Source organism: Microcoleus sp. MON2_D5, assembly GCF_036701905.1.
In the GTDB taxonomy this organism is placed as follows: Bacteria; Cyanobacteriota; Cyanobacteriia; order Cyanobacteriales; family Microcoleaceae; genus Microcoleus.
Genome location: NZ_JAUBRM010000022.1, coordinates 1,708 through 59,378, shown reverse-complemented (window position 1 = coordinate 59,378; position 57,671 = coordinate 1,708). Strand labels below are relative to the sequence as shown.

Sequence of the window (57,671 nt, the reverse complement as noted above, 5' to 3'; positions counted from 1 at the left end):
AGCAAACTGTTTACTGTTTGGAACGGGGAACTGGGGAGATTAAATTTAGTGTTTTGACTCCCTTTGAGTTGCCTTCTGGTTTGGCTTTTCACAAAGATTCCGAGACCGGAGAGGAGGTTCTGTACGTGGCTTATGCCGGGGATGAACTTTACATCCGGGACGACCCGAATTCGGAAGATCCTTTTCAGTTGACGAAGCGCGATCGCACTTTTATTCAGCCTTTGTCTTTCTACTACAATGAAGCTGACCGCTACGCTCTGTCAAATGGTTTTTTGATGGAAATGTCTTATGTGGAGGAACTGTCTCCTCTTGATGAGGTAGAAATCGAAAATTTGGAGTGGCGGATTGCTTTGCCTTCGGAAACTCACCGGCAAAAGGTAAGGAGCGTTACGCCTATCGGAATGCCTTTTACTGAGGAAATTCAGGAAGGGGAACGGGTGGCGGTGTTTAAGTTCGATCGGCTGCACCCTGGGGAACGCCGAATTTTTGGCTGGAAGGCTTTGTTAGAAGTTCGATCGATTAAGTATCAGTTGTCGCCTCGGGATGTCGAAAAGGTTCCGAAGCTGTCGCCGGAGTTTGCCGCTAAGTATTTGGTGGATAATGACAATTTGGCTATGGATACGGAGATTGTGCGATCGGCTGCTGTGGCTGCCATTGGCTCAGAAACTAATATTCTGAGGCAGTTACTGAGCATTCGCAATTTTGTTTACGACCAACTTTCTTACGGGATTAGGCCTCACATTGACACTCCCGATATTGTATTACGCCGCGGCATTGGTTCTTGTGGCGAGTACGTGGGGTTGTTGCTGGCTTTGGCAAGGTTGAACGGGATTGCTTGCCGCACGATCGGGCGCTACAAGTGTCCGGCTTTTGCTGACAGAAAAGGTGTGTCGCTGGAGCCGGATTTCAATCACGTTTGGCTGGAATTTTACATTCCGGGTTTTGGCTGGGTGCCGATGGAATCTAATCCTGATGATATTCAAGACAGAGGCCCTTATCCTTTGCGATTTTTTATGGGCTTGGCTTGGTATCACGTAGAAATTGGCAAGGGAATTCGGTTTCAACGTCTCACGAGCGGCGGTCTTCCTTTGAACAAGGAGGATGTTTCCGTGGGAACTCTGGCAATTAATCATGTGAGGTTTACAATTTTGGAAGATTTGCCAGCAGTTTGAATCGAGTGTTAACAATTAACAGTTAGCCGTCAACATTCAACTGTTAATTGTTAACATTTTTCATCTAAAATCGAAAGTAGAAAATGTAAAATCAGAGGAAGAGGGGTTGTGGAATTTTCGATTGCTAATATTCTAGTTTTAGTGGCCTTTGTACTGCTGGTGACGGTGACTGGCGGGGTCGCTTATTTGACTTCTGTTGAGTGGCGCGATCGCAGGCGGTTAGATAAGGCTAAACGGAAAAAAAAGTAGCTTTTTGCTGTTGACAAAGGGCCTATTTTATGATAAAAAACAAGGCGACCCAACCAGGTCGCCTTGTTTTTTATTTGAGGTATAGCAGAAGTCCGAGGGAAGTCGGAAAAAGGAAGATGCAAGAATCGCCATGGTTTCAGCAATTTAAAATGTCCTAACCGGCTTGGCGGTTGCTATATTTTCACCGCCGATCAAAGAAAGTTCGCTAACATAAACGTTGTAGGTTTGTAGTGAGGACTTGAGTTCTATTAGTTTTATGAGGAGTCACGTTCTCACTACAAAACAATTTGATTGCAGTCGTTCGTTAGCGAAGCCCTCGAAGAGGATCGCACATAAGATGATTCACCGGCAGGACGCCCGCGCCACAACAAATACACCACAACGAACACACAGGAAAAAAGGGATTTTGGAGTTGGTATTTTAAGTCCACTGTCTGAAAAATGTATTTTCTTGCCAAGCGGCGGCGGTGCGTTTTTCAAGTGCTGCCATTTCTGTTGTGTTCAGGGGTTTGAATGCTTGGGCGACTTTGAAGTTTTCTTCTAATTGCTTTACTGAGTCGGCGGCGATGACGCAGCAGTGTACGCCCGGAAGTGAAAGCGTGTAGCCCATTGCTTGGTGCATTCCATCTAAAACACCGTTCTGAAATAATTTGCCGTAAGCTGGTATTTTCATGGCTATGACGCCGATGTTTTTTGCTTTGGCTACTGGTAAAGCGCTGGTAACAAAGGAACGCGGGTGATGTTTTTCGGCGGCGTTTAGGGAGATTAATGTTGTGTCGAAAGGATAGCGCTCCAAGCCGGCGGCAATGATGGCAGGTTCGTGGTGTCCGGTGATGCCGGAAAAACGAATTATTTTTTGCTGTTTGGCTTCTTCGATCGCCTTTATTGCTCCTTTGGCACTGAAAATTTGGTCTAATTCGGCTTGGAATGAGACGTGGTGGAGTTGCCACAAGTCTAGCCGATCGGTTTTCAATCTTTTGAGCGATCGCTCTAAGTCTCTCCACGCGCCATCTCTGTCTCTGGCAGAGGTTTTTGTGGCTAGGAATAGGCGCGATCGATATGGTGGCAAAACTTTGCCTAAGTTTTCTTCGCTGGGCCCGTACTCGGCCGCCGTGTCAAAATAGCGAATGCCTAGTTCGATCGCGCGTTCAATTTGCACCGCTGCTTCTGCTTCTCTTCCCGGCTGCGACAGCGGTGTTTGTCCGGCCCCCCCCAAACCGAAAATCGGCACTTTCACCCCGGTGTTGCCTAACACTCGTTCTGGCATTTTTACTGTGGCGGCCGCCTTGTTAGTGGGTGCGGCTGCGATTTCCCGATCCTGCTGTTCGATCGCCTTAGCACCTGCAATGCTGCTGGCAACAGCTATACTGCTCAATATAAAATTGCGGCGAGTCTTTTTGCGGGTCATTGTTTCCGTCTCCTCAGAATATGTGAGAGAAATTAACCGCGTTTGTGTTGGCACAATACATAGATTTTTACCCCAAATCGGATAATTTTCCCCCTCTCCGAGGGAGGAGATGGCCGGGGGAAAATTATTTATGTGCCGATCGACTATTGGTCAATTATCCATGCCCGAATCAGTTCGTTTATCTGTTCTGGTACTTCGTCGTGCGGACAGTGACCAGCTTTGATAAAGTGTTCTGTTAACTGCGGATAGTGTTTGCGAAATTTAGCGCTTCTTTCTGTGGAATTCATCCACGGATCGCCTTCTCCCCACAGCATTAGCAACGGGCAGGTTAATTGACTAAGTAATACGTCAATTTTTTCGCCTTGGGGTGTTCGGAATACGGAAGCGAATACTTTGGGGGCACCGGGATCGCAGGAGGGAAGGTATATTTCTTCTACTAATTGGTCTGTAACGGCGCTTTGGTCGAGATATACTTTTTCTAGGGTTTTCCGAATTGTCGATCGCTGGCGCACGTACTGGAACAGCAGAAAACTTGCCCAATCTTGCTGAAATAAGGTTTTAGCTACTGCAGATATGGCTTTTTGCAAGGGCGGGGCTTCGGGTGCGGGCTGCGGTTCGCTGAAGGGGCCGGCGCTGTTGATTAATATGAGTCCGGCTGCTGATTCGGGGCGCTGGGCGGCTACACACAAGGCGGCGTAGCCTCCGAGGGAGTTGCCGGCTAGTACGGCGGGCCGGCCGATGATGTTGGTGATAAAGTCGTGGAGTTGGTCGCGCCAGAGGTCGCCGCTATACTGCAATTCGGGTTTTGCCGATCGCCCGAATCCGATCAAGTCGATCGCCCACACCTCAAAGTCTTTGCTCAGCCCGCTGATATTTTTGCGCCAGTGGTCTGTGGAGGCTCCAAAACCGTGAATTAACAGCAGGGGAGGGCGTTCTGGATGCCGATCGCTCGATCGAACGTAGTATACTGAATGCCCCCGCCACTGCCAGTAAGTGCCGGCTATGGGGGCTGTGGTGATGGCTGGGGTTGTTTGCATGATGTAAAGAAATAATTATTTACTTTAACTATTGTATCGCGACGCTCAGATTTATAAAGTTTGGCATCCGCGCCGGGGCTCCGCTAGCAAAGGATTCGTCTATGTGAGCGAGTTGGGATCTGGCGATCTTACGCACTCAGGATTAATAAGTTTTGTAACGAATATTGATTTTGTGAGGGTCGCAGCAATGGGAGATGTTTTGCCCGATCGCATTTGGGAAAATAAATCGGGTTTTGGCTGCAACATACCTAGGTATGATGATTGTGCTGTGTGGCGGTAAGAGATAGCTCTGGGGCGATGGGTGCAAAGCTTGGCGGCGAGGGTCGAACCTGATTGGTGAGGGTCAAGGGATCGACTTTTTTATAGTTATTTCCGAGCTTTTCCAGGTGGGGATCGTTTGTTCAAAAGGTGTTGACGGCTTGGGGGATGCAGCGAACCTAAGCGTTACGAGTTGGCAAAAGCTGAAATCAAAAATTTCGTGGCTGGGAGAAGTTATAAGTAAAATTACTGATGGTTCTCTGCAGAAGTTTCTCAGAATCGCTGAATATTTTGTGACGTTGTTTGCTGTTCTTAATTGCTTTGATACTCTAATATAGAAGTAGAGCTGCGCCGCTCAATTAATTAGCATTTTGAATACTAGGGAGCCAACTATGCAGGGTGTGAACTTTATCCACCTGAAAGTTAGGGAGTTTTCTGAGTGATTGCTATTTCACCCCGTCCCGTCGGACGCAATTGGATTACGATTAGCTTCGCTTCTACTCTATACCTTTGTCCTATTTTGGATCTGCTCCTAGCAGAGGTGCCAGATTACTGGCAAGCAGAATTGCGGTTGGGGCTTCAAGAAGCTTTGGTAAATGCTGCTAAGCATGGAAACAAATTAGACCCCGGTAAAACTGTTGGAGTCCGTTTTTCGATCGTCCAAAACCAATATTGGTGGGTGATATCGGATGAAGGTTCTGGCTTTAATGCCCCTTGCAGTTGTAACCTTTATACCGATGATTGCGACAGTCTCCTAGCAGAGGACGTTGCAGATGACTCTGGACTACCTCATGTGGAACAGGAATGTGGTAGGGGGTTGTTTATTCTTTACCAAATATTCGATCGGGTAGAGTGGAATGCTCAAGGTACAGAGTTACGGCTGTGCAAAGAACTTTCCAGTCGCTACCGGCTGCCTCGCTTGCGCTAGAACTGCTATTTGGCAGCAGTTTTAACCTCAGCTAAACCGGGAAAATTTTTCGTTCTCGGGCTGAAGTTTGCAGTGAGAATTTGAACGTTCTGGCTATTGATAGCTGATCATAATGCAAAATCTGAGTTTTGAGTTAAAAAAGTATAAATCTTTTGAACTCACAATCGCGCTGCTCGATCGAGCGGCGCGATTGTCTAAGTTTTGAGCGACTACTCAAGCCAAAACTCAACACCCCCAAGCGTTACGAAGAACGAAGCAATCTAATTATTTGCCGTGGGTGGGACAGGGAGGAGCCGATATCGATCGATCCAGCCATCCTGCTGCTTGGTTTAAGCGCGGGAGAGCTTCTTCGGGCTGTTTTTTGAGCAAAAAGACCAAAGCGGCCGCAGCTTGCTCGCAGGCCCGCGCGGAACGGTTGGCTTTGAGGCGGTGCCAATCTTTTTCGTGGATGGCGAGGCGCGCGGCTAGAGCTTGGGCTAGTTCTACCGTGCTCAGCTCGTTGAGGTTGACAGTTTGGGTTGTTTGTGTAGTTTCAAGCATAGGTGGTAAGGAAGAGGGAAGAAGGAAGAAGGAAGAAGGAAAATGCGATAAAATCAATGGTTTCAGCAATTAAAAACGTTTTAAATGCCGCTCAAGTTGCTATACTTATGTCTATTTGGCTAGAGTTCGTTAATTTAGAAAATATACTGCATATAATAACAACTTAATTGGAAATCGGTTTTTTTTATTATTATTGTCAGGTTTGCAGATCGAAATGCCTCAACAGCCGTCAGAGTTAAATCCGGAAGAGCAAGAAAGCGAGTTTGTTCAAGCGCTCGCAGCAGTAGAGCGATCGCTCGCGGCAGTCAAAGAACGGTACACTCAAATTCAGGTCGATCGACAGCGCCAAGTCGAACTCGGCCATCGGCGCGAAGAAATCCGCCAGTCGGGACGCCCAAATCCATTGCCGCAACTCAAAAAAGAATTGCGGGAAATTGAGCAAGAATTGGAAACTATCGAGTTGAATTTAGAAAGCAGCCTGTTTTCTTGGGGAAGCATAAAACAACCTTTTTGGCAAGCAGTTCGCTTTGGGGGACTCGGTATTTTGATCGGTTGGATTTTGAAATCCTATGCAGGTTGAACAATGTTGGGATTTTTGATTTTTTTATTTACCGCAGAGGGCGCAGAGGGCGCAGAGGAAGAGAAAAGAGATAAAGATGGTGCAAAATAAATATTAAATAAACAGGAGGGGAGATGACAAATCAACGAATTGCAGCAATTTTGCGCGCAGGTGAACCCGACGAAACTGTAACTGTTCAAGGTTGGGTTCGTACCAAACGCGAATTGAAAGAATTTGCCTTTGTGGAAGTCAACGATGGTTCGGCGATGGCTAACTTGCAAGTAGTCATAAATTCCGATTTGCCAGACTTTGAAAATGTACTGAAACAACTGAATACAGGTGCATCTTTAGAAGTGTCGGGAGTGCTGGTAGCATCTCCGGCGAAGGGACAGCGAATTGAGTTGAAAGCCTCACAAGTACAAGTTTACGGCGATGCAGACCCGCAAACTTATCCGCTGCAAAAAAAGCGCCACTCCTTTGAATTTTTGCGGACAATCGCGCATTTGCGACCGCGCACAAACACCCACGGTGCTGTCTTTCGAGTCCGCAATGCTTGTTCGGCGGCGGTACACCAATTTTTTCAAGAACGCGGTTTTTTGTGGGTTCACACTCCGATTATTGCTGCTAGCGACTGCGAAGGTGCGGGGGAAATGTTCGCCGTTACCAACTTTGATTTAAAGAATGTGCCGCGCACTGATTCGCAAGAGGTTGATTATGCTAAAGACTTTTTTGGAAAGCGCGCCTATTTAACAGTTAGCGGCCAGTTGGAAGCGGAAGTTATGGCGCTGGCTTTTGGAAATGTTTACACTTTCGGGCCGACTTTCCGAGCGGAAAATTCTAATACTTCGCGACATTTGGCTGAGTTTTGGATGATTGAACCGGAGATGGCTTTCTGCGATCTGCAGGGAAATATGGATCTGGCTGAGGCGTTTTTAAAGTACATTTTTAAATACGTTTTGGAGCAGTGCCCGGAAGATATGGAGTTTTTCAACGAGCGCATTGACAAAACGGTTTTGGCTACTGCTGAAAATATCATTAACAATCAGTTCGAGCGGATTACTTATACGGAGGCGATCGCACTTTTGGAAAAAGCCGACAAAAAGTTTGATTTTCCGGTAAGTTGGGGCTTGGATTTGCAGTCGGAACACGAGCGTTATTTGGCTGAGGACTTGTTTAAAAAGCCGACAATAGTCAGCGATTATCCCGTCGGGATTAAAGCATTTTATATGCGTTTAAACGATGACGAAAAAACGGTGCGAGCAATGGATGTTTTGGCTCCTAATATTGGGGAAATTATCGGCGGTTCGCAGCGGGAAGAAAGGCTGGATGTATTGGAGCGGCGCATGGAAGCCCAGGGTATGAATAAGGAGGAATTGTGGTGGTATTTGGATTTGCGCCGCTACGGTACTGTGCCTCACGCTGGGTTTGGTTTGGGATTTGAGCGGTTAGTGCAGTTTATGACGGGAATGGGGAATATTCGGGATGTGATTCCTTTTCCGAGAGCACCTTTGAGCATTGATTTTTAGCAAAACGTAGGGACACTCCAAGAGCCCGTTGGTGTCAACTTAACGTCAAACGTAGTATCAGTCTACTGTCGGACGATTAAGCCTCGATCCCCCCTAGCCCCCCTTAATAAGGGGGGGACAAGAATATTCTCAAAGTCCCCCTTCTTAAGGGGGATTTAGGGGGATCTAGACTCAGCTAAAAGCGATATTTATCAAGGGTTTTAGGCTGAAGTTGACACCAATGGGCGAATGCCCGCGCCCCTACCTGAAAACAGAGGAATGCAAGCCTTTGTTACCGATTAAGTCGCCGAGGGAATTGTGATATCAACAGATTGCACTTTGACCGAAGTTCCCAAACTCGATAACGGCGGTTGAATTGCTGCCGTATTTCCCACTACTAATGTTACCAAATTCTCCGGTTTCAAGTAAGTCTTGGCTACGCGCTGCACGTCGGCAATTGTTGCTGCTTCGATGCTGCGGCGGTAGCGAAAAATGAAATCTTCGGGATAGCCGTAGTATTCGTAGCGCATTAATCGCGACAAAGTTTGACTGGGATTTTCAAATTTGAAAATGAAAGAATTCAGGGCGGAATCTTTAGCAAAAGCTAATTCTTCCTGGGTAATTGGTTCGGTGCGGATACGATCGATCTCGGCGCGAATCGCCTGGATAAATGGTACTGTGGCGTCCGATCGCGTTTGGCCTCCAGCGACAAACACCCCCGGATAGTCATATCTCGGACTCCAAGCCGCGTATACTGAATAAGCTAAGCCTTGGCGCGATCGCACGTTATTAAACAAACGGCCACCGAAACCGTTGAGAACCCCGTTCATCACGTCCAAAGTACCGTAATCTGGACTGCTGAGCATTCCGCCCAAATGTCCCATTTGCACGTAACTTTGACTTAACTGCGGCTGATTTACCAAAAATATGCCGCCGCCATTTGCTGGCGATACCGTTGGTAACGCAGGCACTTCTGCACTCTGACTCGGTTGCCAATTGCCGAATTTTTGCTCGATGAGCGATCGCATTTTAGCTGTATCAAAGTCACCAGAAATACCCAAAATCATATTCTTGGGGTGGAAATATTTCTGGTAGAAACTCACCACATCGTCGCGGGAAATATTGGCGAGGGTTTTGTATTCTACTGTGCGCGCGTAAGGACTGCGAGATCCATAAATTAACTTTTCAAACTCGCGGCCGGTAATATCGTTAGGATCGTCATTGCGGCGGGCGATCGCACCTTGAGTTTGGTTCTTCGCTAAATCTAACTTTTCCTGAGCAAATATTGGCTCCCGAATCACTTCCGCAAATAAGTCAAACACGGGTTCCACATCTTCAGCTAAAGCACTAAAATTAGCGCTGCCAGAAGTAACATCAATCCCAGTTTCTACCGACGCTGCTCGCTGTTCTAGCAACTGATTTAATTCATCAGCCGTATGCCGGCTAGTACCGCCAGTTCGCATCACTTCTCCCGTCAAACCTCCCAGCCCGATTTTATCGGCAGGTTCAAAACGCTCGCCCGTGCGAAATAGCGCCGTTCCCCCGACTAACGGGAGTTCCCGGTCTTCCATCAGATACACCCGGATACCATTTTTCAGCTCGAAGCGAGTGTATTTAGGCAGTTTAATTTCTGCCAGCGGGGGAAATGTTAATTCGTCGTAGTGTTTGGGTGCCGCCGCAAAGGAAGGTAACAAATTAAACGTGCCAAGTGAAACAGTAAAAAAGCAAAGCGATAGCAGAAATAACTTTACTTTTTTCAGTCTCAATTTAGTCCTTTTCATTCTTTCTCCTAAGTTTTATATTGTGACAATTCTACAGCGAGGCCTAGCCTCTGGATATGCGTTCCCAGGCTCTACCCAAGCCGTGACAACTTAACGTTAAACCAACCGTCTCTCTTGTTTGTCACGAACTGCCAGATCCCCCCTAACCCCCCTTATTAAGGGGGGGACAAGACTCTTCTCAAAGTCCCCCTTCTTAAGGGGGATTTAGGGGGATCTAGAGTCGAATAAAAGCGACATTTATTATGGGTTTTAGTCTTAAGTTGTCAGGAATGGGCAGAGTCGGGAAACGAGTTTTCCCTCTTCCTTCTTCCTTCTTCCTTCTTCCTTCTTCCTTCTTCTTACAGTGGCAAAAGCTTGCCAATCGTGCGATTTTCCGGGCGGAAAGTGGCCTGAGCGACACGCTGAATGTCAGCCGGAGTAACAGCCGCGATGGCGTCCAATTCCTTGAACAAATTTCGCCACGAACCGGTATTTACTTGATAGTCCACCAGCGAAAATGCCATGCCCATATTAGAATTGAGCGATCGCAATAAATCCGCTCTCGCCTGAGTTTTCACGCGCTCCAATTCCAAAGCAGAAACCGGCTCTGTTTTCAGGCGCTCGATTTCCTTGCTCAAAGCGGAGGCTACTTCATCAACCGTGCGGCCCGGAGCAGTTTGAGCGTAAAATAACATCAAATTCGGATACTTTTCCCCTGGATAACCGCTGGAACCTTGAGCCACCAGCGCCAATTGCTGCTGTTCTACCAAAGATTTGTAAAGTCGAGAAGTGCGGCCATCGCTGAGCAAAGAACCAATCATTTCATAAATCGAATTGTCGGGATGATTCATCGCCGGTTTGTGGTATCCTTCCAAATACCAAGGTTGAGTTTTTAATTGCAGCGTGACTTCCTGAGTTTGCGTTTGGGGAGGTTCGACAATCTGCAATTCGGGAGGGGCTGGTTTGGCCTTGTAACGGCCGAAATAAATTTGAGCGAGTCGCTTCACCTCCGAAGCTTTCACGTCTCCTACCACCGCCACAGTCAGCTTGCTGGGGACGTAGTGAGTCTCGAAAAACTTCTGCACGTCGCTGCGGCTGAGGTTTTTAATGTCTTCAGTGTAGCCAATTACGGGGCGGCGGTAGGGATGAGCAGAGAAAGCTTTGTTGGCAAAAACTTCAACCATTTGTCCGATCGGAGAATTCTCGGTTCGCAGCCTGCGCTCTTCTAAAATTACCTGTTTTTCTTTGTAAAATTCCCGAAATACTGGTTCTAGAAATCGCTCGGATTCCAGCGACATCCACATTTCTAACTTATTAGCTGGAAGGCTGTAAAAATACATTGTGGCGTCGGCGGAAGTAGCGGCATTTAGTCCGACTCCGCCTGCTTGTTCCACTATTTTGCCGAGTTCATTGCGCTTGACAAATTGCGAAGCTTCGGCTTCAACTTTGTCAAATTCTGCTTTTAATGTGGCGACTTCTTGAGTTTTGCCGCTGGCCTTGGCTGCTTGCATTTGCTCGAAGAGTTGGTCTTGTTTTTCTAGCAGCGGCTTTTCGGCTTGGTAGTCGGTAGTGCCGATTTTTGGCGTGCCTTTGAAGGCTAAATGTTCGAGATAGTGAGCGACACCTGTTTGACCGTCGGGTTCGTTTGCGCCACCGACATCGGCGTGAATCAGAAACGATGCTACGGGCGCTCTGGGCCTTTCGAGTACGATGAATTTCATGCCGTTGTCGAGCTTAAATTCGCTGACTTGCCTGATTACTCGATCGAGTGATGGTTGAACAGAGACTGCTTGGGAGCCGCTAGCCGGGTTGGGGCGGGCGAGGGCGATTTCGGGGGAAAGTCCCCACCACAGCAGTACAGCGGCCAGCAGGGAGGCTATGAATCGAGTTTGGCGATCGGGCGATTCCCTACGGGATAGCTTCGCTTTACGGGGTTTTTGGAACTGCGGGGTCATTCGATTTTAGATTTTAGATTTTAGATTTTGGAGTGTCAAACAAAAAAATGTTTGTGCTCGGTGGCCAGGGATTCTTTTCTCAGGATAAAGATTTTTGGAGGCATAAGCGATCTGTTGCGCTGCAGATGTTACGCTGATACAGCAAATCTCAAAAAGGGTCTGGAGTTGAGCCAGGAGTTTTAAGTTTGGGATAAAAGCCGCGCACAACTTAAAACTTAACATTATTTAGCCCTTCAGTCCCGAACCCGTAGTTCCAAGTCGCCAATTACCGATTGCAAAGCCATGCGAATTTTTAATCAGTCTCCTCCTTCTGAAACAGAAACCAAGAAGCGGATTTTACAAGCCGCTCAGCGGTTGTTTGCCCGCAGCGGATACGACGGCACGACAACTCGCGATTTAGCAGCGGCGGCGGGGGTGGCCGAGGGTACGCTATTTCGGCATTTTGATAATAAAAAAGCGATTTTGATTGAGGTGGCGACGGAAGGATGGGTGGAGTTGCTGACGGATTTGCTGACTGAATTAAGCGAGATGGGCAGTTACAAAGCAGTGGCTCAGGTGATGCGGCGGCGGATGCTGAATATCCGCGAGAATAGCGACATGATGCGGGTGTGTTTTTTGGAGGCACAATTTCACCCGGATTTGCGCGACAGAATTCAGTTGGAAGTCATCGGAAAAATGAGCGAGGTGGCGGAGGCTTTTTTTGAAACGGCGATGGAAAAAGGAGTTTATCGGAAGATGAATCCGAAGATTGTCGCTCAGGTATTTTTGGGAATGTTTGCAGTCGCGGGTTTCAGTCAAAATACAATTATGGAGCCGAATGCTTCACCGCAGCAAATGCAGGAAATGGCTGAAGGACTCGCAGATATTTTTCTGAATGGGGTTTTAGTCAAGGATGAATAATTAGTCATTAGTCATTGGTCATTAGTCATTTGTTGGTTATTATTTGTGCGTTAGTGGTTATTGGTTATAATAACCACTAACCACCAACCCCTCACACTCACCAATCACCAGTTACTCTATAAACTCGTACATTTGCTGTACCCAATTCTCTCGATTTTCCTGCCATTCATCCGTCATTACTTCCCAAGTTGTATTGCTTTCAAGTTCCAGCAGTAGACTTGATACTTCTTCAAGCGTCGATGCTATATGACCTTCTTTTATCCAACTTTCACGGATCATTTTCCAGAGACTTTGTACCGCTTCTCGCTGATAATTTGATTCTAATTCAACTAGCAATTTGGCTAGGTGGTTTTCGTCAAAGGTGGCTGACACCTCCCTCATCCAACAGTTGCGACGTTCTTTCCATTCTTCCGTCACTGCATCCCCGTTTAAGTGGGCTTGAAACTCTAACAGTAATTGGTTTAGTTCTACCATATTAAATTTTGTCTTGTTTGCAGTTTGTGCTATATTTGTACAAATATTAGTGATTTAGACTGTTGTTTTTTTATAATGAGCGATGTGGCGGAGGCTTTATTTGGAAACGGCGATGGACAAACAAGTTTATCCAAAGATGAATCCGAAAATTGTCGCTCAGGTATTGGTGGGAATGTTTGCAGTCGCGCCCTTCAGTCAAAATACGATTATGGAGCCGAATGCTTCTCGGCAGCAAATACAGGAAATGGCTGAAGGACTCGCTGATCTTTTTCTGAATGGGGTTTGGCAGAAAGATGAAGAATTAGTCATTACTCATTAGTCATTGGGAAATTTTAGAGCCTGAAAACGCAATATCTACAGGCTCTGACTCGTCGAAACTACTCGTTAAAAGTGTGCATTTGCTGTACCCAAGTTGCGCGATTCTGCTGCCATTCATCAGCCATAGCTTCCGAATTTATATTGGTTTCAAGTTCCAGCAATAAACTTGATACTTCTTGAACAATCGATGCTGCCAGACATTCTTCTACCCAACTTTCCCGGCGCTCTTGCCACTGAATATCCACCGATTCCCACTGCAAGTTAGATTCCAATTCAACTAGCAATTCTGCTAGATATGTCAGGTTAACTGATGCTGCCGCATCGCTAACCCAACTTTCCCGGCGTTCTGTCCATTCTTCTATAAGTCCTTCCCATTTGAGGTTGCTTTCAAGCTCTAACAGTAACTGATTTAGTTCTACCATCTTAAATGTCGGATTTGTTGTAGTTTGCGCTACAATTATACCAAGATTTTCAATAAACAGAGTGTTAATTTTTTTTTTAGATTGCGGTCGCAGTGAAACTACAGAAGAGATAACTGAATAATGAGCGATGAATTTACTTTAGATATGCTAGACATTCCCAGCGGTTGGAGGCGGGGCGAAGGTGACTGGACAGGAGTGGCGGCGGCTATGGCTAGAGGGGAAACTGTCGAAGTAATTCAAGAAGTGGGTTCTACTTTGTGGCAAAACAGTCTGCCAGAAAAACATTCTTTGTATTGGGATGGGGAAAATCTATCAACTATCAAAGCCCGAATTTGGATTAGTTTCACGCAGAGAAGATTTTCGCCGGAATCTGCTTTGCCAAAGGTTCAGTGGCATCCGAGAGTGTTGTGGATAGGGATAGGTTGCGAACGCGGAACAGAGAGAGAATTAATCGAAACAGCGATTAAACAAGTATGCCGTGCTTATCATTTAGCCGAAAGTGCGATCGCAGGTATTGCTACAATAGACACTAAAGCAGGTGAAGTCGGCTTGTTAGAACTTTGTCAAGAGCGAAACTGGCCGTTAAAAACCTTTGCGGCTGAAATTTTAAGTTCCGTAGAAGTCCCCAATCCTTCAAATATTGCAGCAAAAGCAGTCGGGACGCCCAGCGTAGCAGAAGCTGCGGCACTTTGTGCAGTTAGAGAAGAAAATTTAACCGCAGATGAACGCGAATTAACGCAGATATCCATCAATCATCAGCGTCCATCTGCGTTAATCTGCGGTTCAAATCCCCTCTTAGTCCCTAAACAAATATTTCGCAGCAAAAATCCCCCCCTTTCACAAGGAGGGGTTAGGGCGGGTTCTGCGGTAACAGTAGCGGTTGCAGTTTGCCCGATCGAGTATCTGGGATAATGTATTACTGAGACAAAGTATTGGCATTCACAAATCGACCAATCAACCCAGAAACAAATGACAACACAATGGAACCACACACAGCCGGCCAAAAACCGTTAACCTCAAAGCCGATATTGAACGCACCCGCTAACCAGGAAGCCAGGGAAAGCGAAATTGCATTCACAACAAACAAAAACAAACCTAAAGTAATAATCGTCAAAGGCAGCGTCAGCAATGTAATAATCGGTTTGACAACCGCGTTCACCAATCCGATAACAACAGCAGCCAGCATCGCCGCCGGAAAGCTAACCACCGCCATACCTGGTACAATGTTAGCGGTAATGATTAGCGAAACCGCTGCTACTATCCAAGTTAAGAAAAAACTTAGCATATCTTTTTTTCCATCTCCATCACTATTAATTAAGATTGTAACTGTTTAGTCGATCGACCAAAGTTCGGCATACACTACGAAATACCCACCTTGCGAGAATATCAGACTTATGAAACTCCGGCAACTAGCAGCATTCCTTTTGGCGCTAACTATCTTCATCCTGCCGCAGCCAGCCCAGGCTCAATCTAAATATTACGCTCCGCCGTTGTCCTTTAGCAACGCCGAACTGACAAGACGCGATTTTTCCGGTCAAATGCTGCGGGCTGCCGAGTTTTCTAACGCTAATATGGACTTGACTAATTTTTCTAATGCCGATTTGCAGGGAGCAATTATGAGCGCTTCGGTGATGACTCAGGCGAATTTGCACGGAGCAAATTTAACTAATGCCATGATAGATCAAGTTAAATTTACTAATGCCGATTTAAGTGATGCCATTTTAGCGGAAACAATTTTGCTGCGTTCTACTTTTGAGGGGGTTGATATTACCGGCGCTGACTTTACCGACGCAATTATGGACGGCTCACAAATTAAAGAATTGTGCACAAAAGCCAGCGGTATTAATTCTCAAACAGGGATTTCTACTCGTGATTCCTTGGGATGCCGCTGATTTATTCTATCATTCCATAATTTCAATTTCTGGAAGATTAGTAGGGGCGGGCTAGAAGCCCACCTACAAAATCAATACACAAAATAAATTTGTTTGTGGAACGGGCCGGAGAGTCCGTTCCTGAAAGCTTAGCCTACACCAAATTTACTAAGGCTTTGCTTTTTTCTGAGCAGCCGCATAATGCTCACTCATTAACTGATTAACTTCTGGATTGTAAATCCGCAGATAATTCCAGTAATTCTCAAACACCGATTTTACGTATCCTTTCGTTTCAGGAAACGGAATCTTTTCCGCAAAAGCATCCGGGTCACTAAAATTAAACCTCTTCAACCAATCTGATACTGCAGTTGGCCCGGCATTATAACTCGCCACAGCTAACATCGAGTTATTCTTGTACTCGTCGTGAGTGTGATCCAAATACCACGTACCGAGTTTAACGTTGTCGTCCACATTCTCCAATGAATACTTTTTTAGACTGACTTGAGAGGCAACCCAAGCTGCTGTTTCCGGCATTACTTGCATTAAACCAGTGGCGCCAACTGAGGATTTGATGGCGGGCATAAACCGCGATTCTTGCCGGATTAATGCTGTTACTAATACAGGATTTATTTTGCGTTCTTGCGACCATTTGACGATGGTTTCTAAGTAAGGAAAAGGATAAAGTGCTTGCCAATAAATCGGTTGCTGTCTGAGTTCCCGGTATTGGGCTCTATCATCTGGTTTGTCTCGCTGCCGCAAACTACCAACCATCCACAAACCGTCTAAATTGTCTCCGACTCCTACTCGCATTAAACCATCGGTAAACTGTTCCGCAATACTTGGTTCTACGCGGTCGATAAATTCTATTTGCCACAGCGTCCAAGCATCTCTATCTTGACCTAATTGATAGAGTTCTTTCAACGCAGGAGAACCCGCAGTTGGTTCGGGGCGCTGAGGCGGTCGGACTACATTGGGAGACAAATCTCGGACTGTGGTAAAGTCGCCGACGGGCCAGCCAAGAAGTACAGCCGATCGCCACGCAAAATATGATTCGGGATAACGTAAGATAGTGTACTCAAATGCAGTCTTGGCGTCTTGTTGGCGGCCGAGTTGCTGTGCCCATTTTCCGACCCAAAATGCTGCTTCTGGAGCTTGTTCGCTGTCGGGATTGTGGGTGGTTAATTCTCTTGCCCACTGCCAAGCTGATTTTAAATCTCCGCCTTTGGCAAACTGCTGGGCGATCGTCCACCGCAATTCGCCGGCTTTATCAGAATTGTTGTATTTTGTCAAGAGCAACTTGCGGGTATCTGAGGCGGATTGACCGCTGCGTGCTTTGTCGAGAAGTTGGGATTTATCTAACAAAGCTTCGGGGGCATAATTGGGGAATTTGCTAATAACTCGATCGAGATAAACCATCGCATCCTTTGGATCGCTCAGCCGCGACAGCCGAATTAAACCCAAACCAGTATCTTCGGCATCGGGAAACTCGCGCACTAATTCTTGATAGGCAATTCTCGATTCCGGGATTTTTCCGTCGAGCCACAAACCGCGAGCTTTTCGGTAAAGATTTTTGGCGTTGCGGGGGGCTTTCCCGTAAGCAATAGCTCCTTTGCCGTAATCTTGTTTTTCCCAATAGCCAAAGGCAATTTCTTCCCAATCTTCCGGTTTTAAAGTGGCGCTGTTTCGCTGCACCAGTTGTTCCAAAATTGTCCCGTAGTCTTTGACATAATGACCGTATTTTGCTACGAGCAGCATCAACTGCGGCTGATTGGGATTTTCTTTTAACTTGCCGAGGGCAATTTCTACGCTGCGGGGATGACCCGGAAATTCTGTAATTGCCTGTTGCCAATATTCCGGTTTTGACTTGCCTAAAACATATAAGGCTTCTGCTGCTACGGGGTCGCTCGGATAGTTTTTGAGCAGTTCCTGCCAAGCTTTTTGGGCTTTGCCTTTGTCGCCGCTCAATTGGTAAGCTTGCGCTCTTTTTAGGGCAATGTGAGCAGCTAAAACCGGATATTCTTGCTCTAATTTGTCCAATAACTTTAATGCTTTGGCCGCATTTCCTTGTTGGATTAAATCGCTGGCAAGCAGGTACCGAGCGCGGCTTTGAGGGGAGATTTGCTGCTGCGGGTTCGTACTTGCAGACTGACTGGCTGCGAGTTCAACTAATTTCGCCGATCGCTCGCTCGGTGACAGCGACACCAGCATCTTGACTTGCGATTCGGAATTCGCTGCCTCCAGGGACTGCTCGGCCTTCTGGAATGAGCCCAAACCCATCCATTTCATCGCAGCAACCAAAGAGCCGATCGCAATAACGCAAACTGAAACGCTGATTAAAACAGAAAATCGGGCCCGGCGTCGTTTTAGCATGGGAAAATTTAACAGAATAACAATAGATAACCGATCGTTTGTCAAAAGCCATCACAGGCAGGATGGGTGTTCCACGCCCTCACAGGCAGGATACCTGTTTAACGAGAAATAAATGTTAAGAGTGGGGCGCGCCGTTTGGCCCGACCCCAAAACAGATTATTGAGATTGGCGCGAGATCCGATCGCAGGCGGACTTGGCTGATATAGTAGCAGAATTTATTTTGATGTGGAGCGGAAAATTTTTGCGATCGATCTATTTACCCGCACCAACGAAAAACCACAAACCACCAAGTACAAAGTACAATCTAAAATCTAAAATCTAAAGTGTAAATCAAAACATGGAATTTCTAGTCACCGATACGCCCCGCTCTGTTTGGACCGGAGACGCCTTGGCAATTGGTCTATTTGAGGACGCCCTGGAACTCACCGGCGAGCTGGCACAATTAGATGAAAAGCTGGCAGGCACTTTGAAAGAGCTGCTACTGGAAGTAGATTTTAAGGGCAAAGTAGGCACGAGCGCCATCACCCGTGTCGGCGGCAATAATCCCATTCGCAAAATTGCGATCGTCGGTTTGGGCAAAACAGAGGACTTAAAATTAGACACCGTGCGGCAAGCAGCAGGCGTTTGCGCCAAGTTAGCCAAAAAAGAGAAATGCAAAACCCTCGGAATTAGCTTTCCGGTGTGGAAAAACGCACCGGATGTTACAGCAAGCGCGATCGCCGAAGGTGTAGAACTCTCCTTGAATCAAGACAACCGTTTCAAATCGGAACATGAAGACAAAAGCCCGCAACTCGAACAAATTCATTTGCTCGGTTTTGCCGGTACCGAAAGTGCGATCGCCCGCGCCCGCCAAATCACTGCAGGAGTCATTTTAGCACGGGAATTAGTCGCAGCCCCGGCAAATTTTGTCACCCCGATTACCATGGCAGAAACTGCTCAAAGTCTGGCTGCCGAATGCGGTTTAGAATTAGAAATATTGGAGCGGGAAGACTGTGAAAAACTAGGCATGGGAGCCTTTCTCGGCGTAGCCCTAGCATCGGATTTACCACCAAAATTCATCCATTTAACTTACAAACCCGAAGGCACACCGCGCCGTAAAATAGCTATTGTGGGCAAAGGATTGACCTTTGATTCTGGGGGCTTGAACATCAAAGGTGCGGGCAGCGGCATTGAAATGATGAAAATAGATATGGGCGGCGCTGCCGCTACTTTGGGAGCGGCAAAGGCGATCGGACACATCAAACCCGATGTGGAAGTTCACTTTATCAGCGCCGTCACTGAAAACATGATCAGCGGCCGCGCCATGCGCCCTGGAGACATCCTTACAGCTTCCAACGGCAAAACAATTGAAGTCAACAATACCGACGCAGAAGGCCGTTTAACCCTGGCTGATGCTTTGGTATTTGCTGATAAATTGGGAGTTGACGCGATTGTCGATTTAGCAACTCTAACCGGGGCCTGCGTAATTGCTTTAGGCGACGATATCGCGGGTTTGTGGAGTCCTCAAGATAGCGTCGCCGCCGAAATAGTCGCCGCCTCAGAATTGGCAGGCGAAAAATTTTGGCGAATGCCGATGGAAGAAAAATATTTTGAGGGCTTGAAAGCATTGCACGCCGACATGAAAAACACAGGCCCGCGTCCGGGCGGTTCGATTACGGCGGCGCTATTTTTGAAGCAGTTTGTAAAGGATACTGCATGGGCGCATTTAGATATTGCCGGCCCGGTTTGGAGTGACAAAGAAAATGGCTACAATGGCCCTGGGGCTACCGGTTTTGGAGTTCGGACTTTGGTGCATTGGGCGCTGGGCGGCGCTTAAGTGTGGATTTCGAGCGCATAAATTGAGATTTTCTCTGCCTTAAAAGTCTGCTAGTCCATGAGAGAGCCTGGGGTTTAAGACCCCAGGCTCACAGCTTAAGTCATCTAAAAGCAAACTTAATAACGATCATTAAAAATTTAAATGTTTCAGAAGCCATAAGGAGGCGAACCTATCTATTCCCTCACTGCGAGGAACGTAAGCGTTGCGAGCAGTGACGATCGGCATTGCTCATACTTGGGATAAAGCTTCGTTCCCGGGGCCAAACCTCGACAGTTTTGACATTCGCTGAAAAAATAGCGGTTTCAGAAAAAATGAAAAAAGTATATAATTATGTAAATATTTCACTAGCCAAAATCAAATAATTAGATTTGATCGGATTTGCATTGGTACAGATAATTTTTTTCTTGAACTTCATGCAAGAACAATTAACAATTTTTTTTTCACCACTTGCTGTATCTTCGGCACTCGGGTGCAATGCGGTGCCGGAGTTGCGACTGTACGCTGTTTTTGACTCGCTGACGGCACTGGCTTATTGCTCGATCGCCCTATCTTTAGTTTATTTTACCCGCCAAGGTTCTCACCGCAGGATTTTCCGGGTTTTTGCCGTTGTTTTTTTTGTCTGGGGCGCGGCTAAATTGACAGAAGTTTGGACGCTTTGGCATTCCATATATTGGCTGTCGGTAACTCTCAAAGCTACAAGTGCTTCGATTTCTTGGCTTTTAGCCGCAGTCGCCCTCGCCCTGATGCCGAAAGCACTTGCCGAGTCTGGTTTCAATCAAAGAGAAAAATTTCAACAACAGTCGTTAAAACAGGTAGAAGAAAATCAGCACCAGCATGATATCGAGAAAGGAGAATTGGCAAAACAATCGATCGATCTTTACCCTTCAGATACTATTGTCGATCGCACTTTAGCTCTCAATTCGCTTAACGAACAGTTAGAAAAAGAAATTGCCGATCGCCAACGGGTTGAGGAAAAGTTGCAACTGACTCAATTTGCGATCGACCGATCTGCAGATGCGATATTCTGGATCGGGCCCGACGGTAAATTTTTGTACGTCAACGACGCTGCTTGCACTTCATTGGGATATTCTGCCACTGAATTGCTCTCGATGACCGTGCACGACATCAATCCAGATTTCCCCCAAACTGCTTGGAGTTTGCACTGGAAAGTCTTAAAACGCTGCGGTTCGGTTAATATTGAAGTTCACCACCTCACTAAGTACGGTCGCATTTTTCCGGTAGAAATTACGATCAACCATTTGGAATTTAACGGCAAAGAATATCAGTGCGCGTTTGCTCGCGATATTAGCGAGCGCAAGCGGATTGAGGCCGCTTTGCGAGAAAGGGAAGAAGAATTTAGGTCATTAGTTTCTAGCATTCCCGGTGCGGTTTACCGATGCAGTGCTGCTGGGCGATCGAGCTTAACTTTTATCAGCAGTGGCATCGAAGCTATTTCTGGCTATCCCGCAGCTAACTTTATGCAAAAACCGGTGCAGGCTTTTCCGAGTATAGTTCATCCCGATGACGCTGAGCACATCGAGACAATTATCGATCGGGCTATTAAGACAAAACAACCTTACATCATCGAATATCGCCTAATTCACTGCGACGGAAATGTGCGGTGGGTTGCAGAGAAAGGTCAAGCCATTTTCAACGCAGACGGTGAAGTTTTATCCCTCAACGGCGCCATTTTTGACATGACAGAGCGCAAAGCAGCCGAGGATGCTTTGCGGCTCTCCGAGGCGATCGCCAACAACAGAGCCCAGCAGCTAGAAATCGCTCTCAAAGAACTTCGAGAAACTCAAGCTCACCTAATTCATACCGAAAAAATGTCAAGTCTCGGTCAAATGGTAGCTGGAGTAGCTCACGAAATTAATAACCCTGTCAGTTTTATCTACGGCAATATTTCCTACGCCACCCAATATATCCGAGACTTGTTGCAGCTTGTAGAACTTTACCAAAAACACTATCCTCAGCCCGTGGTAGAAATTCGACAATGTATTGACAATATCGATTTAGAATTTATGACAGAAGATTTACTAAAAATATTATCTTCGATGAAAATGGGAGCCGATCGCATTCGCGAAATAGTTCTGAGTTTGCGAAACTTCTCGCGTTTAGACGACTCGGTAAAAAAACTTACTAACCTTCACGAAGGCATAGATAATACCCTCTTAATATTGCACAACAAACTCCGAGCCAGAGGCGACTATCCAGAAATAAAAATAATCAAAGATTACGGTCAACTCCCTTTAATAGAATGTTATGCAGGTCAGCTCAATCAGGTATTTATGAATCTGCTTAGCAACAGTATTGACGCCTTGGAAGATGCTTGCAACCAAAAAAGGCGCTCTGCAGCCGGCGGCGACGATTGGAAACCAACTATTAGGATTCGCACAGAAGCCCTGAACGAAAATAGTATTTGCATCCGCATTGCCGATAATGCGATCGGCATGACAGAAGACGTGCGGAGCCGATTGTTCGATCCGTTTTTCACGACTAAACCGATGGGAAAAGGCACGGGTTTGGGGTTAGCCATCAGTTACCGAATTGTCGCGGAAAAACACGCCGGAGCCTTGAGCTGCTGTTCCACCGTAGGAGAAGGTACGGAATTTGCGATCGAGATTCCTTTATAAATTAGTGCAACGGAAGTATCAATAATTTGGCCGAAGTTATCGCTCACTATAAATTGTAAAGTGGGGTGTAAAAAACTTTTAATTTTCCAGAAAAATCCAAAAATTGGCTATAAATTACCTAGGTAATAATCAACATGGCAGTGAAATGGTAAATTCTGTACCTCGACCTAAAGTTGAGTAGACTTCTAGCATACCGCCGTGTTTCTCAACTACAATCTGCCGCGCGATCGCCAAACCCAATCCCGTGCCTTTACCCACACCTTTAGTTGTAAATAAGTGGTCAAAAATATGACCTTTTATCTCATCGGATATCCCTGGCCCGTTGTCAGAAATGCGAATATTCACCCAATCCTTAGACTTCATTTCTGTCCGAATCGTGATGCAATGGGCTGGGGCTTTAGTCTTCTCTAAACTCGGTTCCCGCTTTGATTCTTCCAGTGCATCAATGGCATTGGCTAATATATTCATAAACACCTGATTTAATTGTCCGGGGAAGCAATCAACTGATGGCAAGTTCCCGTACTCTTTCACAACTTCAATCGCTGGACGCTGTTCGTTCGCTTTCAATCTATGTTTTAGAATCAAAATCGTACTGTTAATTCCGTCATGAATATTGAAAGGAACTTTGTAATCTTTGTCGGAGCGGGAGAAGGTACGAAGACTGGTGCTGATACCTTGAATGCGATCGCACCCGATTTGCATCGAATTCAACATTTTGGGTAAATCTTCTAAGAGATATTCGATATCGCTCTCTTCAGCTTTTTCTTCAATCTCCTCACCCGGACTGGGAAATTTTTCTTTATAGAGTTGCAAGTATTCTGTAATATCCTTGACGGCGGCGATCGCTTCATGAATATTACCAGAAATAAATCCGACTGGATTATTAATTTCATGGGCAACCCCGGCCACTAAATTCCCCAAAGCCGACATTTTTTCGCTCTGCACTAATTGCAGTTGAGATTGTTCCACCTGGTGAGCGTAGTCCTGGGCTTGCTGATACAATCGCGCATTTTCTAGGGAAATGGCAGCCTGGGTGCAGAGGAAGTTGAGGATGAGGAGACGATCGCGAGTAAACACTCCTTTTGTCGAGCTATGTTCCAGATAAAGTATCGCAACTAAGTTCCCGCGATCGAGAATCGGAGTACATAGCATACTCTGAGAGTGATACTGGAGCGTACAGTCATTCATTAAACCCGGAATATCGGTCTTGCCACCTTCAATTACCACAGTTTCCAGGGTGTGTTTGACATAATAAACCAGCTTGAGCGGAATCACCGCCGAGCCATCTAGAGGTTGGGTTTGCAGCAGGGTTGTGGGTGGTTGGTTATCTGGATTGATGTGAGTTATTGCCCGGATTTGCCATTCCTTCTGATGGGGGAGTAGCAAAGCACAAGTTTCTGCCCCAGAAGTTTTCAAAATAATTTGGTTGAGGGTATCGAGTAATTCATCAAGCTGAATTTTACTGGATAAAGCTTGAGCAGCTTGCATAATAGATGCGAAATCAAGGGCATCGGAAATACTCGTGCTACTGGTGGTGGAAGTGTGCGAAGAGTGGCTAATCGTTGCCAGCGTCTCTAGAGGATTAAAGCGAAGTGTGGGCGGATTCAGGATAGGCTGAAGTAATTGGGGATACCTTTTTTCTAAGTCTTCAACCTTGGCTAGTGCACCCCAACGGGCATAACAGTAATATGCCTCCTGCATATAGCTGGCGGCGACTTTTTCTTTGCTCCAATCAAGGTAGAATTTTGCGGCGAGTTCGTTGGCTAATGCTTCCTCTTGGATATAACCGTTTTCCTTGGCTCCTTTAATTGCTATATCGTAAAATTCTATAGCTTCTGTTTTGCGAGCAAGAACGCGATTTTTTTCAGCTTCAACTAAATGATATTTGTGCAAGTAATTCATGGGGCCATAATCTGCCCAGTCTTTGAGCTTGGCTTGATTTTCTTCCATTCGCTGCCATCGCGGCTCCGACTGGGACATCGATTCCGACCTAGTGGCCAGCACGTTCAGAGAATCATAGAAGTAGAAGATCGGTTCAACAATACTTCCCATCCCTCCAGCCAAATAGTGTCGCGTTTGAGCGGCATCGTGTTCTGCTTTAGCAAAGTCTTCCAACCAGTAATTCAATGTGAATCGATACAGGTAAAAGAAGGATAGCCGGTAAAAATCGACTTTTGCCTGAGCCAGGACTTTTTCTTCATAGTCATCCTGGCGTAAAGGAATCTCGTCCTCTGACTGACCCAAGAGAATTTGAGCAGCCTGCAAGTACGCCAACACACAGTTTGCTGCTGTGACTTGGTGGAGGTCGCACAACTGTTGGTAATAGGCGCGAATTTGCGGTTCGAGTTCAGCCAGCGGTTGACCGTACCAATAAGCATTGAAGCAGTACAACTGGGCGTCGTAGCCCATAAATTCGAGATTGCCTGTTTCTAATCCAGCTTGATAGCCATCGAGAAGAATCGGCAGCGTTTCTTGCAAATGGATCGTCCAAGAACCCACATAGGCCCCCATTAACATGGCGGTTGCGGCTCGAATGTTTTTGGCATCGGGTTCTAAGGCGAGTTGGTATCCTAATTGCCCAAATTGAGGCACCATTGTCATGTCGCCCCACAGCATCCTCAGTTGGAAGGCGTAACCCACGTAGCAAAAAGCGGAAACCGGACTATTGCCAAATTGAATGGACAACTTGGCTTGGAGCGCCACTACCAGGAAATAGAGCTTTGTTCCTGACATATAACAGACGGGTGTCAGCCGAGCCGCATTTTGCATAATGGCTAATTGCTGGGGATCGGTCATTTTCGGCAGATGAATGAATGACTCAATGGAGCGACCCTCAATTAAGGCATCAATTTCTTGCTTCACCTGCCGAATATCGTCTAGGGTTGGTTCATCTGGCAGATTCACACCCAACATTTGGAAGACTGATTGACCGATCGCGATCGCCTCGACAAATTTATTGTGGGCTACCAACGCCTGGATTTTAACTTGATAGACTTGCACCTGTTCTAAAGGTGTTTTCGCACGATCGATCACCGCTTCAATCCAGTGGTGCATCTGCTCAAAATCGCCTGCCAAGAAAGCCACCTCGGCAGCTAAGTCGTGCAGGGATAGGGTCATTTCGTAATGCCGTTCCCAAGCGTCTGTTCCCAGCAGTTGCAGCCCCACTGTGGCATATTCGCGGGCTGCTTGATAGGCAGTTGCCGATCTCGCTTTGCGGCAAGCAATCAGGTTGAGTTGTGCTAAATCGTATCGTTCTGTTTTTTCGACAACCAGCGTCGTGCCGTAATTTAATTGATTGACTAATTCAAAAATGCGTTCTTCTCTAGCTTCTGGTGAAATCTGTTGCAGCAGCAGTTGCCCGATTTGATAATGGGCGAGCGCGCGATCGCTTTCGGGAATCAAAGAATAAGCCGCTTGTTGGACGCGATCGTGCAAGAAGCGATAGACAACTGTTTGAGAAGTACCTCGATCGATATTTTCTTCTTCCCCTACATAAAATTTATAAATCTCACTCTGAGGTAAAACAAAACCTTCCTGTAAAGTTTTCCACAAAGCCGTGGCCGTTCCCGTCTCCGAGATTTCCGAAACAATTGCTAATGTTGTCAGATCGAACTGATTGCCAATGCAAGCGGCTAATTTTAAAACCTCCTGAGTTTCTACTGGCAATTTCTGTAACTGCTGCGCCATGAATTCAACTACGTCATCCGTCAGTGCTGCTTCGGTAATTTTGCTAATACAGCACTGCCAATATCCTGCTTTAACATCAAAAATAATCAACTCATCTTGATGCAATGCCTTGAGAAACTGCGTCGCAAAAAATGGGTTTCCTTTTGTCTTCTTATACACCAATTCAGTCAGCGGTTCTGCTAACTTAGGAGAACAAGTCAGCGTATCTGCTACTAATTGATTCAAACTGGATCGAGCCAGAGGTGCTAGTGTAATGGTATTGACTATTGCCCCGATTTTTGTGACTTCATCTAAAGTCAACATTAAGGGATGAGCAGGGGAAACTTCATTGTCTCGATAGGCTCCAATTAGTAGCAGGTGACTGGACTGGGATTCACCTATAAGCAACTGCATCAACTTTAAAGATGCTGAATCTGCCCACTGCAAATCATCCAGAAACATCACTAAGGGATGCTCTTTTGTGGTAAAAACAGAGATAAATTTTTGGAACAGTAAATTGAACCGATTTTGAGCAGCACTCCCTGACAATTCTGGGGCTGGGGGTTGTTGCCCGATAATCCGTTCTAGTTCGGGAATGACTTCAATAATGACTTGTCCGTTGTCACCAAGGGCTGCTAAAATTTTGGTTTTCCATGCTTGGAGTTGGAGATCGCTTTCACTGAGCAATTGTGTCATTAAATCGCGGAATGCTTGCACAAATGCCGAAAAGGGAATATTGCGATTGAACTGGTCAAATTTACCTTTAATGAAATAGCCATGCTGTCGGACAATGGGTTTTTGAACTTCATTAACCACAACGGTTTTTCCTATGCCGGAAAAGCCTGCAACGAGCATCATTTCGCTGTTGCCTTGTGCTACTCGTTCAAAGGCTTCTAAAAGTTGCTGTATTTCTCGTTCTCGACCGTAGAGTTTTTCGGGGATGAGGAAGCGATCGCATACATCCCGCGTTCCTAACTCAAAAGTTTCAATCTTTCCAGTTGCTTGGTACTGCTGCAAACACCCTTCTAAGTCATACTTCAATCCCCTGGCACTTTGATAGCGCTGTTCGGCATTCTTTGCCATCAGCTTCATCACCATATCCGAAACCACCTGCGGGATTTCTTTGCTGTTTATTGCAGGAGGCTGTTTGGCAATATGGCAGTGAACCAACTCCATCGGGTCGTCACATTCAAATGGCAGTTTTCCTGTCAGCAGTTCGTAAAAGGTAGCTCCCAGAGAATAAAAGTCAGTGCGGTAGTCGATGCCTCGGTTCATTCTTCCGGTTTGTTCGGGAGAAATATAGGCGAGGGTTCCCTCTAAGATGTTGGGATTTTGAATTTCTTGAGTTTCTCTCGGAAGTAGGGAGGCGATGCTAAAGTCAATCAGTTTGACTTGTTTGGTTTCGGGATGTATTAGGAGGTTAGCTGGCTTAATATCTTTGTGGATGACTCTGTTTCGGTACAGTCCGTCAAGAATGTCAGTTATTTGAATAACAATTTCCAAGATTTCTGCCAGAGTCAGCGCTTGCTCTTGGGCGTAGTCTCGCAGAGAAATGCCGCCAAAATCCTCCATTACTAGGGCATAGCTGTGGCGATAGGAGTCCAAATTGTAGGGTTCAACGACTCCAGGCAGACGTAGATTTTTGGCGATGGTATACTGGTTGCGGAATTGCAGCAGTTCGCTGAAGCTGGGGTAGTCTCGATTTAATAGTTTAATGACAACCGGAAGCTGATCTGTTTCTCGGATAGCTCGATAAACTAGGGTTCTGGAACCACTGTATAATTGCTCAACCAGATGATATCCTGAAACTCGCTTCGTCAAATCCACTGCAGCACTCATCGGGATTACCCCATCTCAGACATTGACTATTGTAACTAATTATACACTTTTATTTATCTAGTCTGAGGAAAATAAAACTGCGAAATCCCCAGCCTACAGACTCTACCGCTTTTATTCTTTTTCACTTTTGAAGAGAAAGATGGCGATCTATCAAGATAGTCTTAGGGAGCATCTCAATGAAAGCAGCCAAGCCCAAAATTGGAGTTTTGAGGCAGGAGACAGGAGGCAGGAGGCAGGAGGAAAGAAGAAGAAGGAAGGAGCCAGAAGAAGTGTTTTTACAAATATGAGATGCTCCCTAGTCTTATCCTTTCATCGGCAATAAAATTGTAAACTCCGTCCCTTCTCTCAATACAGAATTTACCTCTATTGTACCGCCGTGTTTCTCAACTACAATCTGCCGTGCGATCGCCAATCCCAACCCCGTCCCTTTCCCTACTTCCTTGGTAGTAAATAACTCATCAAAAATCTTCTCTTGCACAGCTTCACTCATGCCCACACCGTTATCTTTAATGCAAATTATCGCTTGCTTTTTGTCCCGATAAATGTCGGTCTTAATGGTAATTTGATTGGCGATTTCTGCATAAGAGCGTCCTTGATTTGATTCATCCAAAGCATCAATCGCATTCCCTAACAAATTCATAAATACTTGATTCAACTGTCCGGCATAACACTCCACTTGTGGCAAATTTCCATATTCCCTAATCACTTTGATTTCTGGACGAGTTTCGTTAGCCTTGAGCCGATGTTTCAGGATCATAATGGTGCTATCGATGCCATCGTGGATATTACAAGCTACGGGATAGTTAGTATCGGCACGGGAGAAGGTTCGTAGACTGGTACTAATATCCCGAATCCGCTTCACGCCTTCCCGCATCGAACCTACTAATTTCGGTAAATCTTCCCGGATGTATTCCAGATCGATGTTCTCGATTTCTTCTTGAATCTCTGGATCGAGTTGCGGATATTTTTGTTCATACAAATCGAGCAATCCAAACAAATCTTTGATATAATCTAAGGCGGGTTGAATATTACCAACAAGAAAACCAACTGGATTATTAATTTCGTGAGCAACCCCAGCCACTAAGTTTCCCAATGCTGACATTTTTTCGCTTTGAACTATTTTTATTTGTGCCTGTTTGAGATGGGTAAATGCTTGTTGAGATTCTTGATACAAACGGGCATTTTCTAAGGAAATAGCAGCTTGAGAAGCCAGCAAATTTAGCACTTCAATGCGATCGCTGGTAAATGCCCCAACCGTCAGGTTATTTTCCAGGTATAAAACTCCTATCAACTGCCCTTGATTAAGAATTGGCATACACAGAACACTTATCGGCTGGTGCTGTTCAATATAGCGATCGCCCGCAACCTGGGAACTTACCCTAGCATCGACTATTACCAAAGGTTTCAAACTACGCTTGACAGTGTTAACCAAACTAATTGCTACATCCTGACTAGATTCTAGAGGTATTGCTGGTAATAGCTTAGGTTCCTGTCCCTCTGCTACAAGAGCCGCTACCTGTAAATACTGTTCTTGTTTGAGCAATAAGACACACTTAGTTGCCCCAGCATTCGCGATCGCTATTTTTAAAAGAGTAGTCAGGAGTTTATCTAGTTCAATTTCCCCAGAAATGGCTTGAGAGGCGTTGATCAGAGTAGGCAAATCTAGAAATTCAGAGTTGCTGCTAGAAGAGTGGGTATAAGTAATCGTTCCCCGGGCGATCGTTTCTTTAAAGGAACTAAAGGATTGAGCTTGCTGAAGGATAATACCGAGTAGGCGAGGATAACTTTTTTCCAAATAGTCTATTTTGGCTTTAGCTCCCCATCGGGCATAACAATAATACGCTTCAATCATGTAGGCTTGAGCTACTTTTTCTTTGCCCCAGTCAAAGTAGAACTTGGCGGCGAGTTCGTTGGCGAGAGCTTCTTCGTTGATGAATTGATTTTCTTGAGCTAGTTGGATGGCGCGATCGTACATTTCAAGGGCATCTGCTTTATTGCCCAAAACCCGCTGCCGTTCTGCTTCAACCAAATACCATTTATGCAGATGATTCATGGGAGCATTTTGCGCCCACTGGTGCAGAGTCGTTTGATGGATTTCCACAGAGGCGAGAATTTCAGCTTGCTCGGTTTTGGGCTGTTTAGGAAACACTGCCAGATGCGTCAGGGCTGCATAGAAATGGAAAATGGGAACATGAGCCAATCCCGATAATGCCATCACATACGGCTTGACTTGACCAATGTGGTTTAAGGCAGCCGGATAATTGCCCCATGAGTAGGCAAGCAGCAGCTTGTAAATGTAGACAAGGGCGATCGCACTGAATTCACGATCCTGATAGTGCTTAGGAATCATCACCGTTTCATCATAGGCTTCGCCGATTAAGCAATCCGGTTGATTCACTACTTCCCTCAAGTTCTGCAACATCTGCCGCTCCATATGCAAATAAGTCCGAGCCGAATATTGCTTCACCTGAGCCAACGTAGCACTGTAGACTGCAAGTTCCGGTTCCCAAGTATCCAGTTCTACCCCACCGTAAAAGTTGATGTAGCTGTAAGTAGCTATGTTGTAGCCAGCGTTAAGAAAATCGCCACTTTCCATGCCCGCCATAAAGCCCTCTTTCAGCGTTGGTAGCCCTGCCCTCATAGCATTTTGATGATGCTGAATAAATGCCCCAAACATATTATGAGTAATGCACTTAAATTCTCGTGCATTGACCCGATCGAGCAATGAGAGTGCCAATTTACCAAAGCTATAGCCCGTTGTTGCCTCTCCCAAAAAGGCACTTAATACAAGCCCGTGAATCGCATAGCCCACTGTTGATGCGGGTGCATTCCCAAAGGAGAGCGATAAACTTACCATCGTGGAGCTTAGTAGGGGCACTAAGCCTGGAATTCCCTGGAGAATGGGTGCAAATAACATGGCCAATATTGGCATAGCTGCCTGAGTCTGAGGATCACTCATCACAGGCAGATCGATTAGTTCCTCAATTTTTCTGCCGCTTAGTTGCTCCGCAAGGCTCTGTAACGCTTTACCCATCAAGCCTTCGTCAGCTTCGGTGGGGAGTTCAACCCCCAATTGCCACAGTGCATCTCTTGCTACTGCAATCGCTTCTAACGTCTTGCTTTGTGCTGTCTGTGCGACGATTTGAATTTCGTAAATTTTGATTTTGTCTAAGATCGTCTGTGCATTCTGTAACACCTGTGCTGCCATCTCTTCCATGCCATCAAAGTCAGCATTCAAATAGGCGGCTTCAGCAGCAGCAACATAGAGATCCAGGGTTAATTCATACTGGCTTTCCCAGCAGTTGGCCCTCAGTAGCTCAACCCCCACTTGTAGATAAACTCTGGCTGCGGTGTAGGCGGTAGAATTTCTGGCTTTACAACCGGCTGCCAAGTTTAGTTTAGCTAAGGCTTCTCGTTCGGTCGGTTGGGTGATTAACTCAATTCCTCGATTCAAATGCCCGACAATATCAAACAGTTTTTCCTCTCGCTCTATCTCGGCGCAATTTTGCTGGAGTAACTGTCCTATTTTGAGATGAGTTGCTTTTTTCTGCGAATCAGGAATTAGCGAATATGCAGCTTGCTGGACGCGATCGTGTAAAAATCGATAAGTCGGATTAGCTGAAGCATTTAAAACTTCATTACTATCCGATTCCGTAAAGAATTTATAGATTTTCGTCGTGGGAATCACCAAACCTTCCTGTAATGCTTTCCATAAAGCCATAGCCGTCATTCCAGCCGATTTCTCACCGACAATTACTAACGTATTCAAATCAAACTGTGATCCTATACAAGCAGCTAAGGTGAGAAGATACTGAGTTCCTTTGGGCAGCTTCTGCAATTGCAACGACATGAATTCAACGACATCATCAGTGATAGCTAAGGCTTTCACTTGGGCAATATCACACTGCCAATGCCGAATCTCCCAGTTAAAGCTAATTAGCTGCTCGTCATGTAATGTCTTGAGAAACTGAGTTGCAAAGAAAGGATTCCCCTGAGTTTTTTGAGAGACTAATTTTGTCAAAGGTTGGGCAAGTGATGATTCGCAATTCAGCGTATCCGCCACCAACAAATTCATATCTAGTTCGCTTAACGGTTTCAAAGTAATTGTATTCACTGTTGCCCCCGTTTTAACTATCTCATTCACTCTTAAGATAAATGGATGCACGGGCCAAACTTCATTATCTCGATAGGCCCCCAATACTAATAAATATCCTGTATCGATCATCAATAATTGTAGCAAATTCAGGGAGGCTGAATCCGCCCATTGCAAGTCATCCAAAAACATCACTAAAGGATGTTCTTTGCTGGTGAAAACTTGCACAAATTTCTGCATCAGCAGATTAAAGCGATTTTGGGCGGCACTTCCTGACAATTCTGTTGCAGGAGGTTGATCGCCAATTATGCCTTCTAACTCAGGAATCACATCAATCAAGACTTGTCCGTTGTCTCCCACTGCTGCTAAAATCTGGGTTTTCCATGTTTGCAGTTGGGTATCCGATTCTGATAGCAGTTGACCCATTAAGTCGCGGAAGGCTTGCACAAAGGCACTGAAGGGAATGTTGCGTTGAAATTGATCGTATTTGCCTTTGATAAAATAACCGCGCTGACGGACAATGGGTTTATGAACTTCATTGACAACGGCGGTTTTCCCAATTCCAGAAAAACCTGCTACTAGCATCATTTCCGTTGCTCCCAGGCTGACTCGCTCAAAGGCAGCTAATAGTTGATCAACTTCTTTTTCTCTACCGTAGAGCTTTTCGGGGATAGTAAAGCGATCGCTCATATCTCGCTTTCCGAGTTCAAAATCTTCAATTTTGGCTGTTTTTTGTAACTGAACTAAACAAATCTCTAAATCGTGCTTGAGTCCTAATGCACTTTGATAGCGTTTTTCGGCATTTTTGGCCATCAGCTTACTGACAATTTTTGCTAAAATTAGGGGTATCTCTGGATTTATTTGATGGATCGGTTTCGACTGTGTGGCGAGATGACAATGCACCACTTTCATCGGATCATCCGAGATAAATGGCAACTTTCCTGTCAACAATTCATAAAAGGTCACACCCAGGGAATAAAAGTCACTACGATAGTCAATGCCTCGATTCATCCGTCCTGTTTGTTCGGGAGAGAGATAGGCTAATGTTCCTTCTAAAATATTGGGATTCAGGATTTCTTGGGTTTCTCGTGGTAGGAGGGATGCAATACTAAAGTCAATTAGTTTAATTTGTTTGGTGTCTGGATTAATGAGAATATTAGCGGGTTTAATATCTTTATGAATGACTCGGTTTTGGTAAAGGTAGTGAATAATATCTGTTAGTTGTATGGCGACTTGGAGAAATTCTGCTAAAGGTAAAGCTTGAAATGATTGGGTTTGATTTGTTGCTGTTTTGAGATAAGTAGGTAGGGAGACTCCGCCAAAGTCCTCCATTACTAGGACATAGCTATTGTGATATACTTCCAGCGTCAGCGGTTTGACGATGTGAGGGAAGTCTAGATTTTTGGCAATGGTATATTGGTTGCGAAACTGGACGAGTTCGTTGAAGGTGGGGTATTCGTTTCGCAGCAGTTTGAGGACGACTGGATAGTGGTCACGGGTACGGATGCCTCGATAGACTAGGGTACGTGTACCTGCATAAAGTTGCTCTGTAATCTCATAACCTGACAAATTGGCGATCGCATCCATAACTCGTTTATACAACAGTTAAATTAAAACATTCCATTCCATTGTATTTTATTATGTGACAAAGATAGCGATCGCCAACTCTGCACCCTCGGTTGGGACAGAATTAACTGTAATTTTTTCCCCATGTTTATCAATTATTATTTGACCGAAATCAACTTGGTCACAAGTCCCCGGATTTATCTGTCTACCTTTGAAAAAAGCTCCGCATCCCGATCGCAAGTCCCGGACTCATCCGTGCCAGCAATCTCAAATCTCAAATTTCAAATCGCATGACGTGCGATCGCTAATTCTCCACCAGTTCCTTTCCCTATTCTGCACTATTGGCGCTATGTTATGTATAGTATGGTTGCGTAAGTTGTGATGGTATCGGAAAACAATAATTTGTAATTTTTAACCGCAAATATACGCAGATAAACCCGGATCTAGAGTTGAGCTTATGTGCGTATATTTGCCTGCATCTGCGGTTTTATTATGCTTTATTCCCCGTAGTGGCCGCCGACAACCTTACCCCGAAACACAACATAATTGTAGATGTTGTAAAAAATCATAATCGGGAGCAGAACGCCCATGAAAACAATCATAAATACCAGGGCGCTGGGCGAAGCTGCGGCTTGGTAAATCGTGATTTTGGAAGGAATAATATAGGGAAAAACAATCAACCCCAAGCCGATAAAACTGAGCAAAAAAATCAGAATCGTCCAGACAAACGGCGTGCGTTCTTCTTTGTTTGCGAGACTTTTCAGCAGCAGTCCTACCAACAGCACTCCCAGCAAAGGAATCGCGGCAAAGACATAAACTAGCGGTTTCTCGAACAACCTGGCTCTAGCGCTTTCGTAAAAAATCGGAGTGGCGATCGTAATTAAAATCGCTCCGATTAAAGTTGTAACCGCCGCAATTTTAGCCGTGCGATAGTGATTGGTTTGCAGTTCGCCCTCCGTTTTCATAATGAGATAGGTTGAACCGATCAAAACATAGCCTTGAATCAGCGTCAAAGCAACCAAGAGCGATCGCCAATCCAGCCAGTCCCAAGTAGTACCCACAAAGTGACCGGCTTCGTCAACCGCAATGCCTTCGAGCACCGCACCGAGGGCAAATCCTTGAGCTAAAGCTGCTAAAAAACTGCCAGCACCAAAGGCATAATTCCAGAGTAATTTGCGATTAGAATGCTCGCGAAACTCAAAGGCTACAGCCCGAAATATTAAACCAAACAGCATCACGCAAATCGGTATGTACAATGCCGTTAAAATCGTGCCGTAAGCAAGTGGAAATGCACCAAATAAAGCGCCTGCCATCAACACCAGCCACGTTTCGTTCGCGTCCCAAACGTTGCCCAAACTCGTCATTAAAATGCCCCTGCGTTCCTCGTCGTCAGAAGTCAGAGACAAGATTCCTACTCCTAAGTCAAAACCGTCTAGCATGACGTAGAGCAATAGGAACAAAGCCAAAATTACAAACCAAACTTGGGGGAGAAAATGCTCCAAAGCTTGCATACAATCTCCTAGTGTTGTGCTTCTACGGGACGTTGATCGGGAATGTGTCCTGCTGGTTGATTTTCGATTTCGGGTTGATTGTCTAAACCTGGCACAGGCAGACTTAAATTAGGGCCTTGGCGGATAATTCTGCTGCCAAAATACAAGGCACAAACAAACAAAAAGCTGTAAACAACGGCAAAGAAACTGAGAGAAGTTAAAACATTGCTCGCGGGGATGTTTGACACCGCGTCAGCAGTGCGAATTTGCCCGTATAAAGCCCACGGTTGTCTGCCGACACAGCGGACAATCCAACCCGATTCTACAGCAATATATCCTAGGGGAGCAGCTAATACCCAAGCGCGCATCAGCCAAGCTTGACTGCCGATATTTTCAGCAGCAAGTTTGCCTCGCATCCACTGAATTATACTGAACAGCATCAATCCTACAAAGAAGAATCCAATACCGGACATGATGCGGAAACAATAGTAGATTAAACCCACCATCCGGGGTCTATTTTCTGGCTTCCATTCCTTTAAACCTAGTACGGGTTCGGAGAGTTTTTGTTTTAATTCCAGAACGTATCCTAAGCCATTGGGCACGCTAATTTCCCAGTCATTTTTTTGGGCTTTTTCATTAGGCAAAGCTAGCAAAGTCCAATCTGCTGACTCTCCCGCTGGTGAGGTTTCCCACTTAGCTTCGATTGCTGCTAATTTAGCGGGTTGATAGTGATAAACTTGTTCGGCGCTCAAATGTCCGATGTATATCTGCAAAGGTGCAACGGCGATTGCTGTCGCTATGGCAATTTTTAAAGACTTGGAAAAAAACGCTTGGTTGCGCTTATTGAGAATGTACCAAGCGCTAATTCCCCCAATGACAAACAGCGAAGTTTCTAACGTCGCAAAAAACATATGAAGAATGCTGTTTAATGCGAACGGGTTCATAATTGCTTGAAAGTAATCGCTGACAATAAACTTGCCATTGACCATTTCTCCGCCCGCAGGAGTTTGCAGCCAAGAGTTAGCGACTAAAATCCAGACTGTGGATAGGTTAGCGCCGAACGCTACCATGATTGTAGCGAAATAATGGACGATCGGGTGAACGCGCTCCCAACCAAACAGCATAATTCCTAAAAAGCCGGCTTCTAGCATAAATGCCATTGAAGCTTCAAAGCCTAAAATGCTGCCAAAAAAGTCACCAACAGCTTCAGAGAATGGTGCCCAATTCGTGCCAAATTGGAATTCCATAGGAATTCCTGAAGCTACTCCTATACCGAAGTTTAGGAGGTAGAGTTTAGACCAAAAACGAGCGTGATGGTAGTAGTCGGGATTGCGAGTTTTCAGCCACATTCCTTCAACAATTACCAGATAAATCCCCATTCCAGTTGTCAGAACTGGCCACAGCATATGGAATATGGCGGTTAGCGCAAATTGCATCCGCGATAGGGCCACGGTGTTAGATAAGATATCCATCGTTATATCCTTGGGTCAGCTCAAGAGAGGTTAGCTTGCACAAATTCCATAATGGACACTGACAAGGTAACGCAGAAATTTACTTAGTGCAAAATGTACGGACTTATCTTTATTAAAAATTAAGATTTTCTGTGTGAAGGAAGAAGGAAGAAGCAAAGCGAAATAAAATCAATGGTTTCAGCAATTAAGCACGTCTTAAGCCTCTTGGTAGTTGCTATAATAGTAATTTAACTAAATTATAGATCCCCTGTCCCCCTTAACTAAAATAGAAAACTTGCTGTCAATCTTCCTCTTCTTTTCTCCCCTCGGCGCTCTCTGCGCTCTCTGCGGTTAATTTACATAAGCTCTCTCCCGAATCAGTCCTTAAAATCTCAAATGCTATTACCTAACGGTAACAGTGTAACTCAGTTTAAACGGTTGAAAATTAGCTTCGTTTTTGGCTGTTCCGCTCAAGTCAAGCTGGTAAATGCCAGCCTTGGGAAACACGATATCAGCCCCGGGAATCCCTTGATATTTCTCGGCAGATATGGCTTTTAAAGGCGGCTGCATCAGTGGCTTATCCCCTTCTTGGCGCTCTTTTGGATAAACCGCTAATTTGCAATTGCACTGCTCTAAGGGGATAATTTTGCCGCCCCTGCGAGTCAGCGCAAACCACACTCTCGCAGACTGTCCGGCGCGGGGGTTGTGGTTTGGTTCTAGGTGAAAGGTAGCGGCTACATCTCCGGATACTTCGACTTGGTGCGCCAAAACTGAAATCGAGTTTAACTGCGGCGCAGTGGGAATTGCTGCTTCAATTAGCAATCCCAAAAAAACTAACAATCCTAAACTTTTACTTTTGTTTGACAGGCGAAACATAGAACTTGTCCAGTGATAAAAGTGACCAAAAAAAGCGCGATCGCACAAACATAACTAACACCGTAACCACCGCTAAAACGGCTGTCAGCAGTTGATTGTGCAACTTCCATTCAAAGCCGCCGAGATAGTGGGAACCGATGAGTGCAGCGTGTACAGCGCACAGCAAGAAAGCTGGAACGCTTAACAGGTGAAGCATTCGCCACAGTTGGCCTAAATAATTTTGAATGCGATCGCAACTTGTAACCGCCGCCGGCAACATCAACAGCAGCGACAGCATCCCAGCAGCCATTCCCAACTGGTGCTGCGGCAACATAAAAGATAGCGCGTCAAAATTCCATTTCAGCGTATGGTCCAGCATATGAAACGTGTGGGCGACTGCTAGGACAAACGCGCCCACACCCAAGACGCGGCGATAGCGCAACAGTTGCGGCAAAAACTTGCTAACCGGACGCGCCAACAGTGCTAGCATCAAGCACAGCAGCGCTGCGTGGCCGGTAAAATCAACCATTTCATCGGTTCGCAGCAAGGTAAGAATTCCGATCGCCACCGTCACCCAGCCACCCGCACGAAAAAGTTGACTGCGCTTGTCCGCGCTCAATCTGCCAGCAAAAAAACTCACTCCCAGCATCGTTGGCAGCGTGCCGAGTCCAAAAGCCACCATCGTCGCCGCACCCAAAACCGAATTTCCGGTTTCCGCCGCCTTAATCTGCGCTGCGTAGAGGAAACCGCAGGGAATCAAACCCCAAAGCAAACCCAAAGCAACTGGCACCCACCATTTTTTTTGCGCCGAAAGCTTGCTCATTGCTTGTCCGACTCGATCGTGCGACAGCGGGTGCAATCGGGGCAATCCCGGCAGCAAGTTCGGTTTAATTTGCCCTACTCCGAACCAAATCAGCATCGTGCCCGTTAGAAGTGCGATCGCCCGCCGCAATTCGCTACCCGTACCTGCCAAAAGTCCGCCAGCAATTAACACCGAACCCAGTCCGCCAATTGCAGCACCAACCAAAGCGTAAGCAGTAATTCTCCCCAAATTTAGGAGCAAATGAAAGCGGAAAGCAGCTAATTTATCGTTGCGGGAATTAGAAAGAGAAAACGCCATTGTCAGCGGGCCGCACATCCCAGCGCAGTGACCGAAACTGCCGAGAAATCCCAAAATTGCAATTAGCAGCAGGTCTAGCATTTTGCTGTTTTTTCCCAAACAACGCCATCAAGGTATTGACAAGATTTTCTTTAGCTCTTGGACGCTTTTTTCTTTACTTTTTACAAAAAGTTATCTCAGCAGAGCGCTTTTGTCAAAATACAAGTTGTCCAACTTCTATCTAATCTCACGGATATTTAAAAAGACTAATGACTGATAACTAATAACTACTTTTGTTCTGGATGGGCCGCCGCCGGCGAAGCTGCACCCATTTGATTAATAGCAGCAATTAGCTGATAAAGCCGCCCAAAATCCCGCTGGTTGAAATGCAAAGTCAGGCGCGGCAGATCGAAAGTTTCATCTCCTATTTCCGGTTCCAAAGCTTGACTTTTTTCAATTTTTCCGGTGACAACAATATCGCTAAAGTCAGTATTTAGCCGATCGACATTCTCCTCAGAAAGCTCTGTTTTCAAGCGAATTACCAATTTTTCGCGCACGTAGCGGCAGGAATGATAAACCAGATAAAAACTACCGATTGCCTCGCAAGCGACATTTACATCGTCAGTAATCGTATACAGGCTCCGATCGTCGGGTGAAATCAAACCCCGACCCCGCAATTGTTTTTGCACAAAATAATTCCAATCAAGCCAATAATCTCCTCCCGGTCGATCGATCAATACCACAGGAGCCGGCCCGAACTTGCCAGTTTGAGTCAAAGTCAGACACTCAAAAGCCTCGTCCAGAGTGCCAAAACCGCCCGGAAACAGAGCTAAAGCATCGCTCTCCCGGAGAAAAAATAACTTGCGAGTGAAAAAATATTTAAAATTGAGCAATTTGGGATCGCCGGCAATGAAAGGATTAGAACTCTGCTCGAAAGGTAACTGAATGTTCAGCCCAAAAGAACGTTCAGCAGTCGCCCCCTCGTTCCCCGCCTGCATAATTCCCCCGCCGCCGCCAGTAATGACCATAAACCCCTGCTGGGCCATCGCCCGCGCAAAGTCTCTGGCCATCAAATATTCCGCCGATTGCGGTGACACCCTCGCCGAACCAAAAATCACAATTTTGCGAACGTGGCGGTAAGGATAAAACATCTCAAAAGCGCTCTCCATATCTCGGAGCGACGCAGCCATAATTTTCCAGTCTAGGCGATCGAGCTCCTCTCCTGCCATTTGCACTATAGTAGAGAGCGATCGTTCGATCCACTCAGAGTGCTTTAACATTGGGAAGCGATCGATCAAATCGATCAATTCAGCTTGGAGGGACTCAAAACCTTGACCAGACTCAGAACGAATCATGAATTTTTCCGAAACAATAACAAATTGTCGCTACTAAAAATTAAGGGGCAAGCTAAATTTAGAAGCTAATAGCCACCAGCAAATTGCCCTGCTGGCAACTAATAACTTTTCCAGTAGCTTTGCCCCGGTTCTGAAGCGAGTTAGCTTTCGCGGCCCACAAAGAACAGCGCGAAACCGCTCGCAGTTGGGTTAAATGTACTTTTCCAGAGTGTTTGCCAGAGTAGTTTTCGGAACTGCCCCAACCACCATATCCACACGTTGACCGCCCTTAAATATCATCAGCGTCGGAATGCTGCGGATACCGTATTGGCTGGCCACGTTAGGATTCTCGTCGGTATTAACTTTTACTACCTTGACCTGCCCTTCATATTGCTGGGCAATTTCGTCTACGACGGGCGCCACCATCCGACAGGGCCCACACCAGGGAGCCCAAAAATCCACTAGAACTGGAACTTCGCTATCGAGCACTTCCTGCTTAAAGGTAGAGTCGGTTACTTGCGCGGCTGCTGACATCCCTAGCCATCCTTGTAAATACTATTTCTCGGATAACAAGTCTAGCAAAAAGTGTAACCACTTGCGTCAACGATTTTAACAGAAGGCTTCTGAAGGAAGAAGGAAGACGGTAGAAGGAAGAGGGAAGAGGGTAGAAGGAAGAAGGCACAAGGTTTCTGAAGGAACAAGGCACTTATGTTTCCGAAGGCACTTATGTTTCCGAAGGCAGAATGCACTTATGTATAAGAAAAATTCTCCCACTCCCAGACTTTCCCACTCTCCCACTCTCGGCCTCTCCGGAGCTACAAGCCTCTGTTCTGTATCTAGTAAGCAAGAGCCAAGATGTCCGGCAAAAAAGGAACCGCCCGAACAGTAGTCCGGGCGGAGTGTGGTGTGAGGAGTGAACGGAAACATGCGTCTCCGCTTCTTATATTGTGACACCTACTTCTCGATAATTCCACAATATTCTGTAAATTTCGAGACTCTTGAACAAATTTTGTCAAGGTATGCTGGTATTCGATCGGTAAATCTACTTACCCATGCCCAACTGTTGAGCTTTTTGATAGACTTTACCCTCAGTCAGCAGAGAAGGAGCAATTACCACTTCCACTTGCTGCATCTCCTTAATATCCTTAGCGCCCAAGGTACCCATGCTAGTTTTCAGAGCTCCGAGCAAGTTGTGCGTACCGTCATCTAGCACCGCAGGCCCCCGCAAAATTTGCTCCAGAGTACCCGTAGTCCCCACGCGAATGCGAGTGCCGCGCGGCAAAACCGGGCTGGGAGTGGCCATCCCCCAGTGAAAGCCGCGGCCAGGAGCTTCGGCGGCCCTGGCAAAGGGCGAACCAATCATCACTCCATCGGCACCGCAGGCAATGCACTTGCAGATATCGCCGCCGGTAATTAAACCGCCGTCAGCAATCACTGACACGTATTTGCCAGTTTCGCGATAGTAGTCGTCCCGCGCCGCGGCGCAGTCTGCTACCGCTGTGGCTTGGGGAACGCCGACACCCAATACGCCTCTAGATGTGCAAGCAGCCCCCGGCCCAATGCCCACGAGAATGCCCGCAGCGCCAGTTTTCATTAAATTCAGGGCGACTTCGTAGGTCACGCAGTTACCCAAAATTACTGGTATCGGCATCTCTTGACAGAATTGTGTCAAATCTAAAGATGAGATTGATTCAGGGGAAAGGAAAGCTGTCGAGACTACAGTTGCTTGCACAAAAAATATATCGGCTCCAGATTCAGCAACCGTCCGGCCGTATTTGCTCGCGCCGGCTGGTGTACCGCTGACGGCGGCAATCCCTCCTCCAGCTTTAATTTCTTTAATTCTCAGGTCGATTAATTCTGGCTTGATGGGTTCGGCATAGAGTTCCTGCATCAGGGAAACAAATTCGTGGTTCCCGACACTGGCGATGCGCTCTAATATTGGCTGGGGGTCGGCATAGCGGGTTTGAATTCCTTCTAGGTTGAGCACGCCCATTGCTCCCAATTCCGACAGCAAAATGGCCATGCGGACATCGACTACTCCATCCATGGCGCTGGCGATGATCGGGATTTCTCGATCGATCCCGCCAATCTGCCACTTGGTATCTGCCAAACTCGGATCGAGGGTGCGCTGTCCGGGTACGAGCGCAATTTCATCTATGCCGTAAGCTCTGCGAGCGCTTTTGCCCCGCCCAATTTCAATATTCACGCTGTTTCACTTCCACAATGTATTTAAATTAGACTAACAAAAAGTTAGCCCGCCCGAGTTTAGCTATCGCACGGCTGTCTTTAAAAAAAGCTCGGCACTGATTCTGATTGTATTCTGATTCTATGAAATCGAAGGGGATACTTTTCCTCAGCAACGGCCACGGGGAAGACTCGATTAACTGTCAAATTCTCAAAGCTTTAAGAGTATCTGGCGCGGATGTTGATGTTTCGGCAATCCCGATTGTCGGTGACGGGGCTGCTTACCGCCGATCGACCGTGCCCATTATTGGGCCCACCAGTCAAATGCCGTCTGGGGGAGTTTTTTACATGAATCCCCTGTTTTTCCTCAAAGATATCGGCGCGGGGCTGATTGCTTTGACTTGGCAGCAATTGCAGGCTGTTTGGAGGCATTCGCGCCACTGCGATTTGGTGGTGGCGACTGGGGATATTGTCGCGGCGGCGATCGCCCCCGCCCTCGCGCATCACCACAATGGAACCCGATCGCACATTGTCAACCACCCGACTTGCGATATCTTCCGCCGTGAGTGTTTTTTTATAATCTTGGGAATCAACATCCCACATAATCAGTTTTTTGAGTATTTGGGATAGCAAATAAGACAAAACTACAAATCGCCTACCCCAAGGCGGGCGAAAACTGATACTTTGTTGCTTAACCCCAACTTCCTGCAAAAGTTTGTCCGTTTATTCAATTTCAGACAGCAAAACTTCCCTGGGTTTAAACATCATATCTTTGTGAGAGGATGAATGGTTTGCCAACTCCTCTTTCCTCGCAACAATCATTTCACGATTTCTGGATGTCTCTCAATATTGCGGTCAATTTCACAAAAAGTTGCTTTAACTTGGTAGCAGTCTAAGGTATCTAAAAGTTGATTTGTATAGGGAGCATAGGGGTCGTCGTCGTAGGTAAGGGCAACAACTTTAACTTCGGTATTGGCGCGGTTGATGCCGACATAATTGTGAAATTTAGTAAATTTAATCAACAGCGATACAGCGAAAAATCACGCTATGGTGAAAACCAGAAACTTTTGTAAATTTTTACCGATTCGCATAGCTGCACGCACTCGATTGAAAATGAAAGTCGATTGGTGTCAGATTACCACAATTTTGGAACTGAATGCTTAAGCTATTTTATCATTAATTATTGTCCGTTCCGAGATTTTTTAGTTTTGGCGATCGCAGCGTCTAGCTACTGTGCGATCGCCATTGCCGTTGTACGCCCGATCGGGCGTACTTGCGTAAGTCATATTGAAATTAACAGAGGTGATGAGTACGATCGCGGGCTTGAAGAGAAATGTATCGAAATAGAAACGCGATCGCAAATTTATTTTTTATACCCTCCGATAACTCCCCACCTACAGATTGTTTCCCAACTACGCTTCAACTATCAGAGTAATGTTGTCAAGTCTCACGACCCGAACAACTTCACCGGGTTGCAAAGTTATTTCTCGAACGCATTTTGCAGGCCACCACCTGCTTTGAAATCGCACACTGCCGGACTGATTGGGTTTAATTTCTTCTTCAACGATCGCTCTTTCTAAATGGCTGACAGTCATGATTACTTTCTCCTGATTCTAGGTTGGCCTGAACGTTGGGAGGCTATAAACCTATAGCTAGACTCCCTAACCCATTGATTTATAACGCGGCTTCCACTATCAAAGTAATATTGTCAATTCCGACTACGCGCACCACGTCACCAGGCTCAAAAGTCATCTCTAGATCGCACTTCGCAGGCCACCAACTGTTTTGGAAATGAACGCGACCGGACTCATTAGGTCGCATTTCTTCATCGACAATCGCTTTTTCGGAATTGTCAAAATTCATCATTGCTTACTCCCGATTGTAGATTGACCTTAACTTTCAGAATTGATCTCAAACGACGCTGCAACGATCAAAGTAATATTTTCAATTCCCACGACACGAACCACCTCACCGGGTTGAAAAGTCATGTCTAGATCGCACTTCGCCGGCCACCAACTGTTTTGGAAACGAACGCGGCCGCATTCTTGAGGGCTAATTGGTTCATCCACGATAGCTGTTTCCACATCGTTGATAGACATAGCTGCTTGCTCCTAAATATAAACTCGACTCGATGGGTGTGTAAGTTAGAAGCTTGTCTGTCAACTTCCCCTCCACACTCAACAGTATCCCCGGCCAACCTCGGCCGTGTCAGTCGGGAAAAGTCTATACAAGTCCACTGTTTGAGCGTGTAAGCGAGTCGGAAAAAGTCTGTTAAAGTTGTGTCAGATGGGTAACGCTAAACCTGGTGACTAAATGGAAGCCGATCGTGCACTGGATTTTACCAACTCGTTACTTGTGGCTCGAAACCTGAAAACTCTCGACAACCTTGACAGCGCGATCTTTCGCGAAGCTTGGCAAGGCGTGCAAGGCAGGACGTACCAACAGGTTGCAGATAGTGAAGGGTATGGAGTAGGGACTGTTAAGGATGCTGCCTCTAATTTGTGGAAGCGACTTTCAGCGCTGTTTGGAGAAGGCGAAAAAATCAAAAGAGACAACCTTCAAGCGGTAGTAGAGCGCTATTGGCGCAGCTACTCGAAACTCGAACCGCAGTCGGGACAAACTGTTCCGGCCCAAGTATCTCTCGGACTTGATGCGGATTTGGAAATCGAAAACCCGAATTTTTTGGGCCGCTTCGGGGCCATCGAAGATCTCAATACTCTTGTCGCCCAAGGAGCAAAAGTGATTGTCATCCAAAGTGCCGGCGGTATCGGCAAAACCACTTTGGCCCGACAGTATCTCAAATCTCAAGGGTTCGATCGAACCATTGAACTGTTGATGGCAAAAGAGACAGAGAATATCACAGCATTGGAAAGCGCGATCGAAGAATGGCTCAAGCAAGACTTTCAGGAAGAACCAGGGCCAGACTTTGGCGTCACCCTGGGGCGGCTGAAGCGACAGCTTCAGACTCACAAAGTCGGCGTATTGATTGACAATTTGGAAGCCGCACTCGACGGACAAGGTAAGTTTATTGAACCGCACCGCCTTTACGTGGAACTGTTGCGAGTTTTGGCCGACGCAGCCGTGCAGTCGGTAACGCTGATTACCAGTCGCGATCGACTTTGCGATTCTGATGTCACCGTCGAACACTACTTGCTTCCGGGATTAGAGGTGGAAGTTTGGCAGCAATTTTTTAGCTGCCGCAACATCAATATAGATGATGTCGCCCTCAAGGAAATGCACAAAGTTTACGGCGGCAATGCTAAAGCAATGGGCATTATTTGTGGCACTATCCGAGAAGATTTTGACGGAGATATGGCGGCTTACTGGCTGGAAAACAGCGAAGATCCGCTCGTTGAAACTGACTTAAAAAATTTAGTTACCAGTCAATTCAACCGCCTCCTCGAACTCGATGCCGAAGCCTATCAACTCCTCTGTCGCTTGGGCTGTTACCGCTATCAAGACGTGCCGACAGTCCCTACTGACGGACTTTTGTGTTTGCTGTGGGACGTGCCCGAAGCCGGACGCCGACAAATCATTAAATCGCTGTTGCACCGATCGCTAGTCGAGTCTCAGAAGGGCGAATACTGGCTGCATCCAGCAATTCGGGAAGAAGCGGTCGATCGGCTCTCACCCGGAGACTGGGAAACTGCAAACCGCAAAGCAGCCGAGTTCTGGACAGAGAGTGTTGAAAATATTGAGACTGTAGAAGATGCCCTGAAAGCTTTTGAAGCTTACTATCATTATGTGGCAATTAGCTGTTTCGAGCAGGCCGCGAGCGTCATCCTCAAAAAAATCAATATCCAGTTTGCCAAAGATTACAAGCTCGGTAGAGCGCTCTACAAATTAGGTTTCTTGCAGCCAGTAATTTCAGCCACTACTCGTATCGTCAACAATGTGACTTCGGATTATTATTTGAGCGGTTTATACAGTATATTAGGCATTTGTTACCGGATTTTAGGCGAAATAAATCAAGCCATAGAATGCCACCAGATATCAGAAATAAAAGCCACTAAATCTTTGCAAATTCTAGCGAAAAGCAGCGAACCTGAAAACGGCAAACAAGCTAATCTGGAATTCTGGAAAGTTAACGCTGCAATTAATATAGGTTTTTGTCAAATAGAAATGCGCGAATTAGAATCAGCTATGGAGATATTTGTCAAGCTGAAAACTTCGCGGGACGAAATCGGGATTAATAGCTATTCGCTCGATGTCGGGTTAGCTTTCCTCAACTCCTGTGTCGGAGCAAAAAAAGAGGCGGAAGAGCTCGCCGAAAAACTTTATGCCGATCGGGAAAACAGTCAGTTGGTGGGTACGGGATACAAGTTAGTTTTTCTCGCCGCCACCTATCAAAACCTGGGAGAGACAGAGAAAGCTTTGAGCTTGTACCGCCAAGCGATCGCCCAAGCCGACCAAAACCAGTACAGCACCATCAAAGCCAAAGCTCTCAGCGGTATAGCAGCGCTGTACCGACAACAGGGAGAATTTGACCAAGCCCTGCAGCACCATGCAGAAGCAATAGAAATACTCGATCGAACCAGCGCTAAATTAGACCGAGCCGAAGCTTGCTATCAACTAGCACTAACAGAACAAAAACTTGGTAACATCGAGAAAAGTCAAGAAAATTTTGAGCGCGCCATTCAACTGTTCAGCGAAATGGACGCTAGCAAACAAGTAGAAAAAGTACAGTTAGCCGCAACAAAAAAAACAGAAAAAATAGCTAATTAATCGAGCAAAAAATCAGAAAATAGATACAATAAACGAAAGAACAACCATAAACTTTGTAGATATGAAACTAAAACGATTGGGACACGTAGCCGTCTGCGTGCAAGACATAGAGAAGTCTGCTGAATTCTACCGCAACTTGGGTATGGAGTTAGTCTGGAAAGATGCAGACTGGGCTTATTTGAAAGCAGGAGAGGACGGATTGGCGCTGTTGAGTCCGAGTTACGACCAAGCAGGGCCGCATTTTGGGTTTGTATTTGACGATCGTACCGAAATGGAATCCGCCTACGAACAACTCAAAGCCGATGGTGTTTCCGTCACCCACATTCACGAACACCGCGACGGTACTGCATCCTTCTACGGCAGAGATCCAGATGGGAACGGCTTTGAGTACCTTTACGAACCGGCCTGACGATTCTAGGGCTTACGAATACAAAACCCAAGAAACCGGGTTTTTAGCGGTTTCGGCGAGTTGTAACGCCTCTTCTCGACAAAAACCCGGTTTCTGACCACGTGCGATCGCGAACTAAATTAAGTAAGCGCACAGAAAAAATAGAATACCCAGATACCCGGTTTGGCGTTCCTTCTTTCGTTCCCGGAACATCCCTACAACTCCCCGAATAATGTGAGGTACTCACACCGACGCTTCTAAAGTAAGGTGCAGAGTCTGAATCCGAAATATATCGACAACTTCCGAAAATCAGCTCGATAATCTAAAATCTAAAATCTAAAATCTAAAATCCTCATGTTGCAGAGAATACAAGTCAGAAACCGCTGGAAATCAATCTTCAAACCCTGGGAAGAAGCAGACCCTTGGCTGTTCGGCGCTTGCATCGCCCTCACCATCTTCGGGGGAATCATGATCCACAGCGTGGAAATTAATCAGGGACTCATCAACTGGTGGCGGCACTGGGTAACTGGGGCAGTCGGTTTGTTCCTCGCCATCATCATTTCCCGCTGTCGCTACCAAATACTGATTGAGTGGAAATGGCCGATTTACATATTAATCAATTTGTCGCTGATCGCAGTGCGTTTTATCGGTACTACAGGGCTCGGTGCCCAGCGGTGGATCAACATCGGCGGCTTCTACCTGCAACCCTCAGAATTTGCCAAAGTAGGCATGATTGTCACTTTAGCAGCTCTCCTGCACGACAAGACTGTCCCCACCGTGGGTAATATGTTGAGGATGCTGGCGATTATGGCTGTACCCTGGGGATTGATCTTTGCTGAACCAAATTTAGGTACTTCCTTGGTCTTCGGCGCGATCACAATGGGGATGTTTTACTGGGGAAATGTCAATCCCGGCTGGCTAATATTGCTATTCTCTCCTCTCATCTCAGTTCTCTTCAATAACCTGTCTACACCGATTTGGATAGCCTGGGTAGTTGTTGCGGGTATTATCGCTTGGCGAACCCTGCCTTGGCCCTGGTTGGGGACTTTCGGTGCTGTGTTGGTGAACGTTGTTTCTGGACACCTCGGACATATTTTTTGGAATGTGCTCAAGGATTATCAAAAAATGCGTCTGACAGGGTTTTTAAACCCCGAGAAAGACCCTTTAGGCAGCGGATATCACTTGATTCAATCTCGGATTGCTATTGGCGCTGGGGAACTCAAAGGCAGGGGTTTGTTTCAGGGAACGCAAACTCAGCTTAACTTTATTCCCGAACAGCATACGGACTTTATCTTTTCAGCTATTGGCGAAGAATTGGGTTTTATTGGCTGTATTGCCGTGTTGTTGGTGTTCTGGATAATTTGTTTCCGGTTGGTGACGATCGCTCAAACTGCTAACGATAATTTTGGTTCTTTGCTGGCGATCGGCGTACTGTCAATGTTGATTTTTCAGGTGTTCGTAAATATTGGGATGAACATTGGCTTGGCTCCGGTTACGGGCATTCCCCTGCCTTTCCTAAGTTACGGGAATGCGTCGCTGCTGAGTAATTTTCTCGGCCTGGGACTGGTGGAGGCTGTGGCAAGCCAGCGACAGCGCAAGAAGCGTTGGAATTAGGTAATTGGTAATTGGTTCTGGGAATGCGATCGCGCTTTTGATTTCTTTCGAGAGATTCTGCGGGCGATCGCATTTTTTTTCTATCGGCCTAGGCGCATCTAAATTTTACGCTTCCTGACCCGAGCCTTCATGACTGTCAAGTTTGATAAAATTCTTGTGGGGTGCGCGCGAGAACCCGCCCAAAAATAAAATTTAGAGGCAAAACAGCTTAAGTCTATCAACTTAATTAAACCACTCCTGAGGCAAACAATAAATGATTTTATGCGCTATGGGTAAGCCGCTCATTGTGCAGTGGACGCCCTACTGAGGACGTTCTTAATGCCTGAAACAATTGTTATTATTACATCTTTTTTTCTTCTTCCTGCTTCTTGCTTCCTTCTTCCTGACATCCGTTACATCCGTTACATAATCCGTTGCCGGACTTCCTTCTTCCTTCTTCCTGACATCCGTTACATCCGTTACATAATCCGTTGCCGAACTTCCTTCGCCTCTAATTATTCGTTCATATTCTTGTACGTAGCAACAGCCGAAGGCGAACTCCGGTTTAAATAACGGAATATCCAATACTTAAATACCGTATCCAAGATAACGGGAAACGTCGCAATGAACAAAAATATGAACTGCCTATTTTCTGGTAGTCCCAAATGCCTCGATACACCTTCGAGAATTACTTCCCAACCGTGAGGCGAGTGGAATCCGACAAACACATCCGTAAACAAAATAATTACGAAAGCTTTCGCACTGTCGCTGAGGCCGTAAATCACATCGTCCATGAAAGACTTTAAAATCTCAATCTCTTTCTTGTTAGTGACGATAATCGCGACAAACGCCATGCAGGAAATCAAATCGGAAAAAATATTTTTAATAGCTCCACTACTTTCAGCGCGGTATTCCTCGGCTAGCTCAACTGCTTTCTCGGCAATCTTCTGTTCCGTTTCCTCTAAAGAAAGCGACGGAGCAGTGCCTATTAACCTTTCAAATTTGAGGTGCTGCTCAAATCTCTCCAGTTCTTGGAATGCTTCTTCTTCCAGGTTAACATTTATGAAAAGTGGAGCATTTTCTTGGCCTCTAAAATAGTCAACTATCGGTCCCACTAGAAAGTTTTTGGAGATTTGATTCGTCAACAGCGGAACTAAAATCAAAAGCAAAATAAATCGGAGAGAAATAATTGTTTTTACTTTGGAATTGCGAAAATTTTTGACTACTTCTTTTTCAGCTCCCGGGTCTAAATCTTTAGTGATTCGATTCAAAGTTCCCAAAAGTGAGCGCGGTAATAAATTCACTTCTTCATAGTTAGTGTCAACCTCACCATCGTGAATTTTAACAGAATTAGCTGAACCTTTATTTTGGTCAGGTGGAGAGCTGCTATTTGTTGTAGATTTTACCTGCACATTTACTGAACTGACCACCGGAATAATTGCCGTCGATCTACTATTATTAATATACTTGTCGATGACTCCATCAATAAACTCTAGCTTCTCAAATATAAGGGAGGCTCTATCTTTATTGTTGAGATGTAATCCGTGCTGGTGATAATCGACGCTGTGCCCCGTTTTCGGTTTGGCACCCACTCGCTCCGGCAGTTCCAAAAAAGAACGGCTAGCATTAAACTCAACCATTCGGGTTTGGATGACCTTGAGGTATTTTTGCAGTTCGGATTTAAAGTAAGACAGGGTGCTTTGTCCGTAATCTCCCGATCGCTCAGAGATTATTTGACCGCCAAAATGCTCGTCTTCGATCGCCTTAATTGCTAACGCAGCATCGTAGGCCTGTTCTAGAGCCCTCTCAGGGGTTTCTCGATACCATTGGTGAAGGCTGTAGAGATATTTTACAATCCTGTTCCACGGAGAAGTATTCATAGCTAAAGCTGGTTAGTTTGCTGTAGACATTAGTGATTAAAGTATTCACGGTATGGTAACAAATTTACATAAATTGAGAACTGCCACCGAGGATTCAATTTGGATTGTCGGATCTGCCCGCAGTGGCAAAACCGCTCGTTTAGTAGAGCAGTTCTGCATTTGGAGCAAAACTGTCAAGCCCTTGCCCGCAAAAGTTTCAGGGCGATCGAGTTCCGGGCGGCGGCGGGCTGGACAAACTGCCCCAGCAATTTTAGTCTTAGCAGCTAACGGAGACAACCGGCTAGAATTGGCCGATCGCATCGCCGTCGCTACCGAAGGAAAATATACCTTTCACTCCACAACGCCCTTCGGTTTTTTTGAGCAGGAGGTATTGCTATTTTGGCCCCTGCTAGTTCAGTCGCTAAATTTGAGAGCTCAATTTCCCCTGCGACTGCAACCTGAAACCGAACTGGAACTTGCCACGAGACTCTGGCGTCGCGAACTAGACGAAGGCATTTTGCAACAAACAGGGGTAAGTCCAAACCGAATGGTGCGTCGAACACTAGACTTATTACAACTTGCTGCTGTCAGCGGTACGCCCAGAGAAGAGATTCCCAGCATTCTGGAACAGGGATTTGCTATCTCAGGCGGCTCGACCAACCTGTGGACTAGCATGGGAGAGTTGCTCGAAAGGTGGCGGGAATGGTGCTTGACGCGGGGGCTGCTGACTTACGGGATTGTTTGCGAACTCTACTGGCGCTATTTGTTGCCGGATGGCAGTTACCAGCAGCATTTGGCCTCTAGATACCAAGCTGTGATCGCAGACGATGTTGACGATTATCCGGCGATAAGTCGCCATCTGTTCGATCGAATGCTCGACCAAGGTGCAGCGGGGGCGTTCTCGTACAATCCAGATGGAGGAGTGCGTTTGGGCTTGGGGGCTGACACGGAATACCTAGCCCGACTGGAAGACCGCTGTCAAAGCGTGGAAAATTTGGACGCAAAAGCCGGTTTAGCCCCAGAGATTGGAGATTTAGCGGTAAGTTTAGCAGTTAATTCAGAGGGTTTTTATCCTTTAGGCTTGAGTTTGCCCGGATCGGTTCGATCTCTCCAAAGCACTTCCCGGGCTCAACTGCTGCGAGAAACCGCCGAAATTATCGCGGATGCGGTGAAGTCACAAGCCGTGGAACCGCAGGAAATCGCCGTAATTGCGCCCGGGATGGATGCGATCGCCCGTTACAGTTTAACGGAAATTCTCGCGCGAGATGGTATCGCCGCCGTATCTCTCAACGATCAGCGTCCCCTCTCTACTACCCCAGAGATTCGAGCTTTACTCACTTTGTTAGCCTTAGTTTATCCGGGACTCGGCCGTTTAGTCGATCGAGACGGCGCCGCCGAAATGCTGGTAGTGTTGGGCAGCCAGAAACACCGTTCATTGGAAACAGAAGATTCCAACTCGACGTTCAATCTAAAATCTCAAATTCAAAATCAAAAATCGATCGACCAAGTGAGAGCAGGTTTAATCGCCGATCACTGTTTTTGTCCAGATATCGATCGACCTCAATTGCTGCCAATTACAGCTTTTCCCCGGTGGGACAGACTGGGACACCGAGCAGCCGGGGCCTACGAGCAGATTGTGGAGTGGATCGAACAACAGCGGTCGCAACAGCAGGAGCGGCTGTTGCCGAACCCAATTGCCCTGCTCGATCGAGCAATCCAGAAATTTCTGATGAACGACAGATACCTCCCCTACGATCGGCTAGCAGCCCTGCGCGAGTTAATGGAAACCGCCAGCCACTACTGGGAAATCAACGGGCGAATGCAGCGCGTAGAACCAACAAACGGCGGCGACTCAGAAACGATCGCCCGGTTCATCCAATTGTTGCGCCAAGGAACCGTCACTGCCAACCCCTTTCCAGTTCGTCCAGAAGGTCCAGCAGCCAGAGCCGTCACCCTCGCCAACATCTTTCAGTACCGCAGCAGCCGCCGGGCCCACAAATGGCACTTTTGGCTGGATGCCGGCTCGCCCCTGTGGCTGAGCGGTGGTGCGGCTACATTGTTTGGTGCTCCCTTATTTGTGCGATCGCAACTCGGGCGCCCCTGGGAAACCGAAGACGAAACGACTGCCGACCAACAGCGACTGCGGCGAATTCTGCTAGATTTGTTAAGTCGCTGTTCCCTGCTTTACCTTTGCCACAGCGAACTATCCGTCAGTGGACAAGAACAAACCGGGCCGCTTCTGCCCCTAATTAACAGCTCTGTTTCTTGTCAGAAGTCAGCATAAGAAAGTCGGCTTCTGAAGGCAAGAGGCACATATGTATTCGGCATTCGGCAGGAGGAAAGAAAAAATTATGACAGCGAAGATTTTTATTTTTTCGGCTTCTGGATAAATACACCGGGCTGACTCGAAGCCAGACTTCTAGGTTCTATAGAACTGGGGCGATATTAAAGTATACCCAACATAGGCAGCAAAACGTGCAATCATTAATATTTTGAGATCAAAAGATGCCCGGCTTAAAAAATATCCATAGCCGTTGCAGTTTTGATTTAGTATGCTAGAAATGATCGGGATTATTAATCAATTTTAAGCCAGATTTGTGGCAACAAACTGATACTAATCAGTTCTTAAAGTTAATCGGGATCGTCGTTTAAAGGAGCCAAAATAATGCCAAGTGCAGTGCCAGTAGTAATTATACCAACACCAACACCAGAACCGCCAACACCAACACCAGAACCGCCAACACCAACACCAGAACCGCCAACACCAACACCAGCACCGCCGACGCCAACTCCCTCCGGGGACGACACATTTGGTGGCATAGACGACACAGTGGGCGGAGGCCAAGGTACGTCGCCCGCAGTCATCGGCGGCGTAGTCCGCGGCGGAGAAACCAACGACTCCTTAGTTGGCAGTCCCGGGCCCGACGTGATTTCCGGGCTGCAAGGCAACGACAACCTGCAAGGAGCCGACGGCGACGATTTAGTATTTGGCAACGACGATGACGACGTGCTGTTCGGCGCGCCCGGCAACGACGTTCTCGATGGCGGGTCAGGACTCGATACCCTGTACGGAGGCAAAGACAACGACTCCCTCGACGGGGGAAATAACCCTGACGTGCTTTACGGCAATGACGGCAACGACACGGTAATCGGAGGCGAAGGCAGGGACACGGCTTACGGCGGCAAAGGCAGCGACAGCTTGCGTGGAGGCTCTGGCGACGATAGCTTTTTGGCCGATCGAGGCGACGACATCGTGTGGGGCGACCAAGGTAACGACTCGCTCTTCGGCGGCGATGGCGAAGACTTGGTATTTGGCAACGAAGGAGGCGACTGGCTCTATGGAAACGCCGGCGGGGATACATTTTTTTCCGGCGACGGCGACGACATCGTATTCGGCGGCGACGGCGACGACATCGTGGACGGCGGCGCGGGCAACGACGTTCTTTGGGGCGAAGCAGGCAAAGACGTAGTGGCAGGAGGCGAAGGCAGAGATGTCTTCGTCATCGGTGCCTTCAGTTCCCCCAGTGGCAGCAGCGACGGCACTAACGCGGCCTTTCTCACCACAGGCGGTCCCGACATCGCCGATGCCGACATTTTCACAGACTTTCGCCAAGGCGAAGATTTCATCGGGTTAAGTGGCGACCTCAAGTTTGAAGATTTGGTCATCTTCCAAAGCACTGAGACCAAAGCCGGCAGTACGATTATTCGCAACGGCGTCAGCGGCGACTTTTTAGCAGTATTGCCCGGAGTAGACAGCAGAACCCTCGGGCGAAGCTCATTTGTAATTGCCCCCAGAGTTCCCGGCAGCGCAACTCCGCTCCCCCTGCCGACGCCGACAGGAAGTCCGACGCCGACAGGAAGTCCGACGCCGCCGACACCGCCGACACCGCCGACACCGCCGACACCGCCGACACCGCCGACACCGCCGACACCGCCGACACCGCCAGACGAGCCGCGGCCGACGTTCCCGGGGTCGCCGACACCGGGGTTGCCGACGCCGACAGGAAGTCCGACGCCGCCGACACCGCCGACGCCCATCTTTAACCAACCTCCAAGAGCAGTTAACGACAACTTCACCACGGTTGCGGGTCAAGAACTCAGTTTCAACGTTCTGTTGAACGACACAGACCAGGAACAAAGCGCTCTGACTGTCACGACTTTTGCTCCAGCAAGCAAAGGGAGCCTGGTTCCCGTGGGCGGCGGCGTATTCAAATACACCCCGAATCCCGGCTTCTCGGGTACTGACAGCTTCAGCTACTCGATATCAGACGGCAGCGGCGGCACAAGTAAGGCGGTAGTAACCATCAACGTCAGTAGCCCGCCGCAGCTAGTAATTAACGACGGTGTGGTGGTTGCCAAAAGTAATCCTACCCAGACAATCACTGCCGCCGATTTGTTAGTGACAGATCCCGATAACAGCCCCTTGGAAATTGTTTACACGATTACTAAAGCCCCCGATGCTACCAGAGGTTTTGTCCAAAGGGGCAGCACCTTTCTGAACGTCGGCGGCAAATTCACCCAAGACGATATCAACAACAACATCGTCAAATACAACTTGCTGGCGACAGGTGGCAGCGACACTTTCACGTTTACAGCCTCCGACGGGTCTGCAACTATCGGGCCGGCATCCTTCAGCATCACGGTGGTAGATAATATTGTCGATCGCAGCGCACTCCCGGCCAGCAGCTTTACAGGCAGCAACCTCAGCGATTTCATCCTGGGCGGGGCCGGCGACGATACCCTCTCTGGGGCCGACGGCAACGACATCATGGATGGCAGTGGCGGCAACGACCTCGTATTCGGTGAAGCAGGCAACGACTCGGTGGTGGGTGCGATCGGCAACGACACCGTTGACGGCGGACTGGGCAACGACACCGTTGACGGCGAAGACGGCATAGACTCGCTGATCGGCGGACTGGGCAACGACCTGATGTTCGGCGGCAATGACAATGACAACCTCTTGGGCGGTGACAACAACGACACCATTGACGGCGGAACAGGCAATGACTCGATGTTGGGAGAATCCGGCGACGACTCGATACTTGGTGGCACCGGGATTGACACCTTACTTGGTGGCATTGGCGACGACTCCCTCGACGGTGGTGCAGGCGACGACATCCTCGACGGTGGACTGGGCAGAAACTTGCTCGAGGGCGGTATCAATAACGATTCCATATCCGGCGGCGACAACGATGACACGATTTTGGGTGGAGAAGGCAACGACACGGCACTGGGAGGTGCGGGCAACGACTACGTGTTGGGCCAAGCCGGCAGCGACTCCCTCGACGGCCAAGCGGGCGACGACACTCTCGACGGCGGTGCAGGCAGCGACTGTCTCAGCGGCGCCTTCGGCAATGACTTAGTGTTGGGCGGCGATGACAACGACTCGCTTTCCGGCGGTGCAGGCAATGACATTGTGGGTGGCGGTGTCGGTTCTGACTTGCTCACGGGCGATGCTGGCAATGATTTCTTCTACTACGAAACTCCCAGCGAAGGCGTGGACGTGATTGCTGACTTTAACGCTAACGGCAGCGAGACCGACAGATTTTTGTTCAGATCGTCAAATTTCGCAGGTTTAACCAACTCAGGAACTACTCTCGATTTCACCAGTTTTATCGTCAGGAATATCGGGTCTAGCGGCGACGACATCAGCAAGCAATCAGTCATTTTGTTTGAATCTAAATTTGATAACGCTCAAGCAGTAAATGCAGTGTTGAAGAATCAAAAGGGTTCGAGCAAAACGGGAGCTTTCTTCGTGTACCTGAACAATACTTTTAACAAGTACGTTCTAGGCTTTGACCCGAATGTGGCAGATGACAGTCTCCCAGCTTTTGATTTGGGAGTTTTGAATTCTATTCCTACAGTGCCGGGAGCGCTCAGCACCGTCATTACTGCATCTGACTTTAAGTTTATTTAGTAGTTTTTGAGTAGCGTCGCAAGGAGTCGGAACAATGCCAAGTGCAGTACCAGTAGCTTTTACCCCACCGTCGCCGTCCCCGGCACCGTCGCCGTCCCCGGCACCGTCGCCGATGACGGGGACTTCGACAATGATGACGGGGACTTCGACAGGGATGACGGGGACTTCGACAGGGATGACGGGGACTTCGACAGGGATGACGGGGACTTCAACAATGATGACGGGGACTTCGACAGGGATGACGGGGACTTCAACAATGATGACGGGGACTTCGACAGGGATGACGGGGACGGGCCCGGACATTTCGATCACCCCGGTGCCGCGGCCACCTGTGACAGTTCCCACGCCTCCCCCAGAGCCACTTTTTGTCGATGGCTTAGTTGTCGCAAATGACGCCAGTAACTATTTAATCGGCAGCTTGTTCAATGACACGATTTCCGGGGGTGGCGGCGACGACACGCTTCTGAGTCGGGACGGAGACGATCTACTCAGGGGCGAAGACGGTAACGATTCTCTCAACGGTGGCGCTGGTAAAGATATTGTTGAGGGCGGGCGCGGCAATGACACGGCGCGGGGCGGCAAAGGCGATGACTTGGTTTCTGGCGACCAAGGCGATGACGTAGCTTTTGGCGACCAGGGCAACGATCTTGTCTTGGGTGCTGAGGGCAACGACTCGCTGTACGGCGGTAAAGGCAATGACTGTCTGCGCGGTGGTGGCGAGGACGACCTGATTTTTGGCGATAAGGGCAGTGACACTGTTTTTGGCGACACGGGTAACGACTGCCTGATCGGCGCTGCGGGCAATGATATTTTGTTGGGCCAGGAGGGCGGGGATGTCATCACCGGCGGTGTTGGTAACGATACTGGTGACGGCGGCGAGGGTGATGACCTGATCTTCGGGGGCGACGGCACTGATTCTTTGTCGGGAGATGCTGGGGATGATATTCTTTCGGGCGATCGCGGGTCTGATACTCTGACAGGAGGCGACGGATCGGATATCTTTGTTCTCGGTAGGGTGGGCACGTCGCCTGGTGACAACGGGTTTCTCACTACTGGGGGCCGCGAAATCGGCGATGCTGATGTAATTAGAGATTTTAATCCGGGAGATTCGATCGGTCTGGCTGGAGGTCTCAACTTTACAGAGTTAGAAATTTTCCAGGGCCAAGGCTCGAATTCTAGCAACACGATTATTAGGGACAGGCGAACTGGGGAATTTTTGGCGGTGTTGATTGATGTTCGATCGACCTCGCTAGATGAATCTCGATTCACTACAGCTCAAATACCGCGCGTAAACGACAATCCCTTCACCATTGAGGGGACAACAACTCCTTCTACCAGCGGGACAGGTACTAATAGCGGCGGGACAGGTACTAATAGCGGCGGGACAGGTACTAATAGCGGCGGGACAGGTACTAATAGCGGCGGGACAGGTACT

Annotated in this window: 41 protein-coding genes and 1 pseudogene (1 of these 42 running past the window's edge); 18 read left to right on the top strand and 24 right to left on the bottom strand. The window is 47.1% G+C overall.

The genetic code is table 11. The features are described from left to right. Both QUA47_RS10530 and QUA47_RS10525 read left to right on the top strand, forming a co-directional pair. A protein-coding gene (locus QUA47_RS10530) for a transglutaminase domain-containing protein (RefSeq protein ID WP_333213987.1) crosses the window boundary here: on the top strand, window positions 1-1,172 show its 3' portion. It extends 520 nt beyond the left edge of the window; the window shows 1,172 of its 1,692 coding nt (coding positions 521-1,692); the start codon falls outside the window, past its left edge; the stop codon is at window positions 1,170-1,172. Between the two features lie 108 nt (window positions 1,173-1,280). Next, on the top strand, window positions 1,281-1,421 hold the full coding sequence (locus QUA47_RS10525; RefSeq protein WP_190660773.1) for a hypothetical protein: 141 nt from the start codon (window positions 1,281-1,283) through the stop codon (window positions 1,419-1,421). Between the two features lie 420 nt (window positions 1,422-1,841). Here QUA47_RS10525 and QUA47_RS10520 read toward each other — a convergent pair whose 3' ends face one another. Beyond that, on the bottom strand, window positions 1,842-2,828 hold the full coding sequence (locus QUA47_RS10520) for an aldo/keto reductase (protein ID WP_333430699.1): 987 nt from the start codon (window positions 2,826-2,828) through the stop codon (window positions 1,842-1,844). 143 nt (window positions 2,829-2,971) lie between these two features. Further along, the gene (locus QUA47_RS10515) at window positions 2,972-3,865 is read right to left on the bottom strand and encodes an alpha/beta fold hydrolase (protein WP_333185461.1); all 894 of its coding nucleotides are present in this window, start codon (window positions 3,863-3,865) and stop codon (window positions 2,972-2,974) included. 697 nt (window positions 3,866-4,562) lie between these two features. Here QUA47_RS10515 and QUA47_RS10510 point away from each other — a divergent pair. After that, a complete protein-coding gene (locus tag QUA47_RS10510) occupies window positions 4,563-5,051 on the top strand; it encodes an anti-sigma regulatory factor (protein WP_333430698.1) in 489 nt (162 codons plus the stop codon). Window positions 5,052-5,315: 264 nt separating this feature from the next. Here the strand turns inward: QUA47_RS10510 and QUA47_RS10505 are convergent, their stop codons facing one another. Further along, the gene (locus tag QUA47_RS10505; protein WP_006631172.1) at window positions 5,316-5,591 is read right to left on the bottom strand and encodes a DUF6439 family protein; all 276 of its coding nucleotides are present in this window, start codon (window positions 5,589-5,591) and stop codon (window positions 5,316-5,318) included. 214 nt (window positions 5,592-5,805) lie between these two features. Between QUA47_RS10505 and QUA47_RS10500 the strand changes: the two genes are divergently transcribed. Together QUA47_RS10500 and asnS are read left to right on the top strand one after the other, a co-directional pair. Further along, window positions 5,806-6,171 carry a DUF2203 domain-containing protein gene (locus QUA47_RS10500; protein ID WP_333213981.1) on the top strand — a complete coding sequence of 122 codons (366 nt, stop codon included), beginning with the start codon at window positions 5,806-5,808 and terminating at the stop codon, window positions 6,169-6,171. Between the two features lie 113 nt (window positions 6,172-6,284). Beyond that, window positions 6,285-7,676 (top strand): asparagine--tRNA ligase, encoded by a 1,392-nt coding sequence (gene asnS / locus QUA47_RS10495; protein WP_333287421.1) that lies wholly within the window; start codon window positions 6,285-6,287, stop codon window positions 7,674-7,676. A gap of 278 nt (window positions 7,677-7,954) precedes the next feature. Here the strand turns inward: asnS and QUA47_RS10490 are convergent, their stop codons facing one another. Both QUA47_RS10490 and QUA47_RS10485 read right to left on the bottom strand, forming a co-directional pair. Continuing rightward, window positions 7,955-9,436, bottom strand: coding sequence for a pitrilysin family protein (locus QUA47_RS10490; RefSeq protein WP_333430697.1), 1,482 nt, complete (start codon window positions 9,434-9,436; stop codon window positions 7,955-7,957). A 338-nt stretch (window positions 9,437-9,774) separates the two neighbouring features. Further along, the gene (locus QUA47_RS10485) at window positions 9,775-11,370 is read right to left on the bottom strand and encodes a pitrilysin family protein (RefSeq protein ID WP_333430696.1); all 1,596 of its coding nucleotides are present in this window, start codon (window positions 11,368-11,370) and stop codon (window positions 9,775-9,777) included. Window positions 11,371-11,652: 282 nt separating this feature from the next. Between QUA47_RS10485 and QUA47_RS10480 the strand changes: the two genes are divergently transcribed. Then, window positions 11,653-12,270 carry a helix-turn-helix domain-containing protein gene (locus QUA47_RS10480; RefSeq protein WP_333430695.1) on the top strand — a complete coding sequence of 206 codons (618 nt, stop codon included), beginning with the start codon at window positions 11,653-11,655 and terminating at the stop codon, window positions 12,268-12,270. 111 nt (window positions 12,271-12,381) lie between these two features. On the opposite strand, the gene QUA47_RS10475 is transcribed toward QUA47_RS10480, so the two are convergent. Beyond that, window positions 12,382-12,744 (bottom strand): hypothetical protein, encoded by a 363-nt coding sequence (locus QUA47_RS10475; protein ID WP_333430694.1) that lies wholly within the window; start codon window positions 12,742-12,744, stop codon window positions 12,382-12,384. Between the two features lie 75 nt (window positions 12,745-12,819). On the opposite strand from QUA47_RS10475, the pseudogene QUA47_RS10470 reads away from it, so the two are divergent. After that, window positions 12,820-13,063, top strand: a pseudogene (locus QUA47_RS10470) (TetR/AcrR family transcriptional regulator); the annotation flags it as partial. A 58-nt stretch (window positions 13,064-13,121) separates the two neighbouring features. Here the strand turns inward: QUA47_RS10470 and QUA47_RS10465 are convergent. After that, the gene (locus QUA47_RS10465; protein ID WP_333430693.1) at window positions 13,122-13,484 is read right to left on the bottom strand and encodes a hypothetical protein; all 363 of its coding nucleotides are present in this window, start codon (window positions 13,482-13,484) and stop codon (window positions 13,122-13,124) included. Between the two features lie 120 nt (window positions 13,485-13,604). Here QUA47_RS10465 and QUA47_RS10460 point away from each other — a divergent pair, with 120 nt between their 5' ends. Further along, entirely contained in the window at window positions 13,605-14,396 is a 792-nt protein-coding gene (locus tag QUA47_RS10460) for a cobalamin biosynthesis protein (RefSeq protein WP_333430692.1), read from the top strand. A 4-nt stretch (window positions 14,397-14,400) separates the two neighbouring features. Here the strand turns inward: QUA47_RS10460 and QUA47_RS10455 are convergent, their stop codons facing one another. Beyond that, window positions 14,401-14,769: a phage holin family protein gene (locus tag QUA47_RS10455; RefSeq protein ID WP_333430691.1), complete on the bottom strand. Its 369-nt coding sequence runs from the start codon at window positions 14,767-14,769 to the stop codon at window positions 14,401-14,403. Between the two features lie 109 nt (window positions 14,770-14,878). Between QUA47_RS10455 and QUA47_RS10450 the strand changes: the two genes are divergently transcribed. After that, entirely contained in the window at window positions 14,879-15,376 is a 498-nt protein-coding gene (locus tag QUA47_RS10450; RefSeq protein WP_333405352.1) for a pentapeptide repeat-containing protein, read from the top strand. A 147-nt stretch (window positions 15,377-15,523) separates the two neighbouring features. On the opposite strand, the gene QUA47_RS10445 is transcribed toward QUA47_RS10450, so the two are convergent. Beyond that, on the bottom strand, window positions 15,524-17,725 hold the full coding sequence (locus tag QUA47_RS10445; RefSeq protein ID WP_333430690.1) for a transglycosylase SLT domain-containing protein: 2,202 nt from the start codon (window positions 17,723-17,725) through the stop codon (window positions 15,524-15,526). A gap of 337 nt (window positions 17,726-18,062) precedes the next feature. On the opposite strand from QUA47_RS10445, the gene QUA47_RS10440 reads away from it, so the two are divergent. Together QUA47_RS10440 and QUA47_RS10435 are read left to right on the top strand one after the other, a co-directional pair. Further along, window positions 18,063-19,541: a leucyl aminopeptidase gene (locus tag QUA47_RS10440; protein ID WP_333430689.1), complete on the top strand. Its 1,479-nt coding sequence runs from the start codon at window positions 18,063-18,065 to the stop codon at window positions 19,539-19,541. A gap of 413 nt (window positions 19,542-19,954) precedes the next feature. After that, window positions 19,955-22,177: a PAS domain S-box protein gene (locus QUA47_RS10435; protein WP_333430688.1), complete on the top strand. Its 2,223-nt coding sequence runs from the start codon at window positions 19,955-19,957 to the stop codon at window positions 22,175-22,177. A 129-nt stretch (window positions 22,178-22,306) separates the two neighbouring features. Here QUA47_RS10435 and QUA47_RS10430 read toward each other — a convergent pair whose 3' ends face one another. From QUA47_RS10430 to QUA47_RS10390, 9 genes are all read right to left on the bottom strand, one after another. Beyond that, on the bottom strand, window positions 22,307-27,682 hold the full coding sequence (locus QUA47_RS10430; protein ID WP_333430687.1) for an AAA family ATPase: 5,376 nt from the start codon (window positions 27,680-27,682) through the stop codon (window positions 22,307-22,309). A gap of 301 nt (window positions 27,683-27,983) precedes the next feature. Next, a complete protein-coding gene (locus tag QUA47_RS10425) occupies window positions 27,984-33,362 on the bottom strand; it encodes an AAA family ATPase (protein WP_333430709.1) in 5,379 nt (1,792 codons plus the stop codon). A 476-nt stretch (window positions 33,363-33,838) separates the two neighbouring features. After that, window positions 33,839-34,852, bottom strand: a complete 1,014-nt coding sequence (gene cydB, locus QUA47_RS10420; RefSeq protein ID WP_333430686.1) for a cytochrome d ubiquinol oxidase subunit II — start codon at window positions 34,850-34,852, stop codon at window positions 33,839-33,841. Window positions 34,853-34,860: 8 nt separating this feature from the next. Next, window positions 34,861-36,303 (bottom strand): cytochrome ubiquinol oxidase subunit I, encoded by a 1,443-nt coding sequence (locus QUA47_RS10415; protein ID WP_333430685.1) that lies wholly within the window; start codon window positions 36,301-36,303, stop codon window positions 34,861-34,863. A gap of 381 nt (window positions 36,304-36,684) precedes the next feature. After that, a complete protein-coding gene (locus tag QUA47_RS10410; protein WP_333430684.1) occupies window positions 36,685-37,158 on the bottom strand; it encodes a hypothetical protein in 474 nt (157 codons plus the stop codon). Further along, on the bottom strand, window positions 37,133-38,338 hold the full coding sequence (locus QUA47_RS10405; protein ID WP_333430683.1) for an urease accessory protein UreH domain-containing protein: 1,206 nt from the start codon (window positions 38,336-38,338) through the stop codon (window positions 37,133-37,135). Before QUA47_RS10405 ends, QUA47_RS10410 begins: the two co-directional genes overlap by 26 nt. Before the next feature lie 185 nt (window positions 38,339-38,523). Continuing rightward, complete coding sequence (locus QUA47_RS10400) at window positions 38,524-39,591, bottom strand: LOG family protein (RefSeq protein ID WP_333430681.1); 1,068 nt, start codon at window positions 39,589-39,591, stop codon at window positions 38,524-38,526. A gap of 189 nt (window positions 39,592-39,780) precedes the next feature. Continuing rightward, a complete protein-coding gene (gene trxA, locus QUA47_RS10395; protein WP_006631199.1) occupies window positions 39,781-40,104 on the bottom strand; it encodes a thioredoxin in 324 nt (107 codons plus the stop codon). A gap of 508 nt (window positions 40,105-40,612) precedes the next feature. Next, window positions 40,613-41,776, bottom strand: coding sequence for a GuaB3 family IMP dehydrogenase-related protein (locus QUA47_RS10390; protein WP_190660829.1), 1,164 nt, complete (start codon window positions 41,774-41,776; stop codon window positions 40,613-40,615). A 122-nt stretch (window positions 41,777-41,898) separates the two neighbouring features. Between QUA47_RS10390 and QUA47_RS10385 the strand changes: the two genes are divergently transcribed. Next, window positions 41,899-42,384, top strand: coding sequence for a hypothetical protein (locus QUA47_RS10385; protein WP_333430680.1), 486 nt, complete (start codon window positions 41,899-41,901; stop codon window positions 42,382-42,384). A gap of 188 nt (window positions 42,385-42,572) precedes the next feature. On the opposite strand, the gene QUA47_RS10380 is transcribed toward QUA47_RS10385, so the two are convergent. The 5 genes from QUA47_RS10380 to QUA47_RS10360 all read right to left on the bottom strand — a co-directional run bounded on the left by QUA47_RS10380 (window position 42,573) and on the right by QUA47_RS10360 (window position 43,853). Next, window positions 42,573-42,776 carry a polysaccharide deacetylase family protein gene (locus QUA47_RS10380; protein ID WP_333430679.1) on the bottom strand — a complete coding sequence of 68 codons (204 nt, stop codon included), beginning with the start codon at window positions 42,774-42,776 and terminating at the stop codon, window positions 42,573-42,575. 180 nt (window positions 42,777-42,956) lie between these two features. Next, window positions 42,957-43,115: a hypothetical protein gene (locus QUA47_RS10375; protein WP_333430678.1), complete on the bottom strand. Its 159-nt coding sequence runs from the start codon at window positions 43,113-43,115 to the stop codon at window positions 42,957-42,959. A 51-nt stretch (window positions 43,116-43,166) separates the two neighbouring features. Continuing rightward, window positions 43,167-43,349, bottom strand: coding sequence for an NfeD family protein (locus tag QUA47_RS10370; protein WP_333406086.1), 183 nt, complete (start codon window positions 43,347-43,349; stop codon window positions 43,167-43,169). A gap of 79 nt (window positions 43,350-43,428) precedes the next feature. Beyond that, window positions 43,429-43,620 (bottom strand): NfeD family protein, encoded by a 192-nt coding sequence (locus tag QUA47_RS10365; protein WP_333430677.1) that lies wholly within the window; start codon window positions 43,618-43,620, stop codon window positions 43,429-43,431. A gap of 26 nt (window positions 43,621-43,646) precedes the next feature. After that, entirely contained in the window at window positions 43,647-43,853 is a 207-nt protein-coding gene (locus QUA47_RS10360) for an NfeD family protein (protein ID WP_333430676.1), read from the bottom strand. A 214-nt stretch (window positions 43,854-44,067) separates the two neighbouring features. On the opposite strand from QUA47_RS10360, the gene QUA47_RS10355 reads away from it, so the two are divergent. The 3 genes from QUA47_RS10355 to rodA all read left to right on the top strand — a co-directional run bounded on the left by QUA47_RS10355 (window position 44,068) and on the right by rodA (window position 48,481). Continuing rightward, window positions 44,068-46,479 (top strand): tetratricopeptide repeat protein, encoded by a 2,412-nt coding sequence (locus QUA47_RS10355; protein WP_333430675.1) that lies wholly within the window; start codon window positions 44,068-44,070, stop codon window positions 46,477-46,479. Between the two features lie 61 nt (window positions 46,480-46,540). Continuing rightward, window positions 46,541-46,888 carry a VOC family protein gene (locus QUA47_RS10350; protein WP_190661613.1) on the top strand — a complete coding sequence of 116 codons (348 nt, stop codon included), beginning with the start codon at window positions 46,541-46,543 and terminating at the stop codon, window positions 46,886-46,888. 333 nt (window positions 46,889-47,221) lie between these two features. Next, a complete protein-coding gene (rodA, locus tag QUA47_RS10345; protein ID WP_333430674.1) occupies window positions 47,222-48,481 on the top strand; it encodes a rod shape-determining protein RodA in 1,260 nt (419 codons plus the stop codon). A gap of 494 nt (window positions 48,482-48,975) precedes the next feature. Here the strand turns inward: rodA and QUA47_RS10340 are convergent, their stop codons facing one another. Beyond that, entirely contained in the window at window positions 48,976-50,340 is a 1,365-nt protein-coding gene (locus tag QUA47_RS10340) for a proton extrusion protein PcxA (RefSeq protein WP_333430673.1), read from the bottom strand. Between the two features lie 52 nt (window positions 50,341-50,392). Between QUA47_RS10340 and QUA47_RS10335 the strand changes: the two genes are divergently transcribed. The 3 genes from QUA47_RS10335 to QUA47_RS10325 all read left to right on the top strand — a co-directional run. Beyond that, window positions 50,393-52,603 carry a recombinase family protein gene (locus QUA47_RS10335; protein WP_333430672.1) on the top strand — a complete coding sequence of 737 codons (2,211 nt, stop codon included), beginning with the start codon at window positions 50,393-50,395 and terminating at the stop codon, window positions 52,601-52,603. A gap of 381 nt (window positions 52,604-52,984) precedes the next feature. Continuing rightward, window positions 52,985-56,236, top strand: a complete 3,252-nt coding sequence (locus QUA47_RS10330) for an Ig-like domain-containing protein (RefSeq protein WP_333430671.1) — start codon at window positions 52,985-52,987, stop codon at window positions 56,234-56,236. Window positions 56,237-56,270: 34 nt separating this feature from the next. After that, window positions 56,271-57,671: calcium-binding protein (locus tag QUA47_RS10325; RefSeq protein ID WP_333430670.1), on the top strand; the 1,401-nt coding region annotated here is incomplete at its 3' end.

Coding starts and splice junctions, on each gene's coding strand:
- QUA47_RS10435 (WP_333430688.1), top strand. CDS start 19,955: ATGCAAGAACAATTAACAATTTTTTTTTCACCACTTGCTGTATCTTCG.
- QUA47_RS10460 (WP_333430692.1), top strand. CDS start 13,605: ATGAGCGATGAATTTACTTTAGATATGCTAGACATTCCCAGCGGTTGG.
- QUA47_RS10450 (WP_333405352.1), top strand. CDS start 14,879: ATGAAACTCCGGCAACTAGCAGCATTCCTTTTGGCGCTAACTATCTTC.
- QUA47_RS10430 (WP_333430687.1), bottom strand. CDS start 27,682: ATGAGTGCTGCAGTGGATTTGACGAAGCGAGTTTCAGGATATCATCTG.
- QUA47_RS10385 (WP_333430680.1), top strand. CDS start 41,899: ATGAAATCGAAGGGGATACTTTTCCTCAGCAACGGCCACGGGGAAGAC.
- QUA47_RS10515 (WP_333185461.1), bottom strand. CDS start 3,865: ATGCAAACAACCCCAGCCATCACCACAGCCCCCATAGCCGGCACTTAC.
- QUA47_RS10405 (WP_333430683.1), bottom strand. CDS start 38,338: ATGCTAGACCTGCTGCTAATTGCAATTTTGGGATTTCTCGGCAGTTTC.
- QUA47_RS10360 (WP_333430676.1), bottom strand. CDS start 43,853: ATGTCTATCAACGATGTGGAAACAGCTATCGTGGATGAACCAATTAGC.
- QUA47_RS10410 (WP_333430684.1), bottom strand. CDS start 37,158: ATGTTTCGCCTGTCAAACAAAAGTAAAAGTTTAGGATTGTTAGTTTTT.
- QUA47_RS10355 (WP_333430675.1), top strand. CDS start 44,068: ATGGAAGCCGATCGTGCACTGGATTTTACCAACTCGTTACTTGTGGCT.
- QUA47_RS10505 (WP_006631172.1), bottom strand. CDS start 5,591: ATGCTTGAAACTACACAAACAACCCAAACTGTCAACCTCAACGAGCTG.
- QUA47_RS10425 (WP_333430709.1), bottom strand. CDS start 33,362: ATGGATGCGATCGCCAATTTGTCAGGTTATGAGATTACAGAGCAACTT.
- QUA47_RS10335 (WP_333430672.1), top strand. CDS start 50,393: ATGGTAACAAATTTACATAAATTGAGAACTGCCACCGAGGATTCAATT.
- QUA47_RS10500 (WP_333213981.1), top strand. CDS start 5,806: ATGCCTCAACAGCCGTCAGAGTTAAATCCGGAAGAGCAAGAAAGCGAG.
- QUA47_RS10490 (WP_333430697.1), bottom strand. CDS start 9,436: ATGAAAAGGACTAAATTGAGACTGAAAAAAGTAAAGTTATTTCTGCTA.
- QUA47_RS10365 (WP_333430677.1), bottom strand. CDS start 43,620: ATGATGAATTTTGACAATTCCGAAAAAGCGATTGTCGATGAAGAAATG.
- asnS (WP_333287421.1), top strand. CDS start 6,285: ATGACAAATCAACGAATTGCAGCAATTTTGCGCGCAGGTGAACCCGAC.
- QUA47_RS10520 (WP_333430699.1), bottom strand. CDS start 2,828: ATGACCCGCAAAAAGACTCGCCGCAATTTTATATTGAGCAGTATAGCT.
- QUA47_RS10455 (WP_333430691.1), bottom strand. CDS start 14,769: ATGCTAAGTTTTTTCTTAACTTGGATAGTAGCAGCGGTTTCGCTAATC.
- QUA47_RS10350 (WP_190661613.1), top strand. CDS start 46,541: ATGAAACTAAAACGATTGGGACACGTAGCCGTCTGCGTGCAAGACATA.
- QUA47_RS10465 (WP_333430693.1), bottom strand. CDS start 13,484: ATGGTAGAACTAAATCAGTTACTGTTAGAGCTTGAAAGCAACCTCAAA.
- QUA47_RS10475 (WP_333430694.1), bottom strand. CDS start 12,744: ATGGTAGAACTAAACCAATTACTGTTAGAGTTTCAAGCCCACTTAAAC.
- QUA47_RS10340 (WP_333430673.1), bottom strand. CDS start 50,340: ATGAATACTTCTCCGTGGAACAGGATTGTAAAATATCTCTACAGCCTT.
- trxA (WP_006631199.1), bottom strand. CDS start 40,104: ATGTCAGCAGCCGCGCAAGTAACCGACTCTACCTTTAAGCAGGAAGTG.
- rodA (WP_333430674.1), top strand. CDS start 47,222: ATGTTGCAGAGAATACAAGTCAGAAACCGCTGGAAATCAATCTTCAAA.
- QUA47_RS10415 (WP_333430685.1), bottom strand. CDS start 36,303: ATGGATATCTTATCTAACACCGTGGCCCTATCGCGGATGCAATTTGCG.
- QUA47_RS10445 (WP_333430690.1), bottom strand. CDS start 17,725: ATGCTAAAACGACGCCGGGCCCGATTTTCTGTTTTAATCAGCGTTTCA.
- cydB (WP_333430686.1), bottom strand. CDS start 34,852: ATGCAAGCTTTGGAGCATTTTCTCCCCCAAGTTTGGTTTGTAATTTTG.
- QUA47_RS10485 (WP_333430696.1), bottom strand. CDS start 11,370: ATGACCCCGCAGTTCCAAAAACCCCGTAAAGCGAAGCTATCCCGTAGG.
- QUA47_RS10440 (WP_333430689.1), top strand. CDS start 18,063: ATGGAATTTCTAGTCACCGATACGCCCCGCTCTGTTTGGACCGGAGAC.
- QUA47_RS10400 (WP_333430681.1), bottom strand. CDS start 39,591: ATGATTCGTTCTGAGTCTGGTCAAGGTTTTGAGTCCCTCCAAGCTGAA.
- QUA47_RS10330 (WP_333430671.1), top strand. CDS start 52,985: ATGCCAAGTGCAGTGCCAGTAGTAATTATACCAACACCAACACCAGAA.
- QUA47_RS10480 (WP_333430695.1), top strand. CDS start 11,653: ATGCGAATTTTTAATCAGTCTCCTCCTTCTGAAACAGAAACCAAGAAG.
- QUA47_RS10370 (WP_333406086.1), bottom strand. CDS start 43,349: ATGACTGTCAGCCATTTAGAAAGAGCGATCGTTGAAGAAGAAATTAAA.